The 56,138-nt window shown below is 62.0% G+C and carries 56 protein-coding genes (1 of these 56 only partly in view); 34 read left to right on the top strand and 22 right to left on the bottom strand.

Features of this window, described 5'->3' with window-relative positions:
* Nucleotides 1–30 precede the first annotated feature (30 nt).
* The 8 genes from AB8B20_RS10340 (at nt 31) to AB8B20_RS10305 (ending at nt 12,169) form a co-directional block, all read left to right on the top strand.
* Nucleotides 31–1,887, top strand: a complete 1,857-nt coding sequence (locus AB8B20_RS10340) for a flagellar hook-basal body complex protein (protein ID WP_439072486.1) — start codon at nt 31–33, stop codon at nt 1,885–1,887.
* Between the two features lie 58 nt (nt 1,888–1,945).
* Complete coding sequence (gene flgK / locus AB8B20_RS10335) at nt 1,946–3,847, top strand: flagellar hook-associated protein FlgK (protein ID WP_439072485.1); 1,902 nt, start codon at nt 1,946–1,948, stop codon at nt 3,845–3,847.
* 7 nt (nt 3,848–3,854) lie between these two features.
* A complete protein-coding gene (locus tag AB8B20_RS10330; protein ID WP_439072484.1) occupies nt 3,855–5,477 on the top strand; it encodes a flagellar biosynthesis protein FlgL in 1,623 nt (540 codons plus the stop codon).
* 282 nt (nt 5,478–5,759) lie between these two features.
* A complete protein-coding gene (locus AB8B20_RS10325) occupies nt 5,760–8,045 on the top strand; it encodes a DUF1522 domain-containing protein (RefSeq protein WP_439072483.1) in 2,286 nt (761 codons plus the stop codon).
* Between the two features lie 382 nt (nt 8,046–8,427).
* Nucleotides 8,428–10,710 (top strand): DUF1522 domain-containing protein, encoded by a 2,283-nt coding sequence (locus AB8B20_RS10320; RefSeq protein ID WP_439072482.1) that lies wholly within the window; start codon nt 8,428–8,430, stop codon nt 10,708–10,710.
* Between the two features lie 257 nt (nt 10,711–10,967).
* The gene (gene flbT, locus AB8B20_RS10315; RefSeq protein WP_093756623.1) at nt 10,968–11,345 is read left to right on the top strand and encodes a flagellar biosynthesis repressor FlbT; all 378 of its coding nucleotides are present in this window, start codon (nt 10,968–10,970) and stop codon (nt 11,343–11,345) included.
* 3 nt (nt 11,346–11,348) lie between these two features.
* Nucleotides 11,349–11,714: a flagellar biosynthesis regulator FlaF gene (gene flaF, locus AB8B20_RS10310; protein WP_089265189.1), complete on the top strand. Its 366-nt coding sequence runs from the start codon at nt 11,349–11,351 to the stop codon at nt 11,712–11,714.
* A 95-nt stretch (nt 11,715–11,809) separates the two neighbouring features.
* Complete coding sequence (locus tag AB8B20_RS10305; protein ID WP_092146402.1) at nt 11,810–12,169, top strand: hypothetical protein; 360 nt, start codon at nt 11,810–11,812, stop codon at nt 12,167–12,169.
* A gap of 9 nt (nt 12,170–12,178) precedes the next feature.
* Here AB8B20_RS10305 and AB8B20_RS10300 read toward each other — a convergent pair whose 3' ends face one another.
* From AB8B20_RS10300 to AB8B20_RS10285, 4 genes are all read right to left on the bottom strand, one after another.
* Nucleotides 12,179–12,565, bottom strand: a complete 387-nt coding sequence (locus AB8B20_RS10300; RefSeq protein WP_439072480.1) for a hypothetical protein — start codon at nt 12,563–12,565, stop codon at nt 12,179–12,181.
* A gap of 164 nt (nt 12,566–12,729) precedes the next feature.
* Nucleotides 12,730–13,224, bottom strand: a complete 495-nt coding sequence (locus tag AB8B20_RS10295) for a hypothetical protein (RefSeq protein WP_093756622.1) — start codon at nt 13,222–13,224, stop codon at nt 12,730–12,732.
* 17 nt (nt 13,225–13,241) lie between these two features.
* Nucleotides 13,242–13,589: a flagellar assembly peptidoglycan hydrolase FlgJ gene (flgJ, locus tag AB8B20_RS10290; protein ID WP_439072479.1), complete on the bottom strand. Its 348-nt coding sequence runs from the start codon at nt 13,587–13,589 to the stop codon at nt 13,242–13,244.
* The gene (locus AB8B20_RS10285; protein WP_089265184.1) at nt 13,589–14,713 is read right to left on the bottom strand and encodes a flagellar basal body P-ring protein FlgI; all 1,125 of its coding nucleotides are present in this window, start codon (nt 14,711–14,713) and stop codon (nt 13,589–13,591) included. The genes flgJ and AB8B20_RS10285 overlap by 1 nt, the downstream gene beginning before the upstream one ends.
* Nucleotides 14,714–15,040: 327 nt before the next feature.
* Between AB8B20_RS10285 and AB8B20_RS10280 the strand changes: the two genes are divergently transcribed.
* The 4 genes from AB8B20_RS10280 to AB8B20_RS10265 all read left to right on the top strand — a co-directional run bounded on the left by AB8B20_RS10280 (nt 15,041) and on the right by AB8B20_RS10265 (nt 17,508).
* Entirely contained in the window at nt 15,041–15,451 is a 411-nt protein-coding gene (locus tag AB8B20_RS10280) for a flagellar assembly protein FliX (RefSeq protein WP_089265694.1), read from the top strand.
* Nucleotides 15,452–15,703: 252 nt separating this feature from the next.
* Nucleotides 15,704–16,114, top strand: coding sequence for an RNA polymerase-binding protein DksA (gene dksA / locus AB8B20_RS10275; protein ID WP_068735634.1), 411 nt, complete (start codon nt 15,704–15,706; stop codon nt 16,112–16,114).
* A gap of 202 nt (nt 16,115–16,316) precedes the next feature.
* Nucleotides 16,317–16,580 carry a hypothetical protein gene (locus AB8B20_RS10270; RefSeq protein ID WP_120291376.1) on the top strand — a complete coding sequence of 88 codons (264 nt, stop codon included), beginning with the start codon at nt 16,317–16,319 and terminating at the stop codon, nt 16,578–16,580.
* Nucleotides 16,581–16,719: 139 nt separating this feature from the next.
* Complete coding sequence (locus AB8B20_RS10265) at nt 16,720–17,508, top strand: 2-keto-4-pentenoate hydratase (protein ID WP_439072478.1); 789 nt, start codon at nt 16,720–16,722, stop codon at nt 17,506–17,508.
* A 134-nt stretch (nt 17,509–17,642) separates the two neighbouring features.
* Here the strand turns inward: AB8B20_RS10265 and flgH are convergent, their stop codons facing one another.
* Genes flgH through flgF form a run of 4 tightly spaced genes read right to left on the bottom strand, consistent with a single transcriptional unit; the run spans nt 17,643 to nt 21,126 of the window.
* A complete protein-coding gene (flgH, locus tag AB8B20_RS10260; protein WP_068736258.1) occupies nt 17,643–18,395 on the bottom strand; it encodes a flagellar basal body L-ring protein FlgH in 753 nt (250 codons plus the stop codon).
* A 5-nt stretch (nt 18,396–18,400) separates the two neighbouring features.
* On the bottom strand, nt 18,401–19,549 hold the full coding sequence (gene flgA, locus AB8B20_RS10255; RefSeq protein ID WP_439072477.1) for a flagellar basal body P-ring formation chaperone FlgA: 1,149 nt from the start codon (nt 19,547–19,549) through the stop codon (nt 18,401–18,403).
* Between the two features lie 11 nt (nt 19,550–19,560).
* Nucleotides 19,561–20,349, bottom strand: coding sequence for a flagellar basal-body rod protein FlgG (gene flgG / locus AB8B20_RS10250; protein WP_089265180.1), 789 nt, complete (start codon nt 20,347–20,349; stop codon nt 19,561–19,563).
* Nucleotides 20,350–20,361: 12 nt separating this feature from the next.
* Entirely contained in the window at nt 20,362–21,126 is a 765-nt protein-coding gene (gene flgF / locus AB8B20_RS10245) for a flagellar basal-body rod protein FlgF (protein ID WP_093756620.1), read from the bottom strand.
* 363 nt (nt 21,127–21,489) lie between these two features.
* On the opposite strand from flgF, the gene fliL reads away from it, so the two are divergent.
* The 5 genes from fliL (at nt 21,490) to AB8B20_RS10220 (ending at nt 28,177) form a co-directional block, all read left to right on the top strand.
* Nucleotides 21,490–21,981, top strand: a complete 492-nt coding sequence (gene fliL / locus AB8B20_RS10240) for a flagellar basal body-associated protein FliL (RefSeq protein ID WP_093756619.1) — start codon at nt 21,490–21,492, stop codon at nt 21,979–21,981.
* 18 nt (nt 21,982–21,999) lie between these two features.
* On the top strand, nt 22,000–23,199 hold the full coding sequence (gene fliM / locus AB8B20_RS10235; protein WP_374725713.1) for a flagellar motor switch protein FliM: 1,200 nt from the start codon (nt 22,000–22,002) through the stop codon (nt 23,197–23,199).
* Nucleotides 23,196–23,633, top strand: coding sequence for a DUF6468 domain-containing protein (locus tag AB8B20_RS10230; RefSeq protein ID WP_439072476.1), 438 nt, complete (start codon nt 23,196–23,198; stop codon nt 23,631–23,633). The genes fliM and AB8B20_RS10230 overlap by 4 nt, the downstream gene beginning before the upstream one ends.
* Entirely contained in the window at nt 23,630–24,400 is a 771-nt protein-coding gene (locus AB8B20_RS10225; protein WP_089265175.1) for a MotE family protein, read from the top strand. Before AB8B20_RS10230 ends, AB8B20_RS10225 begins: the two co-directional genes overlap by 4 nt.
* A gap of 96 nt (nt 24,401–24,496) precedes the next feature.
* The gene (locus AB8B20_RS10220; protein ID WP_439072474.1) at nt 24,497–28,177 is read left to right on the top strand and encodes a tetratricopeptide repeat protein; all 3,681 of its coding nucleotides are present in this window, start codon (nt 24,497–24,499) and stop codon (nt 28,175–28,177) included.
* A gap of 13 nt (nt 28,178–28,190) precedes the next feature.
* Here the strand turns inward: AB8B20_RS10220 and fliP are convergent, their stop codons facing one another.
* Nucleotides 28,191–28,943 (bottom strand): flagellar type III secretion system pore protein FliP, encoded by a 753-nt coding sequence (gene fliP / locus AB8B20_RS10215; RefSeq protein WP_149531242.1) that lies wholly within the window; start codon nt 28,941–28,943, stop codon nt 28,191–28,193.
* Complete coding sequence (locus tag AB8B20_RS10210) at nt 28,940–30,025, bottom strand: flagellar biosynthetic protein FliO (protein ID WP_439064486.1); 1,086 nt, start codon at nt 30,023–30,025, stop codon at nt 28,940–28,942. Before AB8B20_RS10210 ends, fliP begins: the two co-directional genes overlap by 4 nt.
* 375 nt (nt 30,026–30,400) lie before the next feature.
* Between AB8B20_RS10210 and flgB the strand changes: the two genes are divergently transcribed.
* From flgB to AB8B20_RS10160, 10 genes are all read left to right on the top strand, one after another.
* The gene (gene flgB, locus AB8B20_RS10205) at nt 30,401–30,814 is read left to right on the top strand and encodes a flagellar basal body rod protein FlgB (RefSeq protein WP_231079909.1); all 414 of its coding nucleotides are present in this window, start codon (nt 30,401–30,403) and stop codon (nt 30,812–30,814) included.
* Between the two features lie 29 nt (nt 30,815–30,843).
* Nucleotides 30,844–31,269: a flagellar basal body rod protein FlgC gene (flgC, locus tag AB8B20_RS10200; RefSeq protein WP_089265171.1), complete on the top strand. Its 426-nt coding sequence runs from the start codon at nt 30,844–30,846 to the stop codon at nt 31,267–31,269.
* 16 nt (nt 31,270–31,285) lie between these two features.
* On the top strand, nt 31,286–31,612 hold the full coding sequence (gene fliE, locus AB8B20_RS10195; protein ID WP_068735666.1) for a flagellar hook-basal body complex protein FliE: 327 nt from the start codon (nt 31,286–31,288) through the stop codon (nt 31,610–31,612).
* A gap of 42 nt (nt 31,613–31,654) precedes the next feature.
* Nucleotides 31,655–31,918, top strand: coding sequence for a flagellar biosynthesis protein FliQ (gene fliQ / locus AB8B20_RS10190; protein WP_068735669.1), 264 nt, complete (start codon nt 31,655–31,657; stop codon nt 31,916–31,918).
* Nucleotides 31,919–31,931: 13 nt separating this feature from the next.
* Nucleotides 31,932–32,702, top strand: coding sequence for a flagellar biosynthetic protein FliR (gene fliR, locus AB8B20_RS10185; protein WP_068735671.1), 771 nt, complete (start codon nt 31,932–31,934; stop codon nt 32,700–32,702).
* A 10-nt stretch (nt 32,703–32,712) separates the two neighbouring features.
* Nucleotides 32,713–33,786 (top strand): flagellar biosynthesis protein FlhB, encoded by a 1,074-nt coding sequence (flhB, locus tag AB8B20_RS10180; protein ID WP_093756615.1) that lies wholly within the window; start codon nt 32,713–32,715, stop codon nt 33,784–33,786.
* Between the two features lie 160 nt (nt 33,787–33,946).
* Nucleotides 33,947–36,520: a cell cycle histidine kinase CckA gene (gene cckA, locus AB8B20_RS10175; RefSeq protein WP_439072473.1), complete on the top strand. Its 2,574-nt coding sequence runs from the start codon at nt 33,947–33,949 to the stop codon at nt 36,518–36,520.
* A 215-nt stretch (nt 36,521–36,735) separates the two neighbouring features.
* On the top strand, nt 36,736–37,773 hold the full coding sequence (locus AB8B20_RS10170) for a Tim44 domain-containing protein (protein ID WP_439073058.1): 1,038 nt from the start codon (nt 36,736–36,738) through the stop codon (nt 37,771–37,773).
* Nucleotides 37,774–37,984: 211 nt separating this feature from the next.
* Nucleotides 37,985–38,653 (top strand): lectin, encoded by a 669-nt coding sequence (locus AB8B20_RS10165; RefSeq protein ID WP_089265691.1) that lies wholly within the window; start codon nt 37,985–37,987, stop codon nt 38,651–38,653.
* A 182-nt stretch (nt 38,654–38,835) separates the two neighbouring features.
* On the top strand, nt 38,836–39,543 hold the full coding sequence (locus tag AB8B20_RS10160; protein WP_439059329.1) for a glutathione S-transferase: 708 nt from the start codon (nt 38,836–38,838) through the stop codon (nt 39,541–39,543).
* 24 nt (nt 39,544–39,567) lie between these two features.
* On the opposite strand, the gene AB8B20_RS10155 is transcribed toward AB8B20_RS10160, so the two are convergent.
* The 3 genes from AB8B20_RS10155 to AB8B20_RS10145 form a co-directional block, all read right to left on the bottom strand.
* On the bottom strand, nt 39,568–40,242 hold the full coding sequence (locus AB8B20_RS10155; RefSeq protein ID WP_439059327.1) for a methyltransferase family protein: 675 nt from the start codon (nt 40,240–40,242) through the stop codon (nt 39,568–39,570).
* 101 nt (nt 40,243–40,343) lie between these two features.
* The gene (locus AB8B20_RS10150) at nt 40,344–40,514 is read right to left on the bottom strand and encodes a hypothetical protein (RefSeq protein WP_165826873.1); all 171 of its coding nucleotides are present in this window, start codon (nt 40,512–40,514) and stop codon (nt 40,344–40,346) included.
* A gap of 156 nt (nt 40,515–40,670) precedes the next feature.
* Nucleotides 40,671–41,144 (bottom strand): hypothetical protein, encoded by a 474-nt coding sequence (locus tag AB8B20_RS10145; RefSeq protein WP_231079917.1) that lies wholly within the window; start codon nt 41,142–41,144, stop codon nt 40,671–40,673.
* 199 nt (nt 41,145–41,343) lie between these two features.
* Between AB8B20_RS10145 and AB8B20_RS10140 the strand changes: the two genes are divergently transcribed.
* Both AB8B20_RS10140 and AB8B20_RS10135 read left to right on the top strand, forming a co-directional pair.
* Nucleotides 41,344–42,996 carry a fumarate hydratase gene (locus AB8B20_RS10140; RefSeq protein ID WP_089265165.1) on the top strand — a complete coding sequence of 551 codons (1,653 nt, stop codon included), beginning with the start codon at nt 41,344–41,346 and terminating at the stop codon, nt 42,994–42,996.
* A 115-nt stretch (nt 42,997–43,111) separates the two neighbouring features.
* Nucleotides 43,112–43,786, top strand: a complete 675-nt coding sequence (locus AB8B20_RS10135) for a DUF429 domain-containing protein (RefSeq protein WP_439072472.1) — start codon at nt 43,112–43,114, stop codon at nt 43,784–43,786.
* Nucleotide 43,787: 1 nt separating this feature from the next.
* Here AB8B20_RS10135 and AB8B20_RS10130 read toward each other — a convergent pair whose 3' ends face one another.
* Complete coding sequence (locus tag AB8B20_RS10130) at nt 43,788–44,777, bottom strand: SH3 domain-containing protein (protein ID WP_439072471.1); 990 nt, start codon at nt 44,775–44,777, stop codon at nt 43,788–43,790.
* 400 nt (nt 44,778–45,177) lie between these two features.
* Here AB8B20_RS10130 and AB8B20_RS10125 point away from each other — a divergent pair, with 400 nt between their 5' ends.
* On the top strand, nt 45,178–45,879 hold the full coding sequence (locus AB8B20_RS10125; protein WP_439072470.1) for an Ig-like domain-containing protein: 702 nt from the start codon (nt 45,178–45,180) through the stop codon (nt 45,877–45,879).
* On the opposite strand, the gene AB8B20_RS10120 is transcribed toward AB8B20_RS10125, so the two are convergent.
* The 4 genes from AB8B20_RS10120 to AB8B20_RS10105 form a co-directional block, all read right to left on the bottom strand.
* On the bottom strand, nt 45,876–46,448 hold the full coding sequence (locus AB8B20_RS10120) for an inner membrane-spanning protein YciB (RefSeq protein WP_175366546.1): 573 nt from the start codon (nt 46,446–46,448) through the stop codon (nt 45,876–45,878). The genes AB8B20_RS10125 and AB8B20_RS10120 overlap by 4 nt on opposite strands.
* A gap of 56 nt (nt 46,449–46,504) precedes the next feature.
* The gene (locus tag AB8B20_RS10115; RefSeq protein ID WP_320444994.1) at nt 46,505–47,080 is read right to left on the bottom strand and encodes a hypothetical protein; all 576 of its coding nucleotides are present in this window, start codon (nt 47,078–47,080) and stop codon (nt 46,505–46,507) included.
* 90 nt (nt 47,081–47,170) lie between these two features.
* A complete protein-coding gene (locus AB8B20_RS10110) occupies nt 47,171–47,494 on the bottom strand; it encodes a hypothetical protein (RefSeq protein ID WP_115029860.1) in 324 nt (107 codons plus the stop codon).
* A 227-nt stretch (nt 47,495–47,721) separates the two neighbouring features.
* Complete coding sequence (locus AB8B20_RS10105; protein ID WP_439072469.1) at nt 47,722–49,125, bottom strand: carotenoid oxygenase family protein; 1,404 nt, start codon at nt 49,123–49,125, stop codon at nt 47,722–47,724.
* Between the two features lie 109 nt (nt 49,126–49,234).
* Here AB8B20_RS10105 and AB8B20_RS10100 point away from each other — a divergent pair, with 109 nt between their 5' ends.
* Nucleotides 49,235–49,969 carry a TetR/AcrR family transcriptional regulator gene (locus AB8B20_RS10100; protein ID WP_439073057.1) on the top strand — a complete coding sequence of 245 codons (735 nt, stop codon included), beginning with the start codon at nt 49,235–49,237 and terminating at the stop codon, nt 49,967–49,969.
* A gap of 50 nt (nt 49,970–50,019) precedes the next feature.
* Here AB8B20_RS10100 and AB8B20_RS10095 read toward each other — a convergent pair whose 3' ends face one another.
* The 3 genes from AB8B20_RS10095 to AB8B20_RS10085 all read right to left on the bottom strand — a co-directional run bounded on the left by AB8B20_RS10095 (nt 50,020) and on the right by AB8B20_RS10085 (nt 52,522).
* Complete coding sequence (locus tag AB8B20_RS10095; protein WP_309948141.1) at nt 50,020–50,601, bottom strand: amino acid synthesis family protein; 582 nt, start codon at nt 50,599–50,601, stop codon at nt 50,020–50,022.
* A gap of 50 nt (nt 50,602–50,651) precedes the next feature.
* Nucleotides 50,652–51,512 carry a fumarylacetoacetate hydrolase family protein gene (locus AB8B20_RS10090; protein WP_439072468.1) on the bottom strand — a complete coding sequence of 287 codons (861 nt, stop codon included), beginning with the start codon at nt 51,510–51,512 and terminating at the stop codon, nt 50,652–50,654.
* A gap of 161 nt (nt 51,513–51,673) precedes the next feature.
* Nucleotides 51,674–52,522, bottom strand: a complete 849-nt coding sequence (locus tag AB8B20_RS10085; RefSeq protein ID WP_439072467.1) for a GntR family transcriptional regulator — start codon at nt 52,520–52,522, stop codon at nt 51,674–51,676.
* Here AB8B20_RS10085 and AB8B20_RS10080 point away from each other — a divergent pair.
* From AB8B20_RS10080 to AB8B20_RS10070, 3 genes are all read left to right on the top strand, one after another.
* Nucleotides 52,502–53,494 (top strand): zinc-dependent alcohol dehydrogenase family protein, encoded by a 993-nt coding sequence (locus tag AB8B20_RS10080; protein ID WP_439072466.1) that lies wholly within the window; start codon nt 52,502–52,504, stop codon nt 53,492–53,494. The genes AB8B20_RS10085 and AB8B20_RS10080 overlap by 21 nt on opposite strands.
* A gap of 40 nt (nt 53,495–53,534) precedes the next feature.
* Complete coding sequence (locus tag AB8B20_RS10075) at nt 53,535–54,434, top strand: VOC family protein (protein WP_439072465.1); 900 nt, start codon at nt 53,535–53,537, stop codon at nt 54,432–54,434.
* Nucleotides 54,435–54,648: 214 nt separating this feature from the next.
* Nucleotides 54,649–55,521, top strand: coding sequence for a tripartite tricarboxylate transporter substrate binding protein (locus AB8B20_RS10070; protein WP_439072464.1), 873 nt, complete (start codon nt 54,649–54,651; stop codon nt 55,519–55,521).
* A 20-nt stretch (nt 55,522–55,541) separates the two neighbouring features.
* Here AB8B20_RS10070 and AB8B20_RS10065 read toward each other — a convergent pair whose 3' ends face one another.
* Nucleotides 55,542–56,138: the 3' portion of a hypothetical protein gene (locus tag AB8B20_RS10065; RefSeq protein WP_439072463.1), read on the bottom strand. 39 nt of this gene lie beyond the right edge of the window; 597 of the gene's 636 nt are visible here — the last part of the coding sequence; its start codon lies off the right edge, out of view; it ends in the stop codon at nt 55,542–55,544.

The following is a 56,138-nucleotide window of genomic DNA, read 5'->3' as shown; positions in this document are numbered from 1 at the left end:
GCCGCCCGGATCGAAGTTGGAGACGATGTAATGGGTATCTTCGGCGCTCTCACCACGTCCGTTGCGGGCCTGCGGGCGAACTCCTATGCGCTGGAAAACATTTCCGGCAACATCGCGAACTCGCAGACCACCGCCTTCAAGCGGATCGATACCAGTTTCCTCGACCTCATTCCCGATGCCGGCACATCCGCACAGGTGGCCGGCAGCGTGACGGCGCAATCGCGCAGCACCAACACCATCGCGGGTTCGGTGCAGTCGTCTTCGGTGGCGACTTACATGGCCATCAACGGCGACGGTTTCTTTGCGGTGCAGAAGCCGGGCAACGTCTCCGACTCCACGCCGATCTTTGACGGCGTCAACAAATACACCCGTCGCGGCGATTTCTCGCTCGACAAGAACGGCTATCTCGTCAACGGCGCCGGCTACTATCTGCAGGGCGTCAAGATCGATCCGTCGACCGGCAACCCGGCCGGTAGCACGCCGGAAGTGCTGCGCTTCCAGAATGACTTCCTGCCGTCGCAGGCCACCACCAAGATCGACTACCGCGCCAACCTCGCCAGCTATCCGCTGACCACCAAGCATCAGACGTCGGTGCCCGGTTCCGAATTGCTGCGATCGGCCGACTTCGTGTCGAACCCGCGCGTGCTGGGCACTGCGGCGACGCCCTTCGGGAATACTGCCGTTCCCGGAAACGCGCGCAACAATTTCGCGACGACGCCGGCGCCGATCTCGACGGCGACCAAACTCGCGCCGGTGTCCGGCAGCGATACGTTGCCGGTCGGCTTTGCTAACGGCGATACGCTCGTGCTGAAGACGACCAGTGCCGGTGTCACCACGACCAAGACGCTTTCGTTCTACACGGGCGCCGTTGCTCCCGCGGCCGTGCCCGGCACGACCTTTATCCCTATCGACACGGCCAATGTCGGCGACGTGCTCACCGCCATCGACACCGCGACCGGCAATGTGTCGCCGCTATCGAGCGTGTCCGCCACCGGCGTGATCACGTTGAACTCCGGTACGGCGAACGACTTTACGCTGGCGGCAGGTTCGACGACCACGGCGGTCGCCGCATTCCAAGCCTTGGGTTTCACCGGCACCGTTACCGGCCTTCGTTCGGGCGGCGGCACGGCAGGCACCGGCGTCGTGATCGGCAGTGACTCCCAGACCTTCCTCGATGAATCGATCAGCGGTGGCGCCAAGACGGTCTATGATGGCAACGGTGCACCGGTCAGCCTGCAATTCAGGTGGGCGAAGGTCGAGTCCGCCACGCAGGGCGGAACGGATACCTGGAACCTGTTCTACCAGACCGATCCAGCGGCCACGGGTGCAAGCCCTGCCTGGCAGAATGTCGGCACCGACTTCAAGTTCGGCCCGAACGGCCAGATGCAGCCGGTCGTCGGCCAGATCACGCTGACCGGCCTGACCGTCAGCGGCAAGAGCCTTGGCAATGTCACCATGGCGTTCGGCACGGGCGGTCTCACGCAATTCGCCGACACCAATGGCAACGTCCAGGTCAATCAGCTCGAGCAGGACGGCTATGCTGCGGGTCAGCTCCAGAGCGTATCGGTCAGCAATGAAGGCCGTGTGGTCGGCAGCTACTCCAACGGCCGCAACATCGATCTTGCCGAAGTCAGCATTGCCACCTTCAACGGCGCCAACTTCCTCAAGCGCATCGACGGCGGCGCGTTCGAGACCACCAACGAATCCGGCGAAGCGCTGTACGGCAAGGGTGGCAGTATTTCCGGCTCGTCGCTGGAGTCGTCGAACACCGACATCGCCGACGAATTCACCAAGCTCATCGTCACCCAGCAGGCCTATTCGGCCAATACCAAGGTGATCACGACCACCAACACCATGGTTCAGGATCTGCTGAACGTGATGCGTTAATCGGAGGGCCGCATCTGCGGCCTTCTTCCCGCGTCAACCTTGAGAGCGACAGTTAGTTATGAGTCTGAACGACGCACTCTCCATCGCCATGTCCGGCCTGCGCGCCAATCAGGCCGCGATGTCGCTGGTCTCCTCGAATGTGGCCAATGCGGAAACGCCTGGCTACATTCGCAAGTCGACGGATCAGGTCGCAGTAAATTCCGGCAACGGCAGCAGCGTCCGCACCGTCGGCGTCAATCGCGAACTCGACCAGTATATCCAGGCGCAGCTCCGCACCGAAACGTCGGGTGCGGGCTATGCCTCGCTCCGTTCGAGCTTCCTGCAGCAGATGCAGAGCCTCTATGGCGATCCTGGTTCAGTCGGCTCGCTCGAATATTCCTTCAATGCCCTGACGACAGCAGTGCAGGCGCTGTCAACGAGCGCGGACAGTCAGTCGGCGCGGATCGGCGTGCTCAACGCCGCGCAAACACTCGCGCAACAATTGAATTCGATGACGCAGGGCATTCAGAACCTGCGCAGCTCGGCGGAAAGCGGCATCAAGGATTCCGTAACGACCGCCAACACTCTGATGAAGCAGATTGCCAAGATCAACAATCAGTTGACGGCCAATCCGCAAGGCGGAACATCGACGGATTCCAACACCGCCGCGCTGCTCGATCAGCGCGATCAATATGTCACGCAGCTGTCGCAGCTGATGGATATCCGCGTCACCACCAATGGCGCCAATCAGGTCACCATCTTCACCGGTTCCGGTGTGCAGCTGGTGGGCAACGAAGCGGCGACACTGGCGTTTAATGCCCAAGGCACAGTATCGGCCGGCACGACGTGGAGCGCGGATCCCAGCAAGAGCAATCTCGGCTCGGTGGTGATCGAATTTCCGAACGGCGGATCGATCGACCTGACTGCTGCCGGCGCTATCAAGTCGGGCACGATCGCCGCATATACTGAACTTCGCGACAAGACGCTTGTCGAGGCGCAGAATCAGCTCGATCAGTTCGCAGCATCGATCTCGAGTGCGCTCTCGGACAAGACGACGGCCGGAAGCGTCTTTCCCGTGCCGACGGTGCCGCCGACGACGCTGCCGCCGGGAACGCCGACCGGCTTCACGCTCGACGTATCGCAAATGAAGCCGGGCAATGTCATTCACTTCACGTATACGGATACGGCGACCAACACGCAGCGCGAAATTTCGTTCATGCGGGTCGATGATCCCAGCGTGCTGCCGCTGCAGAACACGGCAACAAGCAATCCGAATGATACCGTCATCGGCCTCGATTTTTCTTCGGGCTTCGGCTCGGTTCTGAATCAGTTGAACGCGGCGCTTGGCGGCCAGGCTACGTTCTCCGGCACGGCTGGCGCGCTCACCGTTGTCAACAATCCCGCATTCGCCAACATCAACGCGGCGTCGGTGACGGTCACGCAAGGTCCCAACGATCTAAGCAACGGCAGCCCGGAGCTGGCGTTGTTCACCGATAACGGCGCCGCCTATAGCGGTGGCATCAGCAAGAACGGTTCGCAGATGGCCGGTCTCGCCGGCCGGCTGACGATCAACAATGCGATCGTCGCCGACCCCTCCAAGCTGGTGGTTTATAGCGGGTCGACGGCAGCAGGCGACACGACGCGGTCGGCCCTCCTGCTCAACCAGTTGAACAATGCCAGTTTCACTTATTCGCCGGCGACGGGAACGGGCAGTGATACGGCGCCGTTCAAGGGGACGCTGCTGAGCTATATGCGCCAGTTCGTCGGGCAACAGGGCGCCGCGGCGGATTCCGCCAAGCAACTTGCGGATGGCCAGAACGTCGTTCTCAACACACTCGACAAGAAGATGGCAGACGCGTCCGGCGTGAATATGGATGACGAGATGGCGCATCTGCTGTCTCTGCAGAACGCCTATTCGGCCAATGCGCGCGTGATGTCGACGGTCAACGAACTATACAAAACCCTGATGCAGGCATTCTGAGGCAATCATGACAATCAGCGGTGTCGGCTCACGCACATCCTATATCGGATCCGGAATTACCAATCTGCGCGATCAGCTCGACACGCTGACGCAGCAGCTGTCGAGCGGCAAGATCTCCAACACCTATGCAGGGCAGGGCAGCGGTCGCAGTCTCGCGATCGCGCTCCGCGCGCAGATCAGTGGCGTTGCGGCCTATGCCGATACTGCCGTCAATCTGAACACGCGCATCGGCGTGGCAAATCTGTCGCTGCAGCGGCTGGTGGCGATCGGATCGGATGTCAAAGGCGCCGCCGTCAGCGCCGGCAGCAATTTCGACAATACCGGTCAGACGCCGGGGCAGAAGACGGCTTCGCTCGGCTTCTTCGATTCCGTCGATATGCTGAATGCGCGGTCGGGTGACCGCTACCTGTTTTCCGGCCGCGCCACCGATACGGCGCCGGTCGCGCCCGCCGACCAGATCATGAACGGCAATGGTGCGCTCGTCGCCGGCCTCAAGCAGGTGATCGCCGAGCGCAAGACGGCCGATCTCGGTGTCAACGCAAACGGGCGCGTTGGCAGCGCAGTCGGAACCCCGGTGACCTCGGTGGTGATCTCGGAAGAGGACGCGACACCGGCACCGCCGGCTGTGGCGCAGCCGTTCGGCATGAAGGTCACAGGTGTGTCCACCACGATTGCCGGTGCGACGGTCACCCAGCCGGTCGACCTGCCCGCAACCGTTCCGCCGACGCCGCCGGCAACGCCCGTGCAGAAATCGATGTCGATCGATCTTGGGGCGACCAACCCGAATGTCGGCGATCAGGTCAAGTTCACCTTCACGATGCCGGATGGCACGAAGGAAGACATCGTCCTGACCGCATCGGATAAGACACCCCTGCCAGCCAATTCGTTCTTGATCGATCCCGGTCAGCCGAACGCCGTTCCGCCGGTGGCGTCGTCATCGACGGCAACCGCAGCGAACCTCAATACCGCGCTCGGCACAGCCATGAAGGATCTCGCCAACGGGCCGATGGTGGCGGCCTCTGCGATCGAGGCTGGCGACAATTTCTTCGACCAGCCGCCGCTGCGCGTCGGGTCGACGCCGCTCGGCTCTGCAACCACGCTCGTTGCCGGCACGGCCGACAATACCGTGATCTGGTATCAGGGCGAGCAGGACACGGCCGCCAACGGCTCGGCCCGCGGATCGGCAGTCTCCCAGGTCGATACATCGATCACGGTGCAATATGGCGCACGCGCCGATGAGCAGGCCCTGCGCTCGCAATTGCAGACAGTCGCCGTGTTCGCGGCCGTGGCCGTCGATCCGGCACAACTCGGCAATGCGACCTATGCCAAGAACGCCAGTGCGCAGATCGCGGCGCTGAACCAGCGCGTGGCGCAGAACCTGGCGGATATCCCCGGCCAGCAGACGATTCAGGACATCCAGGCCGACTTCGCCGGCGCGCAGGCATCGATCAAATCGACTACGGATCGGCAGGTGCAGACCAAGGCCATGGCCCAGACGATGCTCGACTCCATCGAGGGCATCAATGATGACGAGGTCGCAACCAAAATTCTGGCGCTGCAGACCGCTTTGCAGGCTTCGTATCAGACAACGTCAAATCTTTATCAGATGAGCCTGGTTAAGTTTCTTTAACGAATTGCTTCGTGTTTACAACTTCGCCGGGTTTTGGTCGCCTCGTCAAAATCCGGGAAGCCAACCTCCCAACGATACAAAAGCACTGATAACAAACGACAAAGCCCGACTTTTACGAGTCGGGCTTTGTCGTTTTGGGGGACGGGTGCAGGTACTCAAACACACGCATAGGGAGCGCTAAATCCGCACAATTCCCTTTACGCAATTTTAGAACCTCAGCGTCATCTTCCCTTCGTCGACCAAGAAGGTCGCTCGTTGTGTCTACCAGGAAGGTAACCAAACATGTCCGGCATTACACTCTCGTCCTCCGTCCGTCAGAACCTGCTCTCACTGCAGTCGACCGCGGACCTCCTCTCCACCACCCAGAACCGCCTCTCGACCGGCAACAAGGTCAACTCGGCGCTCGACAATCCCACCAACTTCTTCACGGCCCAGGGCCTGAACAACCGCGCCAGCGACATCAACAACCTGCTTGATGGCATCGGCAACGGCGTCCAGATCATTCAGGCTGCCAACACCGGCATCACCTCGCTGCAGAAGCTCGTCGACTCCGCGAAGTCGATCGCCAACCAGGCGCTGCAGACCACGGGTGGCTACTCCACCAAGTCCAACGTCTCCACCACGATCACTGGCGCGACTGCTGACAACCTGCTCGGCACCACGACCTATGCCAGCGCCAGCGCAACCGGCAGCGTCGTATTCTCCGGTGCCGCAGGCGGTGCCACCGCGGCGACCTCGACCTCGACCCTCAGCGGCACGGCCGGCACTCTGGTGGCCTCCGGTGCAGTGGCTGGCAACGACACCGGCACCACGGCGATGGCGGCTGCGACGAAGCTCTTCTCGGCAGGTGGTGGTGCGGGCAGCGGTCTGACCACACAGGCCAACTCGGCGTTCAAGGATGGCGCGACGCTGAGCGTCAACGGCAAGACCATCACCTTCAAGGCTGCTGCGGTGCCGACCGCCGCTAACCTGCCGGCAGGCTCTCAGACTCTCGGTACGGCCGGTACCGGTGGTAACGTCGTTTCGGACGCTAACGGCAACTCGACTGTTTACATGGGCACCACCGCAGAATCGGTTGCGACGGTCGGCGACCTGCTCGCTGCCGTCGACGTCGCCAGCGGTGCCCGCTATGTGTCGGGCGTGACTGCGGGCGTTGGTACGCTTACGGGTACGGCCAGCAGCATTACCGGTGGTATCCTCACGCTGACGAGCTCGACAGGCGCTGATCTGTCGGTCACCGGCTCGGCCGACATGCTCAACACGCTGAAACTGACGGCATCGACGGGCACCGCCCAGACCACCGTGGGCGCAGCCCGCGCGACGGCGAGCACTTCGACCGGCTCGCTGATCCAGGATGGTTCGACGTTGAGCGTCAACGGCAAGACCATCACGTTCAAGAACGCGAACATTGCAGACGTGAACGCCATTCCGACCGGTTATGGTAAGCCATCTGGCTCGAACCTGATCACCGACGGCAAGGGCAACTCGACGGTGTTCCTGCAGGGCGGTACGGTTGCAGATATCACTGCAGCAATCGACCTCGCCACCGGCGTCAGCTCGGCGACGATTGCGACCAACGTTGCGACCGTCACCACCACGGGCACGGCTTCGTCTGTCTCCAGCGGTGCGCTGAAGATCTCGACCGGCACCGCATCCGACCTGTCGATCACCGGCACGGGCAATTCCCTGGCGGCGCTTGGCTTGAAGGGCTCGACCGGAACCGACATGTCGTTCAACGCCTCGCGCGCTGCCGGCACCGGTGGTGTCTCGGGCAAGACCTTGAGCTTCACCTCCTTCAACGGCGGTACGGCGGTTGACGTCACCTTCGGCGACGGCACCAACGGCACTGTGAAGTCGCTGAACCAGCTCAATGACAAGCTCTCGGCGAACAACATGACCGCCACGGTCGACGCCAGCGGCTTGCTGAAGATCTCGGCTTCGAACGACTATGCGTCGTCGACGATGGGCTCGGCGACGTCCGGCGGTACCCTTGGCGGTACGCTCAAGGACTCGCTGACCTTCACCACGCCGAAGGATCCGGTGGCCGACGCGACGGCTCAGGCCACCCGCGCCAGCCTCGTCAACCAGTTCAACGGCATCCTGACGCAGATCAACACCACCGCGCAGGACGCGTCGTTCAACGGCGTCAACCTGCTCGGCGGCGACACGCTGAAGCTGACGTTCAACGAAACCGGCAAGTCTACGCTGAACATCACGGGCGTCGACTTCGGTTCGGCCGGCCTCGGCCTGTCGAGCCTGACCTCGGGAACGGACTTCCTGGACAACTCCGCGACCAACAAGGTGCTCAGCACCCTGAACGTCGCATCGTCCTCGCTGCGTTCCCAGGCTTCGGCCTTCGGTTCGAACCTCTCGATCGTGCAGACTCGTCAGGACTTCTCGAAGAACCTGATCAACGTGCTGCAGACCGGTGCGTCGAACCTGACCCTGGCCGACACGAACGAGGAAGCGGCGAACAGCCAGGCGCTGTCGACCCGCCAGTCGATCGCCGTCTCCGCGCTGTCGCTGGCCAACCAGTCGCAGCAGGGCGTTCTCCAGCTGCTCCGTTAATTCCGGCGCACTGATCATACGAAAACCAGGCGGCGGGGCAGAAAGCCCCGCCGTTTTTCGTTGTCATAATCGCTCCTCAAAGGCCCGAAAAGCTTACGCTTTTCGGGCCTTTGCCATTTTGGGACAGTTTTACGAAAGCCTTAATCCGCTGTTAACCATATCTTAAATGGTCGTCGGTCATATTCGGCCCGTGTAGGAAGCAGGTAGGTCGAGAAACGACCGCGTTTAATCCGGGATCGCCGTCAGGCGGGCCGAGATTCCTCTTCCAGAAGGGCGTCAAACTTCACCGGCAGCGTCGCGACGAGACCGAGTCTCGTCCCAGACGTACCATGCGCAATGCGACCCGAAGGTCGGCATGCGCGGGGAACAGGAAGGTTACAACATGTCAGTCGTTCTCTCGGCGTCAGTTCGTCAGAATCTGCTTTCGCTGCAATCCACTGCTGATCTGTTGTCGACCACCCAGAACCGGTTGGCGAGCGGCAAGAAGGTCAACACGGCCCTCGACAACCCGACCAACTTCTTCACGGCTGCAGGCCTCGATAGCCGCGCCAGTGACATCAATAATCTTCTCGACGGCATCGGCAACGGCGTGCAGATCCTGCAGGCGGCCAATACCGGCATCACCTCGCTGCAGAAGCTCGTGGATACCGCGAAGTCGCTCGCGAATCAGGCGCTGCAGACCCCCGTGGGCTATTCGACCAAGTCGAACGTCTCCACCACCATCGCGGGCGCAACACCGGACGATCTGCGCGGCACCCAGACTTTCGCCAGCGCGACGGCTACCAGCAACGCGGTGTATAACGGCACGGCCGGCGGTACGACGCCGGTCACCGGAACCACCACGCTGGGCGGCGTGGCGGCATCGCTGATCGGTACGGCCGCGCCTGACGGCGCCGGTACTGCGGCGTCGCTGTCCGGCACGTTGAAACTCATCGGTACGCCTGCCGGCGCGGCGACCATCGGCGCCACGGCACAGCCGAACGACGGCGACACCATGATGGTGAACGGCAAGACGATCACCTTCCGAACCGGGCCGGCACCCACCGCGGCCACCGCTCCCGTGGGGCTTGGCGTCGATAGCGTCAACACCAACGTGGTTACCGACGGCAACGGCAACTCTACGGTCTATCTCGGTACGGCGGGCGCCCCGACCGGTAGCGTGGCCGACCTGACCAAGGCCATTGATCTCGCCAGCGGTGTGCAGAAAGCCGTCATTTCCAACGGCGTCGCGACGGCTTCAGCGTCGTCCGGCACCGTCGCATCGATTGCCGCCGGCGTCCTCACGCTGTCGACGTCCACGGGGTCGGATCTCAACATCAGTGGAAAGGCGGACTTGCTGAAGCAGCTCGGCCTGACGACATCGGTCGGCGCCGGAACGGTTTCCGTCTCGCAATCGCGCACGACGGCTCCGGGCACCATCGGAAATCTGATCCAGAGCGGCTCGACACTTTACGTCAATGGCAAGACCATCACGTTCAAGGATGCGTCCGTTCCGGCAGCGGCCAACATCCCGGCCGGCTCCGGCTCGCCGGTCGGCTCCAACCTCGTGACGGACGGTAGTGGCAACACGACGGTCTATCTCCAGGGCGGCAAGATCTCCGACGTTCTCACGGCCATCGATCTCGCCACCGGCGTGCAGACTGCGGTCAATAACGCCGCGACTGGTGTGGCCGCTCTGACCACCACGCAGGGTTCTACCGCATCGACCGTTGCCGCCAACGGTACGTTCAAGATCAGCACCGGCACGATCCAGGATCTGTCGATCAGCGGCAGCGGCAATGCTCTCTCGGCACTCGGCCTCGCCGGCAACACCGGCACGTCGACCGTGTTTACTGCTGCACGCGCCGCGGGTCCGGGTGGCATCAGCGGCACGACGCTGACCTTTTCGTCGTTCAAGGGCGGCACGCCGGTCAATATTACATTCGGCGACGGCTCCAACGGCACCGTCAAGACGCTGGCGCAGCTGAACGTCGCACTGGCCGCCAACAATCTGGCAGCCACGGTCGATGCGACCGGCAAGCTGGTGATCGCGGCGGGCAACGACTACGCGTCGTCGACCATGGGCTCGGTGCTCGACGGCGGCACCATGGGCGGCACCGTGACGTCGGCGCTGAGCTTCACCAGCGCTGCGCCGCCGCTTGTCGATCTGCCATCACAGTCGACCCGCGCGAACCTGGTTGCGCAGTACAATAACCTCATCACCCAGATCACCACGACGTCGCAGGATGCATCCTTCAACGGCGTCAACCTGCTGGCCGGCGATACGCTGAAGCTGGTATTCAACGAAACTGGCAAGTCCACGCTGAACATCACCGGCTCGGAGTTGACGCCCGCCGGTCTGGGCTTGCCGACGCTGATCTCAGGCAGCGACTTCATCGACAACGCGTCGACGAACCAGACACTGAGCCAGCTCAATATGGCCAGCACGCAGCTGCGCTCGCTGGCTTCGGCGCTCGGCTCGAATCTCTCGATCGTGCAGATCCGTCAGGACTTCGCGAAGAACCTGATCAACGTGTTGCAGACCGGCTCGTCGAACCTGACTTTGGCCGACACCAACGAAGAAGCGGCCAACAGCCAGGCGCTGTCGACGCGGCAGTCGATCGCCGTCTCCGCGCTGGCGCTGGCCAACCAGTCGCAGCAGAGCGTGCTCAAGCTGCTCCAGTAAGTCTGGCGGCCGCACCAAGATTACCGAACGGCGGGAGAAATCCCGCCGTTTTCCGTTGATCGCGGGGTGGTCAGAGGCGCGTCGCCGGGTATCCTGGCTTTCCCCAGACTGAAGATGCGGCGGCTGAACGCTGGTATTATTCGAATCGCAGGCGTATTTTCGGGGTTTCTGGATACTGCATGCCCGCCCGAAACGTGGCACCAGATACCATTGGCTTTGCATGTGGCCTCACGGCCGCTGCGGGGAAGGAGAGCTGAATGCCTTTGCGAGTCGAACTGAAGCCGGGTGAGCGAATCATCATCGGTCAGAGCGTGATCACCAATTCCGATACGCGCACGGCGTTCCTGATTGATGGCGATGCACCGATCATGCGTGAGAAGGATATTCTCACGGCGGAGACTGCAACGACGCCGGTCAAACGCGTCTATCTCTGCGTGCAGATGATGTATCTGGAAAACGATATCCCGGCCTATCAGGAGCTATATCTCGGCTTCATCAAGGAATTGATTGAAGCGGTTCCGAGTTTTCGCGAGACGATTGAGGAAGTTAGTAAGCTTATTTTAAGCGGCGCGCTTTACAAAGCACTCAAGGAATTGCGTCCGCTGATCAAGCGGGAAGAAGAGTTTTTGAGGTAGCGAATGTCGATCGGTGCTCAAGCCTACGCGCGTACTGCCCAGACCACGGCGACACCGAGAGACATAGAAGCCCAAGCTCTTCTGAAAGCAGCACGCAAGCTTCAGGACGTCGTGGCAAACTGGGATCATACCGATGCTGGTCTCGACGAAGCTCTTCTGTTCAATCGCAAGCTCTGGTCGATCTTCGTTGGCGACGCCATCAATGACCAGAATCCGGAATCGATCGAGATCCGCCAGAATATCGCCAATATCGGCATCTTCGTGCTGACTCAGTGCACCGCCTTGCAGCACGTTCGCCAGGTCGAACATCTGCAGTCGCTAATCGATATCAATCGCAATATCGCCGCAGGTCTGTCCGGGCGTCCGTGAGCCTCCCTGAAATCCGTAACGATAGCTTAATGATCGGCGATGCCTAATAGCGCCGGATCAGCGGGCGATTCGAAATCGCGCGCGACGGGGCTGAGATGGCAGACGTTCTGAGCATTCTTTCGACGGCTTACAAGACCACCGTGCCGATCACGGCAGGTAAGTATGTGGCGGTGGATCCCGAAACCTATAAGGGTAGCTGGGAAGGCAAATACGCCAACGGCAAGAAGTTCGAAATAGCCATCTCGCAGGTCGACGGCTTTCGTGCTCAGGTGAAGTACAAGAGCGAGGGAACCGTCAAGTATCAGCAGGTGCTGATCAAGGATAATGCGTTCCGGGTGGGTGATACCAAGTTCCAGCTCAACGGCGACAACAAGGCAATTATCAAGACCGTAGTGACCGACGCCGCAACGGGCAGCACCTATCTTGATACGGCCTACGCTACGCGGGATACGTGATCGGCGCAGTTAGACGCTGCGATCCGTTTCCATACGTCGATCAAGCAACTTTGCGTCCTGCTTCAGCGTGTCCATGGCGCGCAGATAGGCGCGGGAGCGCAGTCGCGATTCCTCGGGATACTGGTCGATCACCTGGTTGGACTTCTTGTCCACAGACACGAAGACGATCTCGCCTGCGCCCTTGTCGATGATGACTTCCTTGGAGATGCGTTCGCTGTCCATCTGCTGGTAGTTCGCCGCAGAAATGTTCGGCTGCAGTACGCGGGGCGCTGCTGACACGGTCTTGTCCGGGGGGAGTTGCGTAGGCACGGCTTCGCGCACCGCTTCTGGTGCGGGTCTGATGACCGGTGTGGCAACCGGTGCCCCCACCGGTTTGATATTGAAGTCGGCACCCATGGCAGCCCTCCTGGCTCCATTCGATAAATCCCGACCCGTTCCCAAACGACATTATGCACCGAACGGCTGAATCCGGTGCTTACTTGCGCGCTGCAATTTAAGTCAAAAGATAGCAATGCCGCGGCGCATCACACGCGCCCGCGGCCGTATGATCGGTTATACGATCAAAGTGACCGGCTGACGACGATGGGCGTCATGTTGACCCGGCCCGGCTGAGCCTGCCGACCGGCCGCCGTATAGGTCTGCGGGATATTGCGCTTCTGAACCTCGGCATTGACGCCGCGGACAATGCCTTCCGAAACCGCGTGCGCTGTGGCGAGCACGGTCAGATTGACCTGCAGCATCGCGCGGAACACGTCATGGTGCTTGCGCAAGGCCGAGAGCAGGTCGGGCGTCGTCTGCGCGAGATATGTCTGGCTGATCTTGAGCAGCGAGATCATCGCAATGTAGCGACGCGAAATGTCCGCCTTCGGAGCTTCGAGCTTGATAGCCTCGCGGATATGGCCGTTGCGGACCAGCGCCGTCTCCTGTTCGATGATGGCGAGGAGCTCGTTCATCACCTTCATGAGTTCGTCGGCGAGCTGGCGGGCTTCCATCAGTGTCGCGACCGAACGCGGTGCGACGATCGGGGCGGCTTGCTGGCGTTGCGCATTGTTCATGGCGGTGTCCTCTGCGATCAGCTGGCGCGATTGGCTTGCTGGATGATGAGTGAACGAAAGACTTCGTTGGAGATGCCGACGCCGCCGGCCTTGGCGAAGGACTTCGAATATTCGTCTGTCAGCATCGAGCGCCAGGCACCGGTGCCGGTGGTGTCGCCGAACGGGCCTTCACCCTTGATGCCTGATGTCATCTGCGAAAACATCGTGTTGATGAACATCGCCTCAAAATCTTCGGACTGCTTGCGCGTCTTGGCCTGAGCTTGCGGCGATACTTTCTGCAGCGCATCGATCAGGTTCTGATCGGGGCGGCCGTTGATGGTCGGGTGCTTGGTCTGATAGGCGGCGACGGCGGTGTTGACGTTCATCACATCACCTCGATGTCGGCCTGGATGGCGCCTGCGGCCTTGATGGCCTGCAGGATGCCGATTAGGTCGCGCGGGCCGATGCCGAGTCCGTTGAGGCCGTCGACGAGCTGCTGCAGCGAAACGCCGTCCTTCACCAGAGCGAATTTCTTGCCGTCTTCGGTGACGCCGACACGTGTGCTTGGCGTGACGACAGTGCGGCCGTTGGAGAATGCATTGGGCTGGCTGACATTGGCGCTCTCCGAAATCGTCACGGTGAGATTGCCTTGCGCCACGGCGACAGTGGCGACGCGGACGTCGCGGCCCATCACGATGATCCCGGAGCGTTCGTCGATGATGATCTTGGCGGCCAGATCCGGTTCGACCTGCAACTGCTCGATCTCCGTGAGCAGGGCAACAACGTTGCCCTTGAACTCCGGCGGGATCGACAGTTGCACGGTGGAGGGATCGATCGGCTCGGCGGTCTTGGATCCCAGGAAATCGTTGACGGCGGCGGCAATGCGCTTGGCTGTGGTGAAGTCGGGGTTGCGCAAAGCGAGGCGTACATTGGGCAGGCGGTTCAGCGCGAATTCGATCTCGCGCTCGATGATGGCGCCATTGGCGATGCGGCCGACGGTGGGGACGCCGCGGGTGATGCTGGCGGCAGCGCCTTCGGCGGCAAAGCCGTTGATGGCGAGGGAACCCTGGGCGACGGCGTAGACATTGCCGTCAGCGCCGAGCAGGGGGGTGACCAGCAGGGTACCGCCGGTCAGGTTCTTGGCATCGCCGAGCGCCGAGACGGTAACGTCCATGCGGGTGCCCTGGGTGCCGAAGGCGGGCAGGTTGCCGGTGACCATGACGGCGGCGACATTGCCGGTACGCAGCGTCTGGCCGCGGATGTTCACGCCCATGCGCTCCAGCATCGCCTGCAGCGACTGGCGGGTGAACGGGATGTTGTTGAGGGTGTCGCCGGTGCCGTTGAGGCCGACCACGAGGCCGTAGCCGATCAGCTGGTTCTGCCGGACGCCTTCGATATTGGCGAGATCCTTGATCCGCGACGTCGCATGTGCCGACACCGCCTGCACGAGCAGCACGAGCAGCACCGCACAGGCCGTCTGACAGAATCGGATCGAAGGTAGGCTCGGCATCCTCTGCTCCCCGCTGAGGTCTTCACTGGACCGCTCGCCACTCCCATGACGACGATCCAGCCTTCACTATGCGAGTGCCGTGCCAGCGTTCTAAATCGGTATAAGACGTTGATTTATAATGTGAATGATAAAGGCTCTGGGGCTGGACAAGCGGCTTGCGCTCCGGCGAAAGTGCCGCCTGCGGCAGATTTTGCCGGGCCGTTTACGATTGATTAACCATAAAAGACGACCTTTCCGGATGGAGGTCCGTTTACGCTCGCGATGGTACTGAGCGAACGGCAAGCCGCCGTGGGCCGGGATTGGCCATCACCCTCGCTGGACACGCCGATGCGCATTTACGGACCGAACGGCACTACATTCGGAGCCCCGTCGTCAGGAGCGAAGAAAACCAGTTCGACCGGGTTTTCGTTGCCTGATGCGACACCGACCTCCGAGACCAAACCGACCGTAGCGCCTCGGGCGGCCAACAGCATCGATGCGCTTCTGGCCATGCAGAGCGTCGAAGATCCCATGGAGCGTCGCAAGCGCTCGGTGAAGCGCGGCCGTGGCGCGCTCGATGTCCTCGATGAACTCAAGATCGGCCTGCTCACGGGCTCGATCAATCCGGCCATGGTGGCTCGGTTGCGCAGTGCGGCAGCCAACCTCAAGGAATCATCCGGCGAACCCGGTCTGGACGCCGTGCTGTCCGAGATCGAACTACGGGTCGAAGTTGAGCTGGCCAAGGCCGGCCAGGTCTAAGTCGGCGAGGCCGGCCCCAAGCGCGGCTGAAACCCGCATAAGCCGTGTTTATGGCTGCTCGAATGGCTCTTGGACCAATGGACCGCGCCGGGGCTGTGGTGCGCTGCAGCAGCACGGTTCCGACCATGAAACCGGGCGGTGGACGGCCGTTCTGGAGGTATCCTGACGTTATTGTCTGTCACATGACGTCGCTATATAAGCTGCGGCGCGGCCGGTCATTTCCGGCGCCTTGCACGCATAGATGGATTGGCCTTGGACAAGTTGAAAAGCTATCGCCCCTCCGAAAAAGAGCCTTTCATGAACGACCGGCAGCGCGACTATTTCCGCGCGAAATTGCTGGCCTGGAAGGAAGAAATCCTCCGTGAATCGAAACTCACCCTGCAGGCTTTGCAGGAGGAGAACGTCAATCACCCCGACCTCGCCGACCGGGCATCGTCGGAAACCGACCGCGCGATCGAACTGCGCGCGCGCGACCGGCAGCGCAAGCTGATCTCCAAGATCGATGCCGCGCTGCTGCGCATCGAGGATAATACCTACGGCTATTGCGAGGAGACCGGCGAGCCGATCTCGCTCAAGCGGCTAGAAGCCCGCCCGATCGCAACACTCTCCGTGGAAGCCCAGGAGCGCCACGAGAAGCGCGAAAAGGTCTATCGCGACGAATAGTCTTTCCGATACCAAACGGCCGCCCCATCCGGCGGCCGTTTTTCATTTCGGTGTTCCGGTTGGTAACCACGCATGCTGTGCAGTGCAGGGATCTGCGACGACTGCACTGCAGCACGGCGACATTCTTAAACACGGGAATATGAACGTCATCATTCGCCGATAGGACGTAGGCTCGATCCAGCAAAAAAAACGGGAGGAAACAATGGCTGCGCCTGCCTCTTATGATCCCGATACGATCGCGCTGATGCGGAATGTTCTTCAAAAGGTCGTCGCAAGGGTGCCAGAGCAGCACCGCACCTCCTGCAATCAGGCCGCGATCGCCTCGCGCATCCTTGCGACTGCTGCGCAGGGCCGGCGTTCTGAAGATGTCCTGACTACGGAGGCTCTGGCCGAGGTGAAGGAGATCTTCACCGGGCCTGCGGGGATGCGTCGGCTTCATGAAGACCTGACCAGGGTCTTCGGCTGAACTCCAGAATCGAGGAGTTGCAGTGGCGCGAGCGTCGGTTCGCGCCAGCAACGCTGCGCAACGTTGCCAAGCAGGATGGTGGTCGCTACCCGTTAGTCATATGTCGGCATGAGCCGTGTGACGAGCGAAGGGACCGCCGATGGAAAAGTATCTCGCGATCGCCGAAATCCTGGCTTACGTCCGCCATAACCGCACGCCGCTCGCCGTATTGCCGCCAGACGCGGTCCCGCATGACGAGGCCGATGGCTATCGCGTACAGGACGCGCTTCACAATTTGTTGTCGCCCGATTTCGGCTTGCAGGTCGGTTACAAGATCGGCTGCACAAGCGCGGTGATGCAGCAATATCTCGGTATTTCGCACCCTTGCGCCGGCGGACTCTATATGAGTGGTGTTCATGCCGCCGGAACGTCGCTGCGCTACAACGATTATGTACATGTCGGCGTGGAGTGTGAAATTGCGGTCCAGCTCGCGAGCGATCTGATGCCGTCGGGCGAGCCGTTCACGGCTGATGATGTAGCGACAGCGATCGATGCCTACCATCCAGCCATCGAGATCGTCGATGATCGTTATGCGGACTGGCGCAGTATGGATGCGCCGACACTGATCGCAGATGATTTCTTTGCGGCGGGATGTGTTCTGGGTGCGCCTGTTGCTCGTGGCAAGGCGCCTGATCTTCTGTCGGTGATTGGACGTGCTGTCGTTAACGGCATGGAAGTGGGGCGCGGCAACGGCGCCGATGTTTTTGGTCATCCACATCATGCACTGGCCTGGCTTGCCAACCATCTCGCGGCCCGAGACAAGATATTGCGCGCCGGAGACTTCGTACTGACGGGCAGCCTGGTGCAGACGGCGTGGCTCAATGCCGGCGATCACGTCCGAATGGAATTGCTCGGACTGGGCAGCGTCGAGGTGGATTTCAAGAGCTGACGTTCAGCGCTTCGCCTGGCCGCATTTGGAGTCTGTCCAGAACGACGACGGCCTTCCGCCAGGGGAGCTGACGGAAGGCCGCGCGTGAACATCTCATCGCGTGGGAGCACGATGAGATGTGGGAGTTCGTAACGTTAGAAGGGCAGCAGCACGTCCATCACTTGCTGGCCGTAGCGCGGCTGCTGGACATCCGAAATCTGACCGCGACCGCCATAAGCGATGCGGGCCTGCGCGATCTTGGCGCTGTCGATGGTGTTGTCGCTCTGAATGTCTTCCGGACGCACGATGCCGGCGACGATCAGTTCGCGGATCTCGTAGTTGACGCGGATCTCCTGCTTGCCCTCGACTACGAGGTTGCCGTTCGGCAGCAATTGCGTGACCACGGCGGCGACGCTGGTTTGCAACGCTTCCTGCCGCGCCACCGATCCTTTGCCGTCGCTCGACGACGATCCATCAGCCGTCAGCAGACGGCCGGGCAGGACCGAGGCGGCCGAACCTGTCAGCAATTTGCTGCCCGCAAAGTCGGTGATGCCCGAGTTTTCCGTATTGGTGCGGCTGCGCTGGGTCTCGTTGGCGATATTGGCCTTGTCGGTGAAGTTCACGGTGACCGTGAGAATGTCGCCGATCTGGCGTGCGCGCTGATCCTTGAAGAAGGCGCGCGATCCGCTGCGCCATAGGGAGTTGGCGTTGTAGGACGCGACCTCCGGCTTTGGCATCGGCATCTGCACCGGCTTGTAGCCGGGCTGTGTCGTCGGGTTTTCGATCGCCGTGAGCGCCGGTTTCTCGCCGATGGACGCGAGACGGTCGATCGATGAACAGCCGCTGGCAGCAAGGCCGACCGTCAGAAGCGCAGCGCCGGTGGCGAAGGGACGATGGAACTGGAACATCAACTTTACTCAGCTTTTCGAGAAACAGGCACGTGGTCGTTGGCAGCAAGCGCGACGGGAGAGGTGGCAGCGGGAGAGTTGGCCAGGGGAGGTCTTGCCTGGGAGATTTTTTCGGACGGGAGAGACTCGCGGGTTGGAGCAAGAGTTGGCGCGGGAGTTTCGACTTGCGCGGGGAGACGCGGTGATGGAGCGGAGACGGCGACCTGGCCGCGACCGACCACGACGCCGGAGACGGTGCGCTTGGACTGCAGGTTGATCACATTGACCACGTCGCCTTCGGTGCCGCCTTCGATGGCCTTGCCGCGCAGCGTGAGGTAAAGCCCGGCGGTTTCGTAGATCAGCGTCACTGCCTGATCGCGGGTGACCAGGTCTGGCTTGGCGAGGTCGGCATTGCGGATTGCCTGACCGGCGCGCAATTGGCGGCGGCTCTGCATCCCCACGGCGCGGTCGCGCGTTACGCCATCGTTGCCGACTTCGGCTTTCGGGCGACGCTCGACGACGACGTCAGAGGACTTCAGCACCTCGTTGCGTTCGACGCCGCGGACCAGCACCGCCGCTTCCACGGTCTCAACGGCACTGCCGGTGAAACGCAGCTTGGTGGCAGACACATTGGAATCGTTGCCGATCGCAAAGGTGACGTCGAAACGGCCGCTACGTGCGTCGAAGCGGACCGCGACAGGCTGCAGCGCGCCGGTATTGCTGGCGTCAAGCTGCAGGCCCTGGACTTCGCGGTCGAAAGTGAGGCTAAGATTGGCGGCAGCACCAAGGCCGTGGCGGTTCTCCAGCGCTTGCGCGACCTGGTTCTCGATATCCTTGCTCTCGATGCTGCGCGACAGCCGTGTCACGGTAATGGACTTGAGCTCACGCGTATCGACGCCAATCACCTGGTGCTGCCGCAACGCCGCGATGACCTGCGCGGTCGATAGCGTGCCGACGGTCCCGAGATCGGGCGCCCGATAGATTGCGATCTGGGCGGTGGGGCCGGCATTGTCGATGACATCGCCAATCCGCACCACGTCGCTGGACACGGTGACATTGGCGCGCAGCGTTGGCGATGCGATGACCTCGTCGCGCTGCGCCTGGCCGAGCGCAGCAGTGGCCGCTGCAGCGAGCAGGGCGGTGGCGAGGAGAAGCGAACGCATGGCTGATGTCATGATCATTCTCCTCAGCGGAACATGCCGGCGGTGGATTGCAGCATCTGGTCGGCAGCGCTGATGACCTTGGCGTTCATCTCATAGGCGCGCTGCGCAGCGATCAGGTCCGAAATTTCGGTGACCACTTCGACATTGGCCATTTCGAGGTTGCGCTGCTGCATGTCGCCGAAGCCGTCGGCATTGGCGACGCCGTCCTGCGGTGGGCCGGAGGCCGGCGTTTCGGTGAACAGGTTGTCACCGATCGAATTGAGGCCGGCCTTGTTGATGAAGCGGGTGAGGCTGATCTGGCCGAGCACGGTCGGGGTCGTCGAGCCCGGTACGATGACCGAGACCTGGCCCTGCGCATTGATCGAGAGTTGCGACGACGCCTGGGGAATCGAGATCGTTGGCTGCAGCAGGTTGCCCTGCGGGTTGACGATGCGGCCCTGCTGGTCAGTGGAAAACGTACCATCGCGGGTATAGGCGAAGGTGCCATCGGTGAGCTGGATCTTGAAGAAGCCTTCGCCGCGGACGGCGATATCGAGATCGCCGCCGGTCGCCGACAGCGTGCCCTGGGTCATCATGCGCGGAGTGCCGACGGTCTTCACACCGCCGCCGATATCGACGCCGACCGGAATGACCGTGCCCTGATCCGATGCTTGCGCACCGACGCGGCGAACGTGATCGTAGATGAGGTCCTGGAATGCGGCACGCTGCTTCTTGAAGCCGGTCGTGCGCATATTGGCGATATTGTTAGAGATGACCTGGACGTTGAGTTCCTGGGCCGCCATCCCGGTCGCTGCAGTGTAAAGAGCGCGCATGGGTCAGATTCCTTAAGCCGGAACGTCGGCAAGTTTTTCGATGGCGGAGCGCCGCGCGTCGCCTTGCGACTGCAGCATGTTGGACAGCTCGGTATAGGCGCGGGTGACGTCGATCATCCGGGTCATTTCGACGACCGAGCTGACGTTCGACTTTTCGATAAAGCCCTGATTGAGCTTCGACGTGGTGGACGGCTGCGGATTGGCGCCGGGACCGGCCGAGAACAGGTTGGAGCCTTCCTTCACCAGCCGCTGGGGCTGCGCGAAGTTGACCATGCGGATCTTACCGCGCACGGAGTCGATGCGGTTGATGCCTTCGAGCACCGTGACCGTGCCGTCCTGCGAGATGTTGATGTCGTGGTCGGTCTGCTGAAACACGATGGGGCCATTGGCGCCGAGCACCGGTGCGCCCGACGCTGTCACGAGCTGGCCCTGCGAATTGATCTGCATGCCACCGTCGCGGGTGTAGCGCTCACCGTTCGGGGTCTGCACCGCGAGGAAGGCGTTGCCGTCGATGGCAATATCGAGCGGATTCTTGGTCTGCTCGGTCGCGCCGCCGGTGAAATCATGCATCGTGGCGCGGTCCTGCACGAAGGACACGCGGCGGTCGCGGCCGACGAAGTTGTCTTCGCGGGCGGCCGGGCTCAGATATTCCTCGAAAATCGTCCGCTCGGCCTTGAAGCCGCTCGTGTTGATATTCGCGATGTTGTTCGCCACGACGTCCATCTGACGCCGAAGCGTCATCTGCCGCGACAGTCCGACGAGAAGCATATTCTCCATCGGTGGTTCTCCCCTAAGTTCGCGCGGGTCGCTCTCCCAAGCTCGCCGCGGATCCCGTAAACCGCACAGCTCTCCCAAGCCGCGGTTCGCAGACTACTTAGCGAAAGCCGTGCCAAGTCAAAAAGCTGATATTTTTCAACTTGTTGGTAGTTTTTGAGGCGCGAAAACGGGCGGCAGAAAGGTCTTGTTGACCATATTTGCCGGCAGAATTTTCCTAGTTGAGCGTCAAAAGAAAGATTCCGTTAACCATTGCGACCTAGCGTCACGATCACACAGGGCCTTGGGCGCTGGCAGCATTTTGTATCGCGTCTTTATTGCCTGCTTTGCAGCATCGAGCTCATCCCAACCCCGGACGGGCAGGCGATGGCGGATACGGAAACTTCAGAAAGCACCCCGACCGGGGACGAGGCGGCAGCTCCCAAGAGCAAATTCAAGCTGATCGCAATCGTCGCGGGCGTGCTGGTGCTTGCAGCGGGCGGTGGCGGCTGGTTCTTCCTGAAGGGGCACCCCAAGGAAGAGAAGAAAGAGGCGGCGCCGGCTGCGAAGCCGCTCGCCTTCATCGATGTGCCGGAAATCCTGGTGAACCTTGCCGGTCAGCCGGGCGAGCGCGTGCAATATCTCAAGGCCAAGATCGTGCTCGAGGTGAAGGAAGCGCCGCTCGTGGCGCAGATCACGCCGTCGATGCCGCGCATCACCGACATGTTCCAGGTTTACCTGCGCGAACTGCGCACCACCGATCTGAACGGCTCCGTTGGCATGTTCCGGCTGAAGGAAGAGCTGACGCGGCGCGTCAATGCCGCGATCTCTCCTCATCACGTGAACGCTGTGCTGTTCAAGGAAATCCTCATTCAGTGAGGAATTGGATTTAGGCTGATGTCTACCGAACAGGTCGATCAGGACGCAATTGCCGCCGAATGGGAAGCGTCTCTGGATTCAGAGGATCCCGTTGAGGCGGCGAAAGCGGCTGCCGAAAACGAACTCACCGGCACTATGGCGGAGCAATGGGCCGCCATGGTCGAGGACGGCGGTCGCGATATCGGCGGCGGCAAGAACGGCGGCGAGCGCGTTCTCTCGCAGGAAGAAATCGACAACCTCCTCGGCTTCAGCGTCAACGAGGTTCATCTCGACGAGAATTCCGGCATTCGCGCCATTATCGATTCCTCGATGGTGTCGTATGAGCGTCTGCCGATGCTCGAAATCGTGTTCGACCGTCTGGTGCGGTTGATGACCACGAGCCTGCGCAATTTCACCTCCGACAACGTCGAAGTCTCGCTCGATCGCATCACTTCGGTGCGTTTCGGCGACTATATGAATTCGATTCCGCTGCCAGCCGTGCTGTGCGTGTTCAAGGCAGAGGAGTGGGAGAATTTTGGCCTCGCTACCGTCGATTCCAGCCTGATCTATTCGATGATCGACGTGTTGCTCGGCGGTCGCCGCGGCCAGGCTTCGTTGCGCATCGAGGGCCGCCCCTACACCACCATCGAAACCAATCTGGTGAAGCGCCTGATCGAAGTCGTGCTGGCCGACGCTGAACAGGCGTTCCGGCCGCTGTCGCCGGTGAGCTTCAACATCGATCGGCTTGAGACCAATCCGCGCTTCGCCGCCATCAGCCGTCCAGCCAATGCCGCAATCCTGGTGCGCCTGCATATCGACATGGAAGATCGCGGCGGCAATATCGAATTGCTGCTGCCCTATGCGACGATCGAGCCGATCCGCGCCGTGCTCATGCAGATGTTCATGGGCGAAAAATTCGGCCGTGATCCGATCTGGGAAAGCCATCTCGCCACTGAAATTGCTCAGGCCGAGATCGCCGTCGACGCCGTGCTGTATGAGGCGGAGATCCCATTGAAGCAGCTGATGCTTCTCAAAGTGGGCGATACGCTGCCGCTGGAAATGCGGGCGGACGCCCTTGTTGCCGTGCGTTGCGGAGCCGTGACCTTGACTGAAGGTCGCATGGGCCGTGTCGGCGACCGCGTTGCCATTAGAGTCACGAAACAATTACGCAAGCCTAACACAACCTTCGCCATGTTTGAGAAGGCTGATGAGCAAACTAAATTGATGGAGGCACAATGAGTCATTCATTAGGAATTGTGATCGAGAGCCTGGTTGCGGTGCTTCTGATCCTGACCATCGCCTATTGCATGTTGCTCAATAAGCGCCTGAAGCGCCTCAAGGCGGACGAGCAATCGTTGAAGGCCACGATCGGCGAGCTCATCACCGTGACCGAGATCGCCGAGCGTGCGATCGGCGGACTCAAGCTTACCGTGCGCGACGTCAATGAGAATCTGGGCAGCCAGATTTCGGCGGCAACGGCGCTGGCCGATCAACTGAAAGCCCAGCTCGCCGAGAGCGACGCCGTCGTACGCCGGCTATCGAAGATCGCGGTGGCGGCACGACCGCTCACCGAAACCGACCCTGATGCGCCGCGGGTATCCGCAGCGCGGGCCAATGCCGCGGCAGCGCAGGCGTTTGCCGAACGGAGGAGGCCTGACGGTTTCGCTGCATGAAAGCTTTTCGGGACGTTCGTATTCTTCCTGTCGTCTTGGTGGCGGTTTTCGGGCTGGCGATTCTCAAGATCGCCGGCCTGGTGATCGATGGCGGCTACGTGTTCAATTATGATCCGCAGCCTCAGCCTACGAAAGGATCGTGGGCGCAGGAGATGTTCAACTTCCCGGGCGGCAAGCCAGTGGACGGCGATATTACCGGCTCGGTGTCAGCCAAGAAGGAAGAGCCGAAGCCCGCGGTAGCGGCGCCTGCAGCGATCGAACCGACCAGCAACCCGCCTGTCGAGCTGTCTCCTCAAATCTCGCCTGCTGAACGCGCGATCCTCGAACGGCTGCAAGCGCGCCGTCAGGAACTGGAAGCGCGGGCACGCGAGATCGACATTCGCGAGAGCCTGCTGAAGGCTGCAGAGAAGCGCATCGAAACCCGCGTCGATGAATTGAAGGGCGTCGAAGCCGGTATCAAGACTGCGAACGACCAGAAGAGCGAGGTCGATGCCGCCCGCTTCAAGGGTATCGTCACCATGTATGAAAGCATGAAGCCGAAGGACGCCGCGAAGATCTTCGACCGCCTGGAAATGCCGGTGCTGTTCGAGATCGCCTCGCAGATTGCGCCTCGGAAGATGTCCGACATTCTCGGTCTGATGCAGCCGGAGGCCGCTGAACGCCTCACCGTTGAACTGGCGCGCCGCGCCTCGGGCGGCGAACGATCTGCCGCGGCGGTCGAACTGCCCAAGATCGAAGGTAGGCCGATCCAGCAGGGCCGGAATTAAAGAAATTAATTAACAAATCCTTAGAGCGCGGAATCTAGATTCGACACAGGGCGAACGTGGTCGTCCTTCGAGCATCGGGCTGAGAGACACTTCTGAATGGCACGGACGGCTGCCGTTGCATGTTGGACGCAAGCTCGCGCATGGACGCGGGCCGTTCGACGTTGCGTGGTGGTCGCGGGCATTGTCTGTCTTGCGCTGTCGTTCCCGGATGCCGCATCTGCGCAAGCGGTGAGGGGCACCGCCAGCATGGGCACGTCGGGCGGCTATGGCCGCATCGTGCTGAAGCTTGCCGAGGACGTGGAGTCCGAGGTGACGCAAGCCGGCACCATTCTCGTCATTCGCTTCAAGCGGCCGGTCGATATTCCTGTCGAGATTCTCGGCGATGCCGCCCCCGACTATATCGGCTCCGCACGCCGCGATCCCGATGGCACGGCGATCCGTCTCGCTTTGTCACGCAGGGTGACCGTCAATTCGATGACGGCGGGTGAGCGCATCTTCATCGATCTGTTGCCCGACAGCTGGAAGGGCATGCCGCCCGGTTTGCCGCAGGATGTGGTCAAGGAATTGTCGGAGCGTGCGCGCGCGGCAGAGCGTGCCTTGCGCCAGCAACGCGCTGCCGCGGAAAGCCAGAAGAAGCCGCCGATCCGCGTACGCGCATCCGTGCAGCCGACCTTCGTGCGCTTCGTGTTCGAGACCGGCGGCGTCGGTGTGTCGTCGGTGCTGAACGAGAAGACGCTGACGCTGACCTTCAATGCCGGTCTGGTGTTCGATCTCGCCGATGCCAAACTGTCTGCACCCGCCAATGTCGCATCGATCGGTCAGGCGATGGATGGCAACCGGACCGCCGTCGAGATCGGCTTGATCGGCGACGTCGATGTGAAGTCGTTCCGCGAGGACAAGAGCTACGTCGTCGACATCGGCTTCCAGCAGAATGAAAAGCCGTCGCCGCTGGCCAAGCTGCCGGTGGCCGCTCCTGCGGACGAGAAACCGCCGGTCGCGGCGAAGCCTCCCGAGGTCGAGAAGCCCGCCAGCGTTCCGGCACAGCGCTCCGGCGAGATCGTGCCGCCGACCTCCGAGACGATCGCAAAAGAGATCGTTCCGGAGAAGAAGGTCGAGGTTGCGACGGCTGCACCGGCAGCGCCCGTCGCGGCAGCGAAGCCGGAAGAGCCAAAGCCCGAGGCGGCCAAGGTCGCTGAATCACCCAAGCCTGCGCCGGCAGCCGAGCCTGTTGTCGTAGCTCCTGCCAAAGAAACACCGCCGCCTGCGCCTGTCGTTGCGGCGGCCCCTGTTGCTGCGCCTGTTGCTGCTGCGCCGACCGAACCGGCGGGCATGCCGGTTGAGGTCAAGCGCAGCAGCGACGGCGTGCGCATAGCCTTTGCCTTTCCATCGCAGACGCCGGTCGCTTTGTTTCGTCGCGGCGATATCCTGTGGCTGGTGGCAGATTCGACGCGGCCCATCGACACCGCGCCGATCCGCCGCGACAGCGGATCGATCATTGCCGATGTGAGCACGATCCCGCTGGAGAAGGGGCAGGCGATCCGCATCCGCCTTAATCGCCCACAACTGGCTTCGCTCACGACCGACGATCCTGCCGGCGCGGGACAGGCCTGGTCGCTGATGCTGGCCGATACACGTCAGACGCCGTCGCAGCCGCTGTCCGCCGTGCGCAACATTGCCGATCCCTCGCGGGCCAGCGTGCAGGTGCCATTGGCCAAGCCCGGTCTCAAGCATCGCCTGGTTGATCCGGATGCCGGCGATACGCTCAATATCATCACCGCGCTGCCACCATCGCGCGGCTTCATCCGCCGCCAGGACTTCGTTGAATTCTCGTTGCTGGAATCGATTCACGGCGTGGTGGTTCAGGTGAACTCCGACGACGTGTCCGTTGAAGCCAGTATCGACAAGGTGATGCTCACCAAGCCCGGCGGCCTGACGCTGTCGGCAGCCGATGCGGCGCCGCAGCGCGCCTCGACGGTCGCCCGGCCGATCTTCGATGTCGGCCAGTGGCGCAAGGATCAGGAAGGCCCGTTCAACGCGCGCTTCGACGAGTTGATCGACGCGATGTCATCGGCCGAAGCTAGTTCGCTGCCGCAGGCGCGGATGGATCTGGCCAAATTCTACATGGCGCGCGGCATGTACCACGAGGCCAAGGGCGTCGCCGATCTCGCGATCGCGGACACCAAGGTCGGCGAGGAAAGCCCTGTCGCGCTGATCGTCCATGCGGTGGCCAGCGCGATGATGGGGCGTCCCGAACAAACCCTGAAGGATATCGCCAATCCGGTGCTCGGGCCGGGTTACGATGGTGAATTGTGGAAGGCGCTCGCCTACGCCAAGCAGGAAAAATGGGTCGAGGCGCGCGAGCGTTTCAAGAATGCCGAGTTCACGCTCGCCGCGCTGCCGGCCGATCTGCAGCGTGCGGCCCTGATGCTCGCGCTGCGGGCCTCGCTCGAGGTCAAGGACTATGCCGGCGCGTCGTCGCGCGGCAGTGAGCTCGAAACGGTCGGCATCTCGCCGGAGATCAAGCCCGCGGCCATGCTGCTCAGCGGCTGGCTCGATGAGGCGCTCGGCCGCGAGAGGGATGCGCTGTCGAAGTATCAGGACGTCACCGGGTCGGTGGATCGTCAATCCGCAGCGGAAGCCAAGCTGCGCGAAATCAATTTACGCCAGAAGCGCAACGAGATCAGCAGCGAGGACGCGCTGCATGATCTCGAAGTGCTGGCAGTGACCTGGCGCGGCGACGGCACGGAAGTGCAGGTGCTGCAGATCCTGTCGCGCATGTATGCCGAACTCGGCCGCTACAACGACTCGCTGCTAGCCGCCCGTACGGCCACCGAGCGCCAGGCCAACAGCGAAGCCGCGCGCCAGGTGCAGGACGAAGCGCAAGCGCTGTTCTCGCAAATTTATCTGTCGCCAAAGGGCGACAGCCTGCCGCCGGTCGATGCGCTGGCGATGTTCTACGAGTTTCGCGAGCTGACCCCGATCGGCCGCCGCGGCGACGAAATGATCCGCCGTCTTGCAGATCGTCTCGTGGCCGTCGATCTGCTCGATCAGGCCGCCGAGCTTCTGCAGTATCAGGTCGATCACCGTCTCGAGGGCGCTGCACGCTCGCAGGTCGCTGCGCGTCTAGCGATGGTCTATCTGATGAGCCGCAAGCCCGACCGCGCCATCGCCGCGCTGCGCACTACGCGCATCGCCGATCTCAATGGCGAGCTGCGTCAACAGCGGCTGCTGCTCGAGGCGCGGGCGCAGAGTGACATCGGCCGCCGTGAGCTAGCGCTCGACATCATCTCTCATGTCAGCGGACGCGAAGCGATAAGGCTCCGCTCGGACATTTACTGGTCGTCGCGGCGCTGGCGCGAAGCCTCCGAACAGATCGAACTCTATTATGGCGACCGCTGGCGGGATTTCTCGCCGCTGACGCCAAGCGAAAAGAGCGACATCATCCGTGCTGTCGTGGGTTATGCGCTGGCGGAAGACGCCCTCGGTCTCGCACGCTTCCGCGAAAAGTATGCGCCGCTGATGAATGTCGGTGCCGACAAGATCGCCTTCGACACCGCGAGCAAGCCGACCTCGACTAACTCTTCGGAATTCGCCGCCATTGCCAAGATGGCCGCGTCCGTCGATACGCTCGACGGCTTCCTGCGCGAGATGAAGACGCGCTTCCCCGAAAGCAGCGCCAAGGCGATCCTGCCAGGTGCCAGTGCCGATCCGATGCCGACCGGTTCGCTGAAGCCGCAGCCGGTGGTCAATGTCCGCAAGATCGAGATGACGCGGTAGGGAATAAGCCTCGCTACTGTCCGTAACTTTGCACCAGACTGCCGGCCACCAGCGACCAGCCATCCACCAGCACGAAGAAGATCAGCTTGAACGGCAGTGACACCACCGCCGGTGGCAGCATCATCATGCCCATCGCCATCAGCACCGAGGCGACAACGAGGTCGATGATCAGGAATGGCAGGAATAGCAGGAAGCCGATTTCGAAGGCGCGCTTCAACTCCGAGATCATGAAGGCCGGCACGAGGATCCGCAGCGACATATCCTCGGGTGTTGCCGGGACCGGTTCGCCCGACAGATCCATGAACAGCTTGAGATCCTTCTCGCGCACGTTCTTCTGCATGAAGCCGCGCAGCGGAATGGATGCGCGCACCAAAGCTTGTTCGACGGTGATGTCGTTGGAGATCAGCGGCTTGATACCGTCGTCATAGGAACGTTGCAGCACCGGTCCCATCACGAAAGCCGTAAGGAACATCGCCAGCGCGATGATCACCGAGTTCGGCGGAGCCGTCGCTGTACCCAATGCGGTGCGTAGCAGCGACAGCACGACCACGATGCGTGTGAATGACGTCATCATGATCAGGATCGACGGTGCGATCGACAGCACCGTCAACAACGCAATCATCTGCACCGCACGTTCGGTGACGCCGCCGCCACCGCCGCCGAGATTGATGCTGATGTCCTGCGCCATCGCGGGACCTGCGAAGGTCCCGGCGGCGATTAGAACAGAAAGGAAAAATACTCTACGCGGGAGGTTCGCCGAACTCACGAACTGGACTTTGGCCGTCCCAGCAGGGAGGCCATCTCGTCTTCGAGATTTTCAAAACCCGATTTGACCGGCGGGACGACGGGCGGCGCCTCCGCACGGGCAGGGCTGGCGATCGAGACTTCCGGCGACCGCGAAGCCGGACGGATCGATGGTGCCTCAGGCGCCACCGACGGAGCGCCGACCCGGGGCTCAGGCGCATCCTGACGGGTTTCGCCGGCAGGACGGCGCAAGGCTGCTTCGAGGCGCTGCGCCATATCGGCAAGGTTCTGATCGGCAGACGACACGGCGACTGCCGGAGCAGGAGGCGTAGGGGCTTGCGTCGGTACGGGCGGCGCAACGACCGGGGCGGGAGCCGGGGCAGCAACAACCGGAGCAGGCGGGGTCGGCGCTGCTGCGACGGGACGGTCCGGCGTGCGGGGTTGCGGCATGGTGCGGATCGGCGGATCGGCACGCATCGGGCGCGGCATCATCGGCTCGCTACGTGGCATCTCGGCACGTGGCATTTCACTTCGCGGAATCGGCCGCTGCGGGAAAAGGTCGTTGCGTGGCGCCGGTTCGGGGCGCGGCGCAGGTTCCGGCGCGAGGCTGGCTACCGGATCGGGCCGACGCTCCGGCAAAGGCGCGGCCGGGCGGCGTGGCTCTTCGATAAAGGAGGGGCGCGCGGGGCGCGGCGCCGGCTCCGGCACATGCGGTTCGGAATCGAAGCCGGAGTCGTTGCTCTCTGCCCAGCTCGGAGCTTCAGGCAGCGACGGGCCGCGGCTTGCCACATCGGCGGCGAGGCCGCCGCGCTGCGGGGCCTGCTCACGGCCGGGTATGGCGCGGACGATATTGGGCTCGACGACGATGTCCGACGGGCCGCCGATCATCAGCAAATGTTCGACATTGTCGCGGCGGACCAGCACCAGGCGGCGGCGGCCGTCCACGGCGGCGGCGTCGATCACCGCGAGCCGCGGCAAGCGCCCGCGGCTGGTGTTGTTGCCCAGCCGGTTGCCAGCGAATCGGCGCACCAGCCAGGCGGTAAGCCCGATCAGCGCCAGCACGACAACGAAGGCCAAGATAAATTGCACCGATGATTGCATCATAAAGTCCCCAGCCAGACAGGGTGGCTGCAACGTCCACGTCCAGAGCCGGAGGTGTCATACCCCCGCACGCCCCGCACGCAGCGTGAATCACGCCCCATCTGTTAACGCCCCACGGCAGAACCTGCCGTTGGTTAATAATAAACTATGAATCGCTGCAGCCAAAACGACTTCTGCCGCCCCGTCGTATGGCCGATGGGGATGGTTAATCGGCCAATTCAGGCAAAAAAGCGTTGGCATTTGCGAAAAACGTCAATTTTGCAGCATTCATTTACGGTTCGGTAACAAGTACCGCCGGAAATTAACTTCGTATTAACCATGCAGGCGGCAAATTCTGCCTAGCTCAGGACACTCCGTCCGGGCGGGCGGAGAAGGCCGATGGCGATCAGCGACATGCCGATGTTGTCGGCGCTGCGCACCAAGATGCAGTGGCATCAGGAGCGCCAGCGTGTGCTGGCCGAAAATATCTCCAATTCGGACACTCCGAACTTCCGCCCCCGCGATCTCGTGGAACCGAAATTCGACAAGGCCGGGAACACGTCCGTCACCGCCGGCGGCATGGGCTCGCTGCCGATGATGCGCGCCTCCGGCACCAATATCCTGCCGACCGGGGGCTCGGCCTCCTTCAACCAGAACAACCGGGTCGGCTACGAGACCCGCCCCGCCGGCAATGCCGTCAATCTGGAAGACGAGATGCTTAAGGTCTCGGCCAACCAGATGGACTATGCCGCCGCGACCTCGCTCTACACCCGCAGCCTCGGTCTGTTGAAGACCGCTATCGGCAAGCGCTGACGCCGCCGCGCGCATAAAGGGAGCTCATCATGGCCGACGATATCAGCGACTTCTCGCGTTCCATGGGCATCGCGACCTCCGGTCTGCGCGCCCAGGCGGGCCGCATGCGGGTGATTTCGGAAAACATCGCCAACGCGCAGTCCACAGCGCAGACTTCGGGCGGTGACCCCTATCGCCGCAAGGTGCCGACCTTCAAATCCGAGCTGGACCGCTCGCTGGATGCCCGCATCGTCGGCCTCGGCCGCATCAGGCCGGATCAATCTGCATTTCCCACGCGCTACGAGCCCGGCAATCCCGCGGCGGATGCCGCCGGCAACGTCAAATACCCCAACGTGAACTCGCTGGTGGAAATGACGGACATGAAGGAAGCGCAGCGCTCCTACGAAGCCAATCTCAACATCATCAGCGCCACGCGCCGGATGATCCAACGTACGCTCGACATCCTCAAGGCCTGAACAGGACAGCTGAACCATGGCAACTCCCTCTGTCGCCGCCAATGCTTACTCGGCCCTCTCGCGCATCATGGACGCCGGCGGCGGCGTCGGTGGCGGTCTCAACAAGGCGGCGGACGCCGGTGGTGGTCAGTCGTTCGGCGCGGTCCTCAAGGACGCGCTGGGCAGCGTGCTCGATTCCGGCCGCAAGTCGGATGCGCAGACCATCGCAATGGCCAACGGCAAGGCCAATGTGATGGACGTGGTCACGGCAGTTGCGGAAACCGACGTCGCCGTGTCGACGCTGGTCTCGGTGCGCGATCGCGTCATCCAGTCCTACGAAGACATCATGAAGATGCCGATCTGATCTTCCTCATCACGAACACCGCGTAACACAAGGATTACTGCAATGACCGGCCCCGAAACTCTCGACGTTGCCCGCGATGCGATCTGGACGATTGTGATCGTGTCCGGTCCGCTGATGGTCGTGGGCCTCCTGGTCGGCGTCGTCGTGTCGCTGGTGCAGGCGCTGACCCAGATCCAGGAACAGTCGCTGGTCTTCGTGCCGAAGATTCTTGCGGTCTTTGCCACCATGATGCTGACGCTCCCGTTCATGGGGGACGCATTGTCGAGCTACATGTTGCGGATATCGTCGCGAATCATCGGGGGGTGATGCACAATCCCGTATGCGCATCGATGTCTCGCTTCTGCCCGCTCTCGCCGCTGCCTTCATGCTGGCCTTCGCCCGCATCGGTACGATGGTGATGTTGATGCCGGGCTTTGGCGAAACCAACATTCCCGCACGGGCCAAGCTATCGATCGCATTGGGACTGACCCTTCTCATGCTGCCGGCGCATCGCGGCGCCTATAACGTCGATATGGGATCGATCGTGCCGATGCTGGTTCTGCTGGTGCATGAGATCATCATCGGCGTCGTGCTCGGCGCCACCGCGCGCGTCACGCTGTCGGCGCTGCAGGTCGCCGGATCGATCATCGCGCAGCAACTCGGTCTCGGCTTCGTCACCTCGGTGGATCCGACGCAGGGTCAGCAGGGCGTGCTGATCGGCAATTTTCTCACGATGCTCGGCATCACGATGCTGTTCGCCACCGATACGCATCACCTCGTGATCGCCGCCATTAATGACAGCTACAAGATTTTCGCGCCCGGCGAGATCATGTCGACGGGCGACGTGGCGAAGCTCGCGACCAATGCCTTCGCGGCGGCCTTCAAGATCGGCACGCAGCTTGCTGCGCCTTTCCTGGTGTTCGGCCTCGTCTTCAACATGGGGCTTGGCGTGCTGGCACGGCTGATGCCGCAGATGCAGGTCTATTTCGTCGGTGTACCGCTTTCGATCATGATCGGATTCCTGATCTTCGCCGTTGTGCTCGCAACCATGATGGGGACCTACCTCGAATACGTCACCGGCGTCATGCAGCAAATGATGCCGCGGATATAGGGGCGCGCGGATGGCCGACGACGATTCCGAGAAGACACATGACCCCACGCAAAAAAAGCTCGACGATGCCCACGAACGCGGCGACGTAGCCAAAAGCCAGGAGGTCAATACCTGGTTCCTGCTGGCGGGTGCGACGCTGGTCTTGTCGACCTTCAACGGCTCGGTCGGCGGCGGGCTGCAAACGCCGCTTAAAAATCTTCTGCAAAATTCCTGGATGATACGGACTGACGGGCCCGGACTTTTGATGCTGGCCAAGAGCCTCTGCATGTCCATTTTGTCCACCATGGGCATGCCGATCCTGTTTCTCGTGATCGCCGCGCTCGCGGGCAATCTGATCCAGCACCGGCTGGTGTTTTCCACCGAAGGTCTGGTGCCCAAGTTCAGCAAGCTGTCGCCGATGGAAGGCGCCAAGCGTGTCTTCGGCAAGCAGGCGCTAGCCAATTTCCTGAAGGGCCTGTTCAAGCTCGTCCTGCTCGGCGCCGTGATGTGCGCGGTGCTGTGGCCCGAGCGTTTTCGTCTCGATGCGCTGATCCATATCGATCCGTCGGCGATCCTTGGCATCACCACATCGCTGACACTGCAGCTGATGGGTTCGGTAGTGGCGATGCTCGCCTTCGTCGCCATTGCCGACTTCTTCTTCCAGTACCGCACCTGGTACGAGAAGCTGAAGATGTCGCTGCAGGAAGTGAAGGAAGAATACAAGCAGTCCGAGGGTGACCCCCACATCAAGGGCAAGATCAAGCAGCTGCGTCAGCAGAACATGAAGAAGCGCATGATGGCAGCGGTGCCGAAGGCGTCGGTGATCATCACTAACCCGACGCACTACGCCGTGGCGCTGTCTTATGAGCGCGGCATGACCGCGCCGATCTGCGTCGCCAAAGGCGTCGACAACATCGCGCTGAAGATCAGGGAGGTTGCCGGCAAGCACGATATTCCGATCGTCGAGAACGTGCCGCTGGCGCGCGCGCTTTACGCCACCGTCGAGATCGACGAGGAAATTCCGGGCGAACACTACCATGCGGTGGCCGAAGTCATTGGCTACGTCATGGGCCTGAAGCGCGGCCTGTCCGGGCGCCCGTCATGATTCAGGGAAGGGCCGGGCAAGGGGCCGGGAACGTGTTGCGAATCGGCGGATTGGAAGCGAATAGGCCGACGCGGCGCTTGCGTAAGGCCAGCCGATTGATGCACTCAGGAGGCGCGCAAACCCGCGCTGCCGCAACTGCCAACAGGCGACGAACCGTCCGATGACTGCCGAGACCGACCACGATCGCCAATCGATGACGGCGCAGAATCCGGTTCTGCACGAGCCGGCCCGGCGCAGCGGCAGCATCGTGCTGGTGCTGCTGATTGCCGCCGCGATCATCGCCTGCGCCGTGGCATTCATGACTCTCGGCCGCGCCCAGGCGCAGCCTTATATTCTGGGCCTGCTGGCGCTGCTGGCGATGGTCGGCCTGTTCGTTTTGTTCGCCTTTGCCGCCGGTATTGTCCGCTTTGCCGATCGCACCTCCGACGATCCGATCATGCGCACCGTGGCCGATCACGCCTTTGACGGTATCGCGGTCACCGATGCGCGGGGCCATGTGGTCTATGCCAATGCTGCCTATCTCACATTGACCGGCGCGGCCTCCGCACAGGATGCGCGACCGGTCGAGCGCGTCTTCATCGGTAATCCGGATGTCTCCGAAGCCGTCTTCCGCCTGCTGAAGGCTGCCCGCGAGGGCAAGCGCCAGCAGGAGGAAGTCCGTGTCGCAGCGCCCGACGGCAGCCACGGCCGCTGGCTGCGCATGCGCGTGCGTCCACTGGGTGAGGGCAAGCGCGAGGCCAAATCCACGGTGTGGTCGGTGGCCGATATTTCCCGCGATCGGCAACGCCAGGAAGACGTGTTCCAGGAATTGCAGCACGCCATCGAATATCTGGATCACGCGCCTTGCGGCTTCTTCTCGGTCAACCCAAAGGGCGAGCTGGTCTACGTCAACGCCACACTGGCGAACTGGCTCGATCACGATCTTGCCGAGATCGGCTCCGGCGGTCTGAAGCTGACCGACATCGTTTCCGGTGACGGCGCCTCGTTGCTGACATCCATTGTGCCGATGCCCGGCGAAGTCAAAACCGAAGTCTTCGACATCGACCTGCGCATGCGCAACGGCAAGACCATGCCGGTGCGTCTCTATCACAAGCTCGCTTTCGGCGCCGACGGCGTGCCGGGTGCGTCGCGCACCCTTGTCATCAGCCGCGCCCGCGACGAGCGCTCGGATCCGCAACGCGCCGCCGAAGTGCGCTTCATGCGCTTCTTCGACCATACGCCGATGGCCATTGCGACGGTGGATCGCGACGGCACCGTGGTGCGCGGCAATGCCCGTTTCGCCAAACTGGCGCAGAGCCTCAACACATCGGGCGCCGTCAACAAGTCGATCCTGGCCGCCGTCAGCGACCGCGACCGCAACCAACTCGTCGCGGCCATCGGCCACGCCGCCCAGGGGCAGGGCGATATCCCGCCGGTGGAAGCGCTCCTGGAAGGCGCCAAGGAACGCTGGGGACAGTTCTTCGTCACCGCCGTGGAGGAGAACGAGCGCGAGACCGAAGCCGCCATCGTCTACATGCTGGAGACCACCGAGCGCCGCACGCTCGAGAACCAGGTTAACCAGGCGCAGAAGATGGACACCATCGGCCAGCTGGCCGGCGGCATCGCGCACGATTTCAACAACGTGCTCTCAGCCATCATGATGGCCAACGACTTCCTGCTGAACGCGCATAAGCCGACAGATCCGTCGTTCCAGGACATCATGCAGATCAAGCAGAACGCGACGCGCGCGGCGACGCTGGTGCGCCAGTTGCTCGCATTCTCGCGCCGCCAGACGCTGCGCCCGACGGTGCTCAATCTTGGCGATGCGCTCTCGGATATCGATCTGCTGCTGAAGCGCCTGATCGGCGAGAAGGTCAAACTCGAAGTCGTGCACGGCCGCGATCTGTGGCCGGTGAAGGTCGACATCTCGCAATTCGAGCAGGTGATCGTGAATCTCGCGGTCAATGCGCGCGACGCGATGCCAGACGGCGGCGCGTTGACCGTGCGCACCGTCAACGTCTCTGCCGAGGATGCCGGGCGGCTGTCCTATAAGGGTATGCCGCCATCAGATTATGTGCGCATCGATGTCAGCGATACCGGCACCGGTATTCCCGCCGACATCGTCGAGAAGATCTTCGAGCCGTTCTTCTCCACCAAGGATGTCGGCAAGGGCACTGGCCTCGGCCTCTCAACGGTCTACGGCATCGTCAAGCAGACTGGTGGTTTCGTTTATGTCGATTCCGAGCCCGGCAAAGGCACCACGTTCCGCATCTTCCTGCCGCGCCATCATCAGGAAAAGGAAGTCGCTCCCGATCCGGCGATCGCAGCCGCCGTCGCCGCCAAGGAAGCCGCTGCCGACGCCAAGCCGCGCGCGGACCTGACCGGACAGGGCACCATCCTGCTGGTCGAGGACGAAGAGGGCCTGCGCGCGCTGAACGCCCGCGGTCTGCGCTCGCGCGGTTACACGGTGGTCGAAGCCGGCAACGGCGTCGAGGCGATGGAGCTATTCGACGAACAGAACGGTGCCATTGATCTTGTGGTGTCCGACGTGGTGATGCCGGAGATGGACGGACCGACGCTGCTGAAGGAGATGCGCGCCCGCAATGCGGATATTCGCATCATCTTCGTGTCAGGTTACGCCGAGGAAGCCTTCGAAAAGAGCCTGCCGGAACACCAGCAATTCGCCTTCCTGGCCAAGCCGTTCGCCCTGAGCGCGCTGATCGCCAAGGTCAAGGAAACCATGGCGCCGAATTAACGGAGCGCCGCCGACAATACCATCCTGCCTTCTAATGCGCATTCACCCCGCAATGCAGCATAAGTGTTTGAAAGCAAGATGACTCTTGCGCCAAAGGTTCAATGACGAGCCGCGACCGAGGGCCGCAGCGTTTACCCTCGAACGGTGCTTCCCTTTTAGGCTGGGGTAGCCATGTTAGGGGTGTTTTCCCCCTGCCGGGGATTGAGGGAATGACCATGACTTTCACGTTCAGCATGCGCGGCGTCGTCAAGACGATGGCCGTCGTCCTTTCGCTGGCGATGCCGCTCACAATTGCAATCTCCTCTGCCGACGCTCGCGTTGGCGGTGGCAGCAGCTCGGGCTCGCGCGGCAACCGCACGTTCTCGGCCCCGCCGAGCACGTCGACGGCGCCTAACGCGGCTCAGCCGTTCAACCGCACCATGCAGCAGCCGGGTTCGCCCGGCATGAACAGCGCGACCACGGGCGCAGCCAGCAAGGGCGGTTTCTTCAACCGTCCGGGCATGGGCATGCTCGGCGGCCTCGCTGCCGGCTTCCTCGGTGCAGGCCTGCTCGGCATGCTGTTCGGCGGTGGCTTGTTCAGCGGCCTCGGCGGCATCTCCTCGATCATCGGCCTGCTGCTGCAGGTCGGCCTGATCATCATCGTCGTCCGCCTCGCGATGTCCTGGTGGCAGCGTCGCAACCAGACGGCGTCGGCCTATGCCGGTCCGGCCAACTCGGCCTATACCGGCCCGGCCAATGGTCCCGACCAGAACCAGGCGCACATGAACCAGGCGCAGCCGGGTTATGGCGCGCAGCCGACCCAGCGCAGTGGCCTCGGTGGCTTTGGTTTCGGCGGCGGCTCGAATGACAAGCCGATCGAGATCGCACCGCAGGATTATGAAGCTTTCGAGAAGTTGCTCAGCGACGTACAGGCCGCCTGGTCGAACGAAGATGTCGAGAAGCTCGGCAAGCTGTCGACGCCGGAAATGGTGTCGTACTTCGCCAAGGATCTCGCCGAGAACAAAGCGCGCAACGACATCAACAAGGTGTCGGATGTGAAGCTGCTGCAGGGCGACCTGGCGGAAGCCTGGCGCGAAGGCGACACCGACTATGCGAGCGTCGCGATGCGCTTCTCGCTGGTCGACAAGACGCTGGAGCGTGGCACCAATCGTCTGGTGGCTGGCAGCGAAACGCCGATCGAAGCGACCGAGATCTGGACGTTCGTGCGCCCGCGCGGCGCCGCTTGGGAACTGTCGGCGATCCAGCAGGCGTAAGCCTTGCGTCATTGAAATCGAACAAGCGCCGCGGATCATTCCGCGGCGCTTTTTGTTGGCGTCATGCGTGTGCATTGCCAAGCGATGGTCTCAATAAGAGAGCGGGAATAATCCGCCGGATGACGTGTTGGTCAGTTGCGTCCCATCGCGACTGGCGTTGCGTGGCTACAAAAACAAATTGGAGGAATCGATGCCCACTCTTCTCTCGACCATGACCCGTCTCGGCCTATGCGCCGGTGCTGTCGCCGTCTCGCTTGCAGCAACGTCGCCATCGTTCGCGCAGGGCGCGGACACCAGCTTCTTCGTCACCAGCAATGGCATCGGCAATGGCGGCAATCTCGGTGGCCTCGCCGGTGCTGACAATCATTGCCAGACGCTGGCGCAGGCTGCAGGCGCGGGCGCCAAGACCTGGCGCGCTTATCTCTCGACGCAGGCCGCCGACGGCAAGCCCGCAATCAATGCCAAGGACCGGATCGGCAACGGCCCATGGAAGAATGCCAAGGGCGTCGTCGTCGCCAAGGATGTCGCTGATCTGCATGGCGCCAGCAACAACCTCTCCAAGCAGACCTCACTCAGCGAAAAGGGCGAGGTGATCAATGGCCGCGGCGATACGCCGAATCGCCATGACGTGCTGACCGGCTCACAAGCCGATGGCACCGCCTTCGCCGCCGGCGAGGATCGCACCTGCAAGAACTGGACGAGCAGCACCCAGGGGGCCGCCATGGTCGGTCATATCGATCGTACGGGGCTGAACGAAGAACCGCCGTCCAAGTCATGGAACACCTCGCATCCGTCGCGCGGCCCAGATGGCGGTTGCTCGCAGAACGACCTGAAGAGCACCGGCGGCGACGGGCTGCTGTACTGCTTCGCGTCGAACTGAGTTCTGTTGCGGCAGACGAGCGGCAATACACTCCGCCATGGCCGGGCCTGTCCCGGCCATGGCGCGTTTTGCGGCGGTAGCTGGACGATGGTGCGGAGTTCTCGCCGGACCAGCGCGGCGAACGAATTCCGCGGTGAACAGTTACCCTGGCACCCCCTGACGCGACATTGGCGAGGTTCTGCATGCGATATGAGCTGTATTATTGGCCGACGATCCAGGGCCGCGGCGAATTCGTGCGCCTGGCGCTCGAAGACGCCGGCGCGGACTACCGCGATATGGCGCGTGGCAAGGGCGGAATGGCCGCAATGACGAGGATGCTCGGCAGCAAGAAAGGCATTCCGCCATTCGCCCCGCCATTTCTCAAGGCAGGCAAGATGGTGATCGGCCAGACAGCGAACATCCTGTTCTATCTCGGCCCACGTCACGGTCTGGCGCCGAAGTCCGAAGCGGCGCGACTGCAACTGCATGAACTCCAGCTCACGATCACCGATTTCATTGCCGAAGTGCACGACACCCATCACCCGATCGGCGTGTCGCTCTATTACGAGGATCAGAAAGGCCCGGCCAAAAAGCGCAGCGCTGAATTCCTGAAAGAGCGCGTGCCGAAATATCTCGGCTATTTCGAGCGGATATTGAAGGCTGGCGAGGGTGCCTATGTCACTGGCCGCAAGGCGACCTATGTGGATCTGTCATTGTTCCAGATCGTCGAAGGACTGCGCTACGCATTTCCGAAACGCATGAAAAAATTCGAGCGGGAGATCCCACGCCTGATCGATTTGCATGACCGCGTGGCGGCTCGCCCGAACATCAAGGCCTATCTCGACAGCGACCGCCGCATTGCCTTCAACAAGGACGGCATCTTCCGGCACTACAAGGCGCTGGACAAATAGCGCCGCGCAGCTCGCGTGGCGAGGTTACCAGAGCCCCGGACACAGACGATAGCGGACTCGCGTCGCATAGTCGGTGTAACCGGGGAGACCGTCCCGCAACGTACGCTCTTCGGCCGTCGTGCGCCATGCGAGCAGCACGGCCAGGATCAGCGTCAGCGCGGTACTCCACCACGAGCCAAGCCAGAGGGATGTGCCGAGAAAAAACAGGATGGCGCCGCTATACATGGGATGACGCACGAGATGATACGGACCGGTATCGATGACGTGCTGGCCGCGGTCGCGTTGAAGCTTGATGACCGGTGCGGCGAAACTGTTTTCGCGCAGGACCCAGAATGAGATTGCCATTCCCGTGATTGCGAGTGCCGTACCCGCGACCTGGACTCCAACGGTCATTTGCGAAAGACCGAAGCGCTGATCCAGCCCCGCAACGATCAGCCAGACCAGTGCCACGGTAAAGAACGCCACCATGAAGACGCGGTCCGCTGTGGGCTGCCCCTGCTGTACGACGGGGCGCATGCGTTCTTCAAACAGCGCGGGATCGATCTGGATCAGCCACAGGCCGCCGCCAAGGCCGAGCAGGATCATGAAGAGCAGAAATGACCACGCCGCCGGCCATTGCAAGGTCCCGGCGGCGGTGAACAAAACGGCGCCGATCACGCCGAACCAGACCAGCGTCCGTATCACGAGACGAACGATCATGCCGAACCCCCAAGCTGCGCATCCGATGCCAGATTCGCGGCGGCGGTGTGGCAGGCAGAGCGTCAGCCCGATCGGTGGCTGATCTGTCCCATGATGCCGGCTCAGGCGAGCTGGTCGATCCGCGTACCCTGGCCGGGCGGCAGTGCTGCGCGCGGCGGGGGCGGCGCGGTACGGCTGTCGTTGTCGTCATTCTTCTTCGGCTCTGGCGGCTTCGCTTCGACTGGTGTCACCTGCGTGACCGGCGGTGCGCTGCTGACGCTTGAAACGCTCATTTCAAATTCCCTGTTTCCAACACTTGCAGTCGAACCATGGCGCATGCGCCAACAAGGACTTGGTAAATCAGGCGCTGCAATTTGCGGCAATCGGTGTGGATCGGAAACGGTGGTAAACGTGCCGTCCAGGACTTCACTACAATTAAAACGAAATACTCACTCGTCCTTGCCGCGGGAGATCGTGATGTTCGCCGATGTTTTGTTGCGGGTGCAGCGCAGGTCGAGCCGGCGATAGCGCAGCTTCACGTCGTCGCCGCGGAAAATCCCCATGCGGCCGAGACATCGCGTGGTGCCCTTCACCGTATCCGGCTTGGGGATCGTGAAGATGACGGCTGCCGCACTGGCGACGAGATCGGTGAAGGCTGGCGCCGGCTTGCGGGTCGCGGATGCCGCGTAGAGCTCGTTGCTGAAATTGCGGCTGGCGCAGCCAAGTCGCAACTGCTTCGCCGCCGGATGCGACAGGTAGATCACATTGGCTGCGGTGCGCCCGACGCTGAGCCCGTCGATCTGGCTCTTGAGCTGCCGCGCGAGATCATCGCAGCGGTCGGCGCGGGCAGGCGAGGCGACAAGGGTCACGGTGGCGAGCAGCGCCACAGCCGAAAAAATGCCGCGCAGGCGGTCGATGGACATTCCAGATTCTCCTCAATCCCCGGTCGCACTGAAACGCGGGACGCCACTTTATGCAAGGCGCGGCGGGCGCAGCCGGTTACTGCTGGAACGGGGGATTATCCTGCGATTGGGGGCCTGTCCCCCTGTTTTGAACCCTTCAAAACTGCCTGGAAACCGCCTACAAGGGCTTCAAATCCCCTCCCTTTTTGAGGCCCCATCCATGAACGCTCCCACCGCTTTCCCTGATCCGAAGCCCGTCCCGCCCTACAAGCACACCCCGCTGTTTCCGCTGGGCGCAGACACCACCCCCTACAAGAAGGTCACCACCGAGGGCGTGCGGGTCGAGAAAGTGCTGGGTAGGGACATGCTGGTGGTGTCGCGGGATGCGCTGAAGGCGCTCTCGGAGGCCGCGTTCGGCGACATCAACCACTATCTGCGCCCCGGCCATCTGCAGCAGCTGCGCAACATCCTGGACGACAGCGAAGCCAGCCCGAATGACAAATTCGTGGCCTTCGACTTCCTCAAGAATGCGAACATCGCCGCCGGCGGCGTGCTGCCGATGTGCCAGGACACCGGCACCGCAATCATCATGGGCAAGAAGGGCTGCAACGTCATCACCGATGGCGACGATGAGGCTGCTTTGAGCGAAGGTGCGCGCGACGCCTATCTGCGCCGTAACCTGCGCTATTCGCAGGTCGCGCCGCTGACCATGTATGAAGAGAAGAACACGGCCAACAACATGCCGGCACAGTGCGAGATCTATGCCGAGGGCGACGACGCCTACAAGTTCATGTTCATGGCCAAGGGCGGCGGCTCCGCCAACAAGAGTTTTCTGTTCCAGGCCACACCGTCGGTGCTGACCAAGGATCGTCTGCTCGCGTTCCTGAAGGAAAAAATCATGACGCTGGGCACCGCCGCGTGCCCGCCCTACCACCTCGCCATCGTCATCGGCGGCACCTCGGCTGAGCTCTGCATGAAGACGGTGAAGCTCGCGTCCGCGCGTTATCTCGACGCGCTACCCACGCAAGGCTCGCCGGACGGCAATGCCTTCCGCGATCTCGAGATGGAGCAGGAAATCCTCAAGATGACGCAGTCGTCCGGCGTCGGCGCGCAGTTCGGCGGCAAGTATTTCTGCCACGACGTTCGCGTCATCCGCCTGCCGCGCCACGGCGCGTCGCTGCCCATCGGCCTCGGCGTGTCGTGCTCGGCGGATCGCCAGGTGCTCGGCAAGATCACCAAGGACGGCGTCTATCTCGAAGAGCTCGAGCATAACCCCGCACAGTATCTGCCGCAGGTGGAGCAGGCGCTCGGCGGCGAGGTTGTGAAGATCGATCTCAATCAGCCGATGAAGGACATTCTGGCGACGCTGTCGAACTACCCAACCAAGACGCGCCTGTCGCTCACCGGCACCATGATCGTCGCGCGCGACTCGGCGCATGCCAAGCTGCGCGATCGCCTGGAGAAGGGCGAGCCGCTGCCGGATTACTTCAAGAACCACCCGGTCTATTACGCCGGCCCCGCCAAGACGCCCGAAGGCTATGCCTCCGGCGCCTTCGGCCCGACCACGGCCGGCCGCATGGATTCCTTCGTCGATCAGTTCCAGGCCGCCGGCGGCTCCATGGTGATGGTTGCCAAGGGCAACCGCGCCGTCGCCGTGCGCGAAGCCTGCAAGAAGCATGGCGGCTTCTATCTCGGCTCGATCGGCGGCTCGGCGGCAAACCTCGCCGAACACTGCATCAAGAAGGTCGAGGTGGTCGAATATCCTGAACTCGGCATGGAAGCGATCTGGCGTATCGACGTCGTGGATTTCCCGGCCTTCATCATTATCGATGACAAGGGCAACGACTTCTTCAAGGAATTGAACCTCGGTTGATGCTGCGACCTCTTGGCGTCATTGCGAGCGCAGCGAAGCAATCCAGAAAGCTACAAGCGAAGACTGGATTGCTTCGTCGCAAGATGCTCCTCGCAATGACGGCTGAGAGCATGTCGTGACCTTCATTGGCCTCGATGGCTTCAGCAAAGGCTGGGTCGCCGTCACACTCGACGGCGACCACCGCTCCATCGATTTCATCAGCGACATTTCCTGGCTCACGACGCAGCACTTTGGCCGCGCGGCGATCGATATTCCCATCGGTCTCGGCGACGATGGCGTGCGTGCCTGCGATCAGCTCGCCCGAAAGAAGCTCAGCCCCCACGGTTCGCGCGTATTCTCCGGCGGACGTCGCTGGCTGTGGCAGGACTTCACCGATCCCGACCTCGCCAACGCGGAGGCCGAGAGGCGCGGGCAGAAGAAAGTCTCGCGCCAGCTCTGGCATCTCGGGCCGAAGATCATGGAGGTCGATGGCGTCGTGCAGGCGCATCGCGACCTCGATATCCGCGAAGCTCACCCCGAACTCGTGTTTCTCCGTCTGAACGGCGATGTGCCGCTGCCGTCCAAACATGCGGAGGAGGGGCTCGCGCTGCGTCGTCATCTGCTGACGGCGAACGGTTTCAGCGATCTCGACGACTGGCTGACCGGCAAGCGCACGCGCACCGGCGCAAAGCGGGATGATGTGCTCGATGCCTGTGCGGTGGCGCTGGTCGCGCGCGATTGCGTGGGCTGTCTGCCGGAAGGCAATGCACCGCGCGATGCGCTGGGCGTGCCACAGCAAATCTGGTTCTAGCTCAACTGCAATTCGTCACCTGGCTTGAACACAGCCGTCGCCACCAGCCGCGGACGCCGTCGTGGCTTTCCACCAGCGCCCAGAAGCCGCTGCAGGCGAGAACGCGCTTGGGGCCGCCGTCGGCGCTGATCTCGCTGCCACCTTCGCCTTTGGCCGGCGTCCACTGCGCGTCCACATGCGGCGCCTGGAACAGTCCGCCCATCTGCGTGTCGCCATTGGCATACTGCGCGCCGACCTTGCTGGCTGAGACCCAGCCGCCGCCGCCATAGGGTTTTGGATGATTGCGCGGATAGACGCTCGCGTCTTCGTAGTCCTTGCCGGGCGGCGTTGCGCCTTCGATCAGGAACCAGCCATCCTTAAAGCCGATGATGGAAAATTCCGTCAGCCAGCCTCCGTCAGGCACGTTCTCACCTTTGCTCTTGAATTTGTAGGGCGGCGGCAGTGTGCCGAGCACCTTGGCCTTCGTCGATGGCCCGGCGCGCACATTCAATCCGTTGGGGTCGCGGTCGGTCGACCAGCCATGGATATCGCAGGGAATGGCGCCATCCGGCAGCGTGCCGCGCGTCTTCAGCAATTCGGCGTGGAGTTGGCGATATTCCGCATCGTCATGCGCAGCGCTCAGTACACGCGGGATGTTGCTGTTCAGCGTGACGTCACGCGGGCGCAGCTCGGCTGACAGGGCGGTCAGCTTGCCGTCACTGCGTGCCAGCTTCGCCACCAGCATCTCGCCGGCATCGAATGCGCTTGCCGCTGTCTTCGGATCGTTGGCACCGGCTGGATAGATCGCGACATATCCGACCGGCGCCTGCGGATCGGACATGTCGACATGAAACGCCTGACCGGCCACGCGGTCCGGCGGCACGAAGGCACGGGCGCTCGCAAACCATTCCGGTGTCTCCGGCGATAGCAGCTCCGGCGGCGGCGTCACGGGTTGCGCAAAGGCGGTGCCGGCGGTGATGAGGCCGGCGATCAGGATGGCGATTCGGGTCATGGTTTTGTGTCGTGGCATCAGCGATTTGGTTCGACAAAATGCGACTCAGGCCTGCAGCGACCCCGCTGAATTTCGGTCTGTGCGCGGGACTCGATTCTCCGGTGACTCGCAAGGATGCGGAGGAAAAAGAAAAGCGGTGACGACTCAGGCGGCGCTGTTCCAATAGCGATCAGACTGCAGACGAATTCGAGGCCGCGCCATGTTGGATGCTCTGAAGCTGAATGTGACGGTGGTGACGTTGTTGGCCGCGGCCAGCGCGGTCAACGGGATCATGTTTTATCAGTATCTGTGACGAATTGTTCACATCGGCATGCGGCCTCTCCGCATCCGGTTTTTTGTGTTTGAACCTTTTCGCCGGCCACGCGCCTCATCCCAGGGGTGGCAAACCGGAGTGTAACAGGTGAACAATTTTCATCTGGTCGTCGTCACTGCAGTTATGCTCGCAAGTCCGGCCGCGGCCCGCGCCCAATCCATCATTCACTCCGAACTGACCCGGACCACTTTGGTGGCATCTATCGATGCGACCGGTCGCACGACACTGACGGCGTCCGTGATCAGTGAACGCGGTGGGAGTGTCCCGGGCGGCATCGTCCGCTTTGTCGATGAGACGACGCTCATGGTGCTTGGCTGGGTCGATGTGGCCCATCCGTCGCTGGTGGTCCAGCGACTGCCGCCGGGTCCGCATCGCTTCCGTGCGGATTATATGGGGACGTCCAACTATCTGCCTGTCGTGGTGCAGCCGAGCCAATCCGCGGTGGTGGAGGAAACCATACGCGTCACGCCGGCGGTGGCGCTGTCGTCGTCCGAGAATCCTTGTCCGTCTGGAGCGGTAGTCACGTTGACGGCCGCGATTGCCGGCGGTGTTGGCATTCCGAAAGGTGCCGTCACCTTTCGCGATGGCGAGCAGGTTCTTGCGACCCATGTCGGCCTCGATCGCGCCGGCACGGCGTCGTTCACCACCTCGGCGCTGGCGGATGGCACGCGCTGGATCACGGCTGAATATGAGGGCGACACGGTTCATGCGCCCGCGGCATCGCCGCCGCTGACGGTGGATGTCGGAGTAGCCCGTTTGCGAAGCTCGCTGTTGCGTACGAGCGACTAGGCGCCCATCTGCGGCGCCGTCGCTGCAGCTGCGCGAAGCTTGCGGCCGACGATCACCCGGAACACGACATACTGGATCGCGAAGGCCAGCACCTTGGCGCCAATGGCTACGACCGACACATAGAACGCCCACAGCTTCATATCGCCGGTCATGGCCACAGCGATGACACCGGCGCCAAGCGCGAACATCAGCGCGGCCCAGGCATAGCCCGCAGCGGTCACATATTCAGGGATCGTCTCGCTGACGATGGGTGGCAGGTAGCGCAGCATCCAGCCCTTGCGCAGCATGATCGCGCCGATGGCGAAATGTCCAATGCTGGGCTTGGCCAACACGAAGCGCGGATCCTTGGTCAGCAGCGTCGCGCCGCCGAGGACGACCACCAGCGCGAGACTGGCATAGGTCATTACATCAAGCCTCGAGCCCTTGATGCGGGCATAGACAAACTGTGCGACGGCACCCGCAATCGCCACGCAGGTCGCCAGAAGGACGTCACCGGTGACGAGATAGAGCACCAGGAAGACGATGGTGGAGAAGAAATCCTGGCCAAGTTTGGCGAATACGTCCTTCATCGCAGTACTCCCAATGCAGTCGAGATGGTCAGGCGTCGATTTGCAGGCGAAGTGGATCAGGGCTTCAGCGGTTCTGCCGGCTTCGCAGCGCCGTATTTTGCGCGGCGATATTGCGGATACCATTTGGTGAAGGCAACGGCAGAGTTGCGAGCGGCAAAAGCCACCGCAAAGCCGATCCATAGCGGCAGCGAGGGCATGTAAATGATCAGCATATCCGCCACCAGCATCAGCACAAATGCGCCGGCCCAGGCCCAGGTGAGGATGTAGTTCGCCTTCATGAAGCCGGGCAGCTTCGAGGTTTCGGCGTCGACCATCTCGCGGGCATATTGCAGCGTGAAGGGCAGGCGGATCGCCAGCGACAGCAGCACGATTGAGAGCAGGCCGACATCGACGGCGAGGCGGACGGCCACCGCGCTCCAATTGCCGTCGACCAGCGTGATGTAGCAGCCCAGCGCGCTGAAGATCAGCACCGAGCCTGCTGCGAGCATCTTCAGCGAGCCGCCGCGGATCACGTCCCAGACCACGATGCCGAGCGACAGCGCGGCTGCGGCGAAGAGGCTGATCGCGACCGATGACACCATCATCAGTATGGCGAAAGCACCGAACGGGGCGATGATGAGAAAGGAAGCCATGGCGTTTCCAGTTCGGGCTATCTTGACGTTGTGAAGGTGCGTTGCGGGCTCGCTTATGAAGTCGTTGCGTCGCTGTGCAGCAGCCTGCGATCATATGTCTTGCTGTGAGAGCGGGCAGACATTGCCGACCGGCGTGAAAACGTCATGAGAGGCCGAGGCGGCCGCGCCGGATGGTTCGATACCGACGAGCGTGGTCCCGGTCACAACCAGCACGAGGGCCAGGCTGCCCCAGCTTGCCGTCCGGGTCATCATGTCCGGCCTGCGATATGCGGTTCGTGCGAGAACGAACTGCGTCGCGGCACTTGCGATGGCGACGGCAGTCGCGATCAGCACGTCTCCTGCGACCGCAAAGGTCGTGAAAAAGGCGATGGTGGAAAGGAAGCCGATGGCCAGCTTGGCGAGGACGTTGATCATGGCGTGGTTCCGCGCGCTTGTTGTCGAGTGAGACTTTTATCGTTGTGGTTCAGGAGGCGGTGGCAGCCGCGCCGATCATCAAAAAAGGCGCCAGGCTGTTTTCCCATCGCTCCATCTTTACGATGTCAAGATTTCTTTTAGGCCTTGCCCGCGGGTTCGTCAACAAAAATCTTTACACTGTCAAAATTATGTGAGCCGAGATCTCTAACTGTCATTGGATCAATGGTTTAGAAGGAATCAACCCAGTTGCCGTGGAAGCCTGCTGGTACCCGGTGACCGAGCTGGACGAGAGCAATCGGTCCCGCGGCGACATCGGTGGCATTGAACACGGCCAGATCGCTGCGGTTCTGCCGGGCGCGCCACACCACCGCGAGCAGCCAGCCGTCGCCTTCGGCTGCATCCTTGCCGCGCGCGACGAAGACGGGTTCGGAGATGCTGTCGCCGAGTGGCAGCATGTATTGGCCGAGCCTGACGCCGTCACGCCAGACATGTGTGATCCCGGAAAAGGCCTTGCTGGCACCCGGTGCCGGGTTATCGCAGGCATACCAGCCTTGCGTGCTGACGAGGCCGGAGCGGCGCTCGTCGATGCGCGGGAATTCGCCGGTAACGTCGTCGAGATAGGTGCGGGTGAAACGATCGGTATTGGCGGCCAGATCGAAGGTCCAGCGACAAAGTCGCGCGTTGGATTTCGCAGGATCTGTCGGCGAGCCGTCGGGATGCGTGAACAGCGGCGCTTCCTCGGACTGCATGACGTCGGCGATGATGCGGTCGCCTTCCTCCCACGCATTCATCACATGGAAGACGTAGCAGGCTTCGGCGCGAAACCACTTGATATCATCGGCACTGCCGCCGCGTTTCATCACGCCGACATAAGACCCCTTGTCCGGCTCCCACGCATAAGGTGGGCGGCCCGAGCGTGCGCGGTCCATGCTGCCGGTGATCGGCAGGATCGGAAACAGCAGATATTTCTCGGTGACGATGAAGTCGTGCACCATGCTGGCATAAGGTGCGTCGAAACGTTCGAAGCGCGTCACGATACCCGATGAATCGATCGCGCCGAACGAGATCGTCGGACTGAAGATACCGCGGGCGTTATAACCGAAGAAATTCATCTCTCCGGTAACGGGATCGAGCTTCGGATGCGCGGTGAACGGCCCGCCAATGCGCCCGCTATAGTTCTGATAGCCGAGCGTCTTCAGCGTGCCCGGTTCGATCTCGGTTGGCGCATGCCCTTCCTCCAGCGCGAGCAGGCGGCCGGCATGAAAGACGATGTTGGTATTGGCCGCGCCTGAGTCATTGCCAAGTGAAGCGGGGGCATCCGGCATTTTCTGGCCGAAGCCGCGATAGAGCGCGCGGCCGGCATCGTGCTCGGCGAGAAATTTCGGCGTGTGGATCCAGCGATTGCGATAGCTCGCGCGGCCGTTCTCGATGTGAAAGGCATGCAGCATGCCGTCGCCGACAAACCAGTGCGAGCCTTTGGTCTCGAATTGCGGATTGGGGCCGTTGCGGTAGAGCGTGCCGTTGAGCTCACGTGGCAATTCGCCGACGACTGTCAGGAATGGCGCGTCGCACTCCATCGGGATCGGCGCAAGATTGTCATGAGCAGCCTCGATCGGGTCCAGCAGCGCCATCGTCGTCTCCCATGCTGTTATCTTTACGGTGTCTAGATTGCTAGATGTGAGCGGTCAGCCCGTCAAGCAAAATCTTTACAGTGTAAAAATGACGACCTATAACATGACCATGACGAAGCAGACCAAGACCGCGAAACCGCGCGCCGTGCCGCAAGACCGCCGCAAGAAGGCCGCAGGACATTCGCAAGCCAAGGGCGCGGCCAAAAAAACCGCCGGCGCCGAATCTCCCTATCATCATGGGGACTTGCACGGCGCGCTGCTGAAAGCCGCGGAGATCGTGCTGGAGCGCGATGGACTATCTGGCCTGACGCTGCGCGCCGTCGCCCGTGAGGCCGGCGTCTCGCATGCGGCTCCGACACATCACTTCGGTGATCTCACCGGCCTCGTCAGCGAACTCGCTGCCATCGGTTTTCGCAACTTCAACGCCACAATGACTGCGGCCGGTGCGAGCGGCACGACGCCGCTCGAAAGCGCGCTCGCCCGCGCCAAGGCCTATCTCGCTTATGCACGTGCGCAGCCCGGCATGTATCAGCTGATGTTTCGTACCGAGCGGCTCGACATGACGCGGCCGAATCTGCGCGAGGCAGCCAATGCATCCTTCGCCGGTCTTGCCAGCGTGGTCGGCGCACATCATCCGGGCAACGTCGCGACCGATGCGCTGACCATCGAGCAGGCCGCACAGATCGCGCGGACATGGTCGCTGGTGCATGGTTTCACCATGCTGACCCTCGATGGCCGCCTCACTGATATCCTGCGCCGCTTGCCTGATGGCACCGACGCAGAGAAGCTGTTCGTCGAGATGCTGAAGATCACCGTCGCCAGGGCGATGGAGACGCCGAAGTAGCGAAACTCTTTGCGAAGCGCCGGCGTCGCGTGCAGGCATTGTTTGCGGAGCTATCGCTGTCCGTCATGCACCGAGATATCGGACGCTGCCAGCCCGCCAATACGTGCATGCGGTCTTCCGCCGGTGGCCATCACCAGGCCGAAGGCGATCTCGTCGCGACGCGGGCCATCCCAGACAGTCATTTCAGCAGTGCTGAAATGACTACGGACATAGGCCGCTTCGATATGGCCCAGCGGCACCATCAGTCGTGTGCCGATTCCGCCGACGGTCTTCGCAGCCGGCACGATCGCCTTGGGCTGGCCGAGAATCTCGCGCATCGCCCAGCCGCCAGCCTCATGCCACACGGCCGCATGTTCGAGCTCGCCGTCGTCGCCCACGATCATTCCCTTGCCGTAGGCTTCGATCTTGTCCTTGCCGCCGAGCGCCTGAACGAGTTCGGCCGCAAGCGTGCGTCCAAGTTCGCGTAGTTCGGCCTGGAAGGCCATCAGGTCCGGCTCGTATCGACCAGCAAAAGGATTGCGGATAATCGCCAGTGCCGTGCCGACATGGAGCGGCTGCGAGAGACGCGGCCCACGTTCGTGCCAGACCGTCTCGACGGAAATCTGGGTCTTGCGAATGTCATAAGATGTCATGGCGGACCCAGTCCGTGTTTTGCGAGCGTTGTGAGGAAGCCGTCCGCTGACTACTCGTCAATGACGGGATTGCTGAGGATGCCGAGCTTCTCGATTTCGACTTCCACGACGTCGCCGGCCTTCAGGAAGATCGGAGGCTTGCGCGTAAAGCCGACGCCGGCAGGCGTTCCCGTTGCAATGACGTCACCCGGGACGAGGTCGAAGATTTCCGACGCATAGTTGATCAACCGGGGAATCGAGAAGATCAAAAAGGATGTGTCCGAGGATTGGACGATGTCACCATTCACGCGGGTTTCGAGCTTGAGCTTGGTGGGATCCGGCAATTCGTCGGTGGTCACCAGCCAGGGCCCGAATGGGCCGGTGCCAACGAAATTCTTGCCGGCCGCGATCTGCTGCGCGTGTCGCTGATAATCACGGACGCTGACATCATTATAAATCGAATAGCCCGCGATGTGATCCATGGCTTCGCTCTCGGGAATGTGGCGGCCGCCCTTTCCGATCACGACGGCGAGTTCACCTTCCCAGTCCAGGTGCGTGGAGACCTTCGGTCGGATCACCGGCTGGTTGTGGCCAACCTGTGAGCGCCAGACCCGCAGAAAGATCGGCGGGAATTCGGTGATCTGACGGTCCATGCCATGAGCCACCGCTTCCTTGTGGTGGTCGAGATAGTTGCGCACCGCGCAGACGATCTTTTCGGGGCGGGGGATCACCGGCAGGTAGCTGATGTCCGACAGCTTCAGGTCCGGCTTGTGTCCGTCAACGATCTGGTCGCGCTTGGCGAAGTCGGGGCTGGCGATGAAATCGGCGAGCGTCGGATAGTGCGGGAGCGCCTTGCCGAGATCGACGATCGCGTCGTTGACGACGGCTCCCCAGCTCTCGCGCTGCTGATGGCTGAAAGACAAGAGCTTCATGATGAGGCCTTTCTGTTTAATCCCGGATATCGAAATTTCGTAAGTTTATTGTATTTTCGAAAATAAAGCCTGACAAGAGGGCTGGCGCCGCCTGCGGCGACTTTCAACGTGGGATGTTGGCCTGCCGTCTGTTTCTTCGCCGACTAGCCGGCGATCCCGTCTCAGGATTCAGTCAGCAGATGAGATGCGTATTTCACGACATTGTCGGAGGTGCTGCGGATGTGCCGGTCGATCAGGGATGTGGCCAGTGCCGTGTCGCGGGCGATCGCGGCCTGCATGATGGCGCGATGCTCACCGACCTTGTCGCGTGGTTGCGGGCGAAACATGGCGGACAGGTTTCGATAGCGTTCGGCGCGCTCGAACAGCGAAGCCCGAATGCCGAACAATGTCGGGGAGCGCCCGCACGACACCAGCGCCTCGTGAAACTGGCGGTGGGCGATCTGCCATTCCGGGTTCTCGACGTGATTACCGGGAAGCCTTTCCTCAATGCGTCCCAGCCTGTGCAGGGTCGACATAACCGCTATTTCCCAGTCATCTTCGCCATTTACGATGGAGCGGCTGAGCAGTTCGATCTCGATCAGGATCCGGGTCTGGGTGATGTCGATCAGGTCGTCGCTCGTAACGGGCGCCACGCGAAAGCCGCGCTGCTCCTCGGCAACGACCAGGCCGTCCGCCGTCAGCGACGTCAGCGCCTCGCGCAGGGTCGTGAAGCTTGCGCCGAAAGCGAGCTTCAAGGCATCGAATTTTAGCGGTTCGCCAGGCTTGAGCCGGCAAGCGACGATATCCTGACGCAGTCGGTGCGTGATATCGACTGCGAGTGTTTTGCCGAATTCTTTGCGCGATTTGACGGCCGAAGCAGTCATGGAATGGACCTCAGATTCCGCCGGCTGATGGCGCCGGCTGGTTGCAGAATGCCGGCGCATGACCGCTATTGCAATAATTTTCGTAATAGGACATATTTTCGAAAATATGTTCTGCAGGGTGGATTCATGAAGGCTGTGCTGGTTCATCGTCCCGGTGGTCCCGACGCGCTCGATTATGTCGATGTCGCCATTCCGGCTCCGGGCCCGAAAGAGGTGCAGATCAAGGCTGAGGCCTTTGGCGTCGGCCAGCCGGACGCCTTGATCCGGCGCGGCGTTTACAAGTGGATGCCGCCACTACCGGCCAATCCGGGGAATGATGTCGCCGGGCGCATCTCCGCGGTCGGTCACGGTGTTGTCGGCATCTCGGTTGGGCAGAAGGTTTTGCTGAGCGCCCGCGATCTGTCACAGCGCGGCGGCTGTTACGCCGAATATGTGGTCGCGCCGGCCGATGCCATCCATCTGTTGCCTGATGCCGTCGATTTGCAGGACGCCGTGTGCCTTGCGAACTATCAAGTCGCCTGGGCGCTGCTGCATGAATGCGGTGGGCGTAATCCGGCAGGCAGTGTGCTTGTGATTGGTGCTGCTGGCGGTGTCGGCACGTCGATCGTGCAACTGGCGAAGCTCGCCAACATGACTGTGATCGGTACGGTGAGCACAACGGAAAAAGCCCAATTCGCTAAATCCAACGGTGCGGATCACGTTATTTTCTATCGTGACGAGGACGTCGTCGCGCGGACGCGCGAATTGACCGGGGGGAGCGGCGTCGGCCTCGTGCTCGACCATGTTTGCGGTCCCGAATTCGTCTCCTATCTCGGCGTGCTCGGCAAATGGGGGACGCTGGTCTCCTACAACGCCTTCGCCGGCCTTCCCGAAGAAAACCTGATGGGAGAGATGCGGAAGTATCTCGACGTCTGTCCGGCTGTCCGCTGTTTCTCCTTTCACATCTACGACCATGACCGCGATGCGCGCCGCGCCATCATGGGGAAGTTGATCTCGCTGCTTGGGCGCGGGGAGATCAAGCCCGCAATCTCCGCGCGGCTGAAATTATCCGAGGTCCGGCAGGCGCACACGCTGCTGGAGTCCGGAGGCGCACTCGGCAAGATCATCATGACCCCGTAGGCGAACGGCTATTGGTCTAGAACGAGATACGGAGGACCACATGATCAAGGTAAAACGCATCAGGCATGTGACGTTCGTTACGCCTGATATCGACAGGCAGATCGACTACTATCAAACGGTGGTCGGTCTCGGTGTGGTGACGCGTGACGCCAGTCGCGCATCGCTGGCCACCGACTCGGACGAACTCGCCGTCGTCCTGCAGCGTGGCGATCAGGCGGCCTGTCGGCGATTGACCTTCGAAGTGGCGCCTGATCTGGATTTCGCCGACCTGGTAGCAACACTGTCGCGTGATGGAATTGCAGCCGAGATCCAGTCCGATCCGCTTCCTGGTGTGTCCCGTTCGGTGCTGTTCCGCGACTTCGAGGAAATGGAGATCGAACTGCTTGCGGGGCCGACATTCGCTGTCGCGGAGCAGCCTGTTGGCGGCATTGCAGCCGATCGCCTCGGCCATATCGCGCTCTACACGCAAGACCCGCTGAAGGCGTCGAAATTTTATGGTGACGTGCTGAATTTCCGGGTGTCGGACTGGATCGAGGACGCCTTCGTCTTCATGCGGTGTGGTGTCGATCATCACTCCGTCAATTTCGCGCGCGGCCCGGGTCGGCGATTGCATCACGCGGCGTTCGAGCTCCGTGATGCCTCGCACATGCATCGCGCCTGCGACCTGCTCGGGCGCAAGAAGATGCAGATTCTGTGGGGACCGGTTCGTCATGGCCCGGGCCACAATGTCGCGATCTATCACCGCGACCCCGATGGCCATCTCATCGAACTGTTCTTCGATCTCGATCAGATGATCGATGAAGATCTCGGCTATTTCGAACCACGCCCATGGCACCGGGATCGTCCGCAGCGCCCCAAGGTCTGGGTAGGTCTCCCCCGAGATATCTGGGGGCCGGCTCCATCGCCGGAGCTCGCGGAGTTCAAACGCAAGGCGACATGACATCGCTGCCGACAAAGTCGCCGCGATGAAGCGACAGATCGGCACCTCGGCGATCAGTGCTGAAGAAATAAAAGGGGAGGAAATAATGAGCCAGCTGTCGAAATCTATTCGGGGCAAAGTTCTCGCATGCCTCGCGGTGTCTGTATTTATAGTCTCATCGATCGACGTGCCTGGCGCCTCAGCGCAAGCCTACCCAAATCGTGTCATTCGGATCGTGCACGGTTTCGCATCGGGTGGGGCGGCGGACACGCTCTCCCGCGTTGTTGCCGACGGGCTGGCGAAACAGCTCAACGAGACCGTCATCGTCGAAGCGAAGCCTGGTGCAGGTGGCAATCTCGCATCGGACGCGGTCGCCAAGGCCGCGCCTGACGGATACACGCTCGGCCTTGTGACCGGGGGCCATGCGATTTCTGCAGGGCTTTACAAGTCGCTGTCCTATCAACCCGTCGATAGTTTCGAGATGATCTCCACGATCGTCTATTACGCGCTCGTCGTCGCGACCCGCAGCGACTATGAAGCAAAAACGCTGGGAGAGCTCATCGCGCTCGCAAAGGCCAAGCCGGGATCGTTGAGTTTCGGATCGGTCGGGTTCGGCAGCACGCATCACCTTGCTGGCGAATTGTTGAAAGCGGCAGCCGGCATCGACGTGTTGCATGTGCCCTATCGCGGCGACTCCCAGGCAATCACCGCGCTGCTCGCGGGCGATGTGCCGATGATCGTTGGCACCAGCGTGCTTGTTGCGCCGCAGATCGAGAGTGGTGCGGTGCGCGGCCTCGCCGTCACATCATCGACCCGGAGTGCTTTGCTGCCGAATGTTCCATCGGCCGGCGAGGCAGGTCTGAAGGGGTTCGATGTCAGGACGTGGGCCGGGCTGTTGGCGCCGAAGGGCACTCCGCCAGGGATCATCGCCCAACTCAACGCGGCCGTTCTGAAGTCTCTGGCCGACCCGGGGATCAGGGCGCGGCTGGAAGCGGCGATCGGTGGCGAGGTGCGGGGAAGCACGCCGCCGGAAATGCGTGAATTGGTCGCGTCGGAAATCGCGCGATGGACGGCGGTGATCGACGCGGCGAAAATACCGAAGCTTTGACCGCGCGATCGATTTGACCCCTACCGGGCCAGGCCCGGCATATTGCGCGATGTCATCGCCAGCACCGTGGCGCGGCCGTCGGTGCCGATCACGCTGACCTTGTCCGTCTTGCAATCGAAGCCGCGGGCGAGTTCGTCAGCGGCTTTGCGGGCCAGCTCGTTGGCCTCCGGATTGGCCGTCACGTCGATATAGGCGACATGGCACACGGCGCCCGGCGGCAACCGCGTGACCACCAGCATCTGTTTGGATTTTGGCCGGCCATTTTTCTCGGGATCATCGTTATCGGCGATGTGCCAGCGCTGGATCATGGCGAATGGTTTGCCGGCGATGGTGCGCCATTCGATGGTATTGGTCGTCGAATTGAACGGGCCGAAGCCCTGCGACGCTGCGGGCTCGCTGTTGGCGGCCGCAGCCGTGGTGCCGGCCGAAATGGTTTCGCGGAGATCATCTTCGTTCTTGAACACGACGAGGCCTGCGGGGCCCTTGCAGACCTGTTCTCGCGCATAGTCGTCGCCATCGATCTTGAAGTTGGAGACGCCGCGGCAATCCCTGTCGGCCACGGAGCTGTAGAGGCTGCCGATATTGTCGGCTGCGGCGAGCGACGTGGCGCCAAGCAG

Source organism: Tardiphaga sp. 866_E4_N1_4, assembly GCF_052076075.1.
Taxonomy (GTDB): domain Bacteria; phylum Pseudomonadota; class Alphaproteobacteria; order Rhizobiales; family Xanthobacteraceae; genus Tardiphaga; species Tardiphaga robiniae.
Note: the sequence above shows the minus strand (reverse complement) of the source record. Positions and strands in the feature narration are given on the sequence as shown.

Excerpts from the sequence above, each read along its gene's own strand:
- AB8B20_RS10340 (WP_439072486.1), top strand. The coding sequence starts at position 31 with ATGGGTATCTTCGGCGCTCTCACCACGTCCGTTGCGGGCCTGCGGGCG.
- flgK (WP_439072485.1), top strand. The coding sequence starts at position 1,946 with ATGAGTCTGAACGACGCACTCTCCATCGCCATGTCCGGCCTGCGCGCC.
- AB8B20_RS10330 (WP_439072484.1), top strand. The coding sequence starts at position 3,855 with ATGACAATCAGCGGTGTCGGCTCACGCACATCCTATATCGGATCCGGA.
- AB8B20_RS10325 (WP_439072483.1), top strand. The coding sequence starts at position 5,760 with ATGTCCGGCATTACACTCTCGTCCTCCGTCCGTCAGAACCTGCTCTCA.
- AB8B20_RS10320 (WP_439072482.1), top strand. The coding sequence starts at position 8,428 with ATGTCAGTCGTTCTCTCGGCGTCAGTTCGTCAGAATCTGCTTTCGCTG.
- flbT (WP_093756623.1), top strand. The coding sequence starts at position 10,968 with ATGCCTTTGCGAGTCGAACTGAAGCCGGGTGAGCGAATCATCATCGGT.
- flaF (WP_089265189.1), top strand. The coding sequence starts at position 11,349 with ATGTCGATCGGTGCTCAAGCCTACGCGCGTACTGCCCAGACCACGGCG.
- AB8B20_RS10305 (WP_092146402.1), top strand. The coding sequence starts at position 11,810 with ATGGCAGACGTTCTGAGCATTCTTTCGACGGCTTACAAGACCACCGTG.
- AB8B20_RS10300 (WP_439072480.1), bottom strand. The coding sequence starts at position 12,565 with ATGGGTGCCGACTTCAATATCAAACCGGTGGGGGCACCGGTTGCCACA.
- AB8B20_RS10295 (WP_093756622.1), bottom strand. The coding sequence starts at position 13,224 with ATGAACAATGCGCAACGCCAGCAAGCCGCCCCGATCGTCGCACCGCGT.
- flgJ (WP_439072479.1), bottom strand. The coding sequence starts at position 13,589 with ATGAACGTCAACACCGCCGTCGCCGCCTATCAGACCAAGCACCCGACC.
- AB8B20_RS10285 (WP_089265184.1), bottom strand. The coding sequence starts at position 14,713 with ATGCCGAGCCTACCTTCGATCCGATTCTGTCAGACGGCCTGTGCGGTG.
- AB8B20_RS10280 (WP_089265694.1), top strand. The coding sequence starts at position 15,041 with ATGCGCATTTACGGACCGAACGGCACTACATTCGGAGCCCCGTCGTCA.
- AB8B20_RS10270 (WP_120291376.1), top strand. The coding sequence starts at position 16,317 with ATGGCTGCGCCTGCCTCTTATGATCCCGATACGATCGCGCTGATGCGG.
- AB8B20_RS10265 (WP_439072478.1), top strand. The coding sequence starts at position 16,720 with ATGGAAAAGTATCTCGCGATCGCCGAAATCCTGGCTTACGTCCGCCAT.
- flgH (WP_068736258.1), bottom strand. The coding sequence starts at position 18,395 with ATGTTCCAGTTCCATCGTCCCTTCGCCACCGGCGCTGCGCTTCTGACG.
- flgA (WP_439072477.1), bottom strand. The coding sequence starts at position 19,549 with ATGACATCAGCCATGCGTTCGCTTCTCCTCGCCACCGCCCTGCTCGCT.
- flgG (WP_089265180.1), bottom strand. The coding sequence starts at position 20,349 with ATGCGCGCTCTTTACACTGCAGCGACCGGGATGGCGGCCCAGGAACTC.
- flgF (WP_093756620.1), bottom strand. The coding sequence starts at position 21,126 with ATGGAGAATATGCTTCTCGTCGGACTGTCGCGGCAGATGACGCTTCGG.
- fliL (WP_093756619.1), top strand. The coding sequence starts at position 21,490 with ATGGCGGATACGGAAACTTCAGAAAGCACCCCGACCGGGGACGAGGCG.
- fliM (WP_374725713.1), top strand. The coding sequence starts at position 22,000 with ATGTCTACCGAACAGGTCGATCAGGACGCAATTGCCGCCGAATGGGAA.
- AB8B20_RS10230 (WP_439072476.1), top strand. The coding sequence starts at position 23,196 with ATGAGTCATTCATTAGGAATTGTGATCGAGAGCCTGGTTGCGGTGCTT.
- AB8B20_RS10225 (WP_089265175.1), top strand. The coding sequence starts at position 23,630 with ATGAAAGCTTTTCGGGACGTTCGTATTCTTCCTGTCGTCTTGGTGGCG.
- AB8B20_RS10220 (WP_439072474.1), top strand. The coding sequence starts at position 24,497 with ATGGCACGGACGGCTGCCGTTGCATGTTGGACGCAAGCTCGCGCATGG.
- AB8B20_RS10210 (WP_439064486.1), bottom strand. The coding sequence starts at position 30,025 with ATGATGCAATCATCGGTGCAATTTATCTTGGCCTTCGTTGTCGTGCTG.
- flgB (WP_231079909.1), top strand. The coding sequence starts at position 30,401 with ATGGCGATCAGCGACATGCCGATGTTGTCGGCGCTGCGCACCAAGATG.
- flgC (WP_089265171.1), top strand. The coding sequence starts at position 30,844 with ATGGCCGACGATATCAGCGACTTCTCGCGTTCCATGGGCATCGCGACC.
- fliE (WP_068735666.1), top strand. The coding sequence starts at position 31,286 with ATGGCAACTCCCTCTGTCGCCGCCAATGCTTACTCGGCCCTCTCGCGC.
- fliQ (WP_068735669.1), top strand. The coding sequence starts at position 31,655 with ATGACCGGCCCCGAAACTCTCGACGTTGCCCGCGATGCGATCTGGACG.
- fliR (WP_068735671.1), top strand. The coding sequence starts at position 31,932 with ATGCGCATCGATGTCTCGCTTCTGCCCGCTCTCGCCGCTGCCTTCATG.
- flhB (WP_093756615.1), top strand. The coding sequence starts at position 32,713 with ATGGCCGACGACGATTCCGAGAAGACACATGACCCCACGCAAAAAAAG.
- cckA (WP_439072473.1), top strand. The coding sequence starts at position 33,947 with ATGACTGCCGAGACCGACCACGATCGCCAATCGATGACGGCGCAGAAT.
- AB8B20_RS10170 (WP_439073058.1), top strand. The coding sequence starts at position 36,736 with ATGACTTTCACGTTCAGCATGCGCGGCGTCGTCAAGACGATGGCCGTC.
- AB8B20_RS10165 (WP_089265691.1), top strand. The coding sequence starts at position 37,985 with ATGACCCGTCTCGGCCTATGCGCCGGTGCTGTCGCCGTCTCGCTTGCA.
- AB8B20_RS10160 (WP_439059329.1), top strand. The coding sequence starts at position 38,836 with ATGCGATATGAGCTGTATTATTGGCCGACGATCCAGGGCCGCGGCGAA.
- AB8B20_RS10155 (WP_439059327.1), bottom strand. The coding sequence starts at position 40,242 with ATGATCGTTCGTCTCGTGATACGGACGCTGGTCTGGTTCGGCGTGATC.
- AB8B20_RS10150 (WP_165826873.1), bottom strand. The coding sequence starts at position 40,514 with ATGAGCGTTTCAAGCGTCAGCAGCGCACCGCCGGTCACGCAGGTGACA.
- AB8B20_RS10145 (WP_231079917.1), bottom strand. The coding sequence starts at position 41,144 with ATGTCCATCGACCGCCTGCGCGGCATTTTTTCGGCTGTGGCGCTGCTC.
- AB8B20_RS10140 (WP_089265165.1), top strand. The coding sequence starts at position 41,344 with ATGAACGCTCCCACCGCTTTCCCTGATCCGAAGCCCGTCCCGCCCTAC.
- AB8B20_RS10130 (WP_439072471.1), bottom strand. The coding sequence starts at position 44,777 with ATGACCCGAATCGCCATCCTGATCGCCGGCCTCATCACCGCCGGCACC.
- AB8B20_RS10120 (WP_175366546.1), bottom strand. The coding sequence starts at position 46,448 with ATGAAGGACGTATTCGCCAAACTTGGCCAGGATTTCTTCTCCACCATC.
- AB8B20_RS10115 (WP_320444994.1), bottom strand. The coding sequence starts at position 47,080 with ATGGCTTCCTTTCTCATCATCGCCCCGTTCGGTGCTTTCGCCATACTG.
- AB8B20_RS10110 (WP_115029860.1), bottom strand. The coding sequence starts at position 47,494 with ATGATCAACGTCCTCGCCAAGCTGGCCATCGGCTTCCTTTCCACCATC.
- AB8B20_RS10105 (WP_439072469.1), bottom strand. The coding sequence starts at position 49,125 with ATGGCGCTGCTGGACCCGATCGAGGCTGCTCATGACAATCTTGCGCCG.
- AB8B20_RS10100 (WP_439073057.1), top strand. The coding sequence starts at position 49,235 with ATGACGAAGCAGACCAAGACCGCGAAACCGCGCGCCGTGCCGCAAGAC.
- AB8B20_RS10095 (WP_309948141.1), bottom strand. The coding sequence starts at position 50,601 with ATGACATCTTATGACATTCGCAAGACCCAGATTTCCGTCGAGACGGTC.
- AB8B20_RS10090 (WP_439072468.1), bottom strand. The coding sequence starts at position 51,512 with ATGAAGCTCTTGTCTTTCAGCCATCAGCAGCGCGAGAGCTGGGGAGCC.
- AB8B20_RS10080 (WP_439072466.1), top strand. The coding sequence starts at position 52,502 with ATGAAGGCTGTGCTGGTTCATCGTCCCGGTGGTCCCGACGCGCTCGAT.
- AB8B20_RS10085 (WP_439072467.1), bottom strand. The coding sequence starts at position 52,522 with ATGAACCAGCACAGCCTTCATGAATCCACCCTGCAGAACATATTTTCG.
- AB8B20_RS10075 (WP_439072465.1), top strand. The coding sequence starts at position 53,535 with ATGATCAAGGTAAAACGCATCAGGCATGTGACGTTCGTTACGCCTGAT.